Origin of the sequence: Pectobacterium hainanensis (genome assembly GCF_046237015.1) — a bacterium.
Taxonomy (GTDB): domain Bacteria; phylum Pseudomonadota; class Gammaproteobacteria; order Enterobacterales; family Enterobacteriaceae; genus JBJYIN01.
In genome coordinates, this window is the sequence record NZ_JBJYIN010000004.1 from 230391 (window position 1) to 287624 (window position 57234).

55 protein-coding genes, 1 tRNA gene, 2 pseudogenes and 1 riboswitch (1 of these 59 cut by a window edge) are annotated in these 57234 nt (G+C 46.3%); of the genes and pseudogenes, 28 read left to right on the plus strand and 30 right to left on the minus strand.

The window, feature by feature from the left end; genetic code table 11:
- Window positions 1-244 carry the final stretch of a ribonuclease D gene (rnd, locus tag ACKPVM_RS05980; RefSeq protein WP_409307738.1) on the plus strand. Its footprint begins 881 nt before the window's first position, so only the last 244 of its 1125 coding nucleotides appear in the window; its start codon lies off the left edge, out of view; its stop codon occupies window positions 242-244.
- 84 nt (window positions 245-328) lie between these two features.
- Here rnd and minE read toward each other — a convergent pair whose 3' ends face one another.
- The 3 genes from minE to minC form a co-directional block, all read right to left on the minus strand.
- Window positions 329-598, minus strand: coding sequence for a cell division topological specificity factor MinE (minE, locus tag ACKPVM_RS05985; protein ID WP_132455266.1), 270 nt, complete (start codon window positions 596-598; stop codon window positions 329-331).
- 3 nt (window positions 599-601) lie between these two features.
- Window positions 602-1414 (minus strand): septum site-determining protein MinD, encoded by an 813-nt coding sequence (gene minD, locus ACKPVM_RS05990; protein WP_409307741.1) that lies wholly within the window; start codon window positions 1412-1414, stop codon window positions 602-604.
- Window positions 1415-1504: 90 nt separating this feature from the next.
- Window positions 1505-2191 (minus strand): septum site-determining protein MinC, encoded by a 687-nt coding sequence (gene minC, locus ACKPVM_RS05995; RefSeq protein WP_409307742.1) that lies wholly within the window; start codon window positions 2189-2191, stop codon window positions 1505-1507.
- 136 nt (window positions 2192-2327) lie between these two features.
- Between minC and ACKPVM_RS06000 the strand changes: the two genes are divergently transcribed.
- From ACKPVM_RS06000 to ACKPVM_RS06015, 4 genes are all read left to right on the plus strand, one after another.
- A complete protein-coding gene (locus ACKPVM_RS06000; protein WP_409307743.1) occupies window positions 2328-2585 on the plus strand; it encodes a YcgL domain-containing protein in 258 nt (85 codons plus the stop codon).
- Window positions 2586-2983: 398 nt separating this feature from the next.
- Window positions 2984-3640: a fumarylacetoacetate hydrolase family protein gene (locus tag ACKPVM_RS06005; protein ID WP_409307745.1), complete on the plus strand. Its 657-nt coding sequence runs from the start codon at window positions 2984-2986 to the stop codon at window positions 3638-3640.
- A gap of 101 nt (window positions 3641-3741) precedes the next feature.
- Entirely contained in the window at window positions 3742-4191 is a 450-nt protein-coding gene (gene ycgN, locus ACKPVM_RS06010; RefSeq protein WP_409307747.1) for a cysteine cluster protein YcgN, read from the plus strand.
- 87 nt (window positions 4192-4278) lie between these two features.
- Complete coding sequence (locus ACKPVM_RS06015; RefSeq protein WP_409307749.1) at window positions 4279-4476, plus strand: DNA polymerase III subunit theta; 198 nt, start codon at window positions 4279-4281, stop codon at window positions 4474-4476.
- A 76-nt stretch (window positions 4477-4552) separates the two neighbouring features.
- Here ACKPVM_RS06015 and dsbB read toward each other — a convergent pair whose 3' ends face one another.
- The gene (dsbB, locus tag ACKPVM_RS06020; protein WP_409307751.1) at window positions 4553-5083 is read right to left on the minus strand and encodes a disulfide bond formation protein DsbB; all 531 of its coding nucleotides are present in this window, start codon (window positions 5081-5083) and stop codon (window positions 4553-4555) included.
- Between the two features lie 311 nt (window positions 5084-5394).
- Window positions 5395-6972, minus strand: coding sequence for a sodium/proton antiporter NhaB (gene nhaB, locus ACKPVM_RS06025; protein WP_409307753.1), 1578 nt, complete (start codon window positions 6970-6972; stop codon window positions 5395-5397).
- Window positions 6973-7246: 274 nt separating this feature from the next.
- Here nhaB and fadR point away from each other — a divergent pair, with 274 nt between their 5' ends.
- A complete protein-coding gene (gene fadR, locus ACKPVM_RS06030) occupies window positions 7247-7966 on the plus strand; it encodes a fatty acid metabolism transcriptional regulator FadR (protein WP_409307755.1) in 720 nt (239 codons plus the stop codon).
- Between the two features lie 58 nt (window positions 7967-8024).
- Here the strand turns inward: fadR and ACKPVM_RS06035 are convergent, their stop codons facing one another.
- Complete coding sequence (locus ACKPVM_RS06035) at window positions 8025-9560, minus strand: SpoVR family protein (RefSeq protein WP_409307757.1); 1536 nt, start codon at window positions 9558-9560, stop codon at window positions 8025-8027.
- A 260-nt stretch (window positions 9561-9820) separates the two neighbouring features.
- Here ACKPVM_RS06035 and ACKPVM_RS06040 point away from each other — a divergent pair, with 260 nt between their 5' ends.
- Window positions 9821-11071, plus strand: coding sequence for a D-amino acid dehydrogenase (locus ACKPVM_RS06040; RefSeq protein WP_409307758.1), 1251 nt, complete (start codon window positions 9821-9823; stop codon window positions 11069-11071).
- 40 nt (window positions 11072-11111) lie between these two features.
- Here ACKPVM_RS06040 and ACKPVM_RS06045 read toward each other — a convergent pair.
- Window positions 11112-11243 (minus strand): annotated as a pseudogene (locus ACKPVM_RS06045) (IS110 family transposase); the annotation flags it as partial.
- Between the two features lie 639 nt (window positions 11244-11882).
- Here ACKPVM_RS06045 and ACKPVM_RS06050 point away from each other — a divergent pair.
- Window positions 11883-12170, plus strand: a complete 288-nt coding sequence (locus ACKPVM_RS06050; protein WP_409307760.1) for a hypothetical protein — start codon at window positions 11883-11885, stop codon at window positions 12168-12170.
- Window positions 12171-12246: 76 nt separating this feature from the next.
- Here ACKPVM_RS06050 and ACKPVM_RS06055 read toward each other — a convergent pair.
- Window positions 12247-12548: pseudogene (locus ACKPVM_RS06055) on the minus strand (IS1 family transposase); the annotation flags it as partial.
- A 31-nt stretch (window positions 12549-12579) separates the two neighbouring features.
- Here ACKPVM_RS06055 and ACKPVM_RS06060 point away from each other — a divergent pair.
- Window positions 12580-12942, plus strand: coding sequence for a hypothetical protein (locus tag ACKPVM_RS06060; RefSeq protein WP_409307762.1), 363 nt, complete (start codon window positions 12580-12582; stop codon window positions 12940-12942).
- 146 nt (window positions 12943-13088) lie between these two features.
- Here ACKPVM_RS06060 and ACKPVM_RS06065 read toward each other — a convergent pair whose 3' ends face one another.
- From ACKPVM_RS06065 to yeaG, 3 genes are all read right to left on the minus strand, one after another.
- On the minus strand, window positions 13089-14288 hold the full coding sequence (locus tag ACKPVM_RS06065; protein WP_409307764.1) for a multidrug effflux MFS transporter: 1200 nt from the start codon (window positions 14286-14288) through the stop codon (window positions 13089-13091).
- Between the two features lie 265 nt (window positions 14289-14553).
- Window positions 14554-15828, minus strand: coding sequence for a YeaH/YhbH family protein (locus tag ACKPVM_RS06070; protein WP_409307766.1), 1275 nt, complete (start codon window positions 15826-15828; stop codon window positions 14554-14556).
- Window positions 15829-15864: 36 nt separating this feature from the next.
- Window positions 15865-17799, minus strand: a complete 1935-nt coding sequence (gene yeaG / locus ACKPVM_RS06075) for a protein kinase YeaG (RefSeq protein WP_409307768.1) — start codon at window positions 17797-17799, stop codon at window positions 15865-15867.
- Window positions 17800-18302: 503 nt separating this feature from the next.
- Between yeaG and ACKPVM_RS06080 the strand changes: the two genes are divergently transcribed.
- Both ACKPVM_RS06080 and ACKPVM_RS06085 read left to right on the plus strand, forming a co-directional pair.
- Window positions 18303-19052, plus strand: a complete 750-nt coding sequence (locus ACKPVM_RS06080) for a MipA/OmpV family protein (RefSeq protein ID WP_409307769.1) — start codon at window positions 18303-18305, stop codon at window positions 19050-19052.
- A gap of 114 nt (window positions 19053-19166) precedes the next feature.
- Window positions 19167-20021, plus strand: a complete 855-nt coding sequence (locus ACKPVM_RS06085) for an aldo/keto reductase (RefSeq protein ID WP_409307771.1) — start codon at window positions 19167-19169, stop codon at window positions 20019-20021.
- A gap of 40 nt (window positions 20022-20061) precedes the next feature.
- Here the strand turns inward: ACKPVM_RS06085 and ACKPVM_RS06090 are convergent, their stop codons facing one another.
- Window positions 20062-20931 (minus strand): D-hexose-6-phosphate mutarotase, encoded by an 870-nt coding sequence (locus ACKPVM_RS06090; protein WP_409307773.1) that lies wholly within the window; start codon window positions 20929-20931, stop codon window positions 20062-20064.
- 107 nt (window positions 20932-21038) lie between these two features.
- A complete protein-coding gene (gene gapA / locus ACKPVM_RS06095) occupies window positions 21039-22034 on the minus strand; it encodes a glyceraldehyde-3-phosphate dehydrogenase (RefSeq protein WP_409307774.1) in 996 nt (331 codons plus the stop codon).
- A gap of 344 nt (window positions 22035-22378) precedes the next feature.
- Here gapA and msrB point away from each other — a divergent pair, with 344 nt between their 5' ends.
- Together msrB and ACKPVM_RS06105 are read left to right on the plus strand one after the other, a co-directional pair.
- Window positions 22379-22798: a peptide-methionine (R)-S-oxide reductase MsrB gene (msrB, locus tag ACKPVM_RS06100; protein WP_409307775.1), complete on the plus strand. Its 420-nt coding sequence runs from the start codon at window positions 22379-22381 to the stop codon at window positions 22796-22798.
- A 387-nt stretch (window positions 22799-23185) separates the two neighbouring features.
- Complete coding sequence (locus ACKPVM_RS06105; protein ID WP_409307777.1) at window positions 23186-23464, plus strand: YeaC family protein; 279 nt, start codon at window positions 23186-23188, stop codon at window positions 23462-23464.
- 54 nt (window positions 23465-23518) lie between these two features.
- Here the strand turns inward: ACKPVM_RS06105 and pncA are convergent, their stop codons facing one another.
- The 3 genes from pncA to sppA form a co-directional block, all read right to left on the minus strand.
- Window positions 23519-24166, minus strand: coding sequence for a bifunctional nicotinamidase/pyrazinamidase (gene pncA / locus ACKPVM_RS06110; RefSeq protein ID WP_409307779.1), 648 nt, complete (start codon window positions 24164-24166; stop codon window positions 23519-23521).
- A gap of 27 nt (window positions 24167-24193) precedes the next feature.
- On the minus strand, window positions 24194-25213 hold the full coding sequence (gene ansA / locus ACKPVM_RS06115; protein WP_409307781.1) for an asparaginase: 1020 nt from the start codon (window positions 25211-25213) through the stop codon (window positions 24194-24196).
- Window positions 25214-25290: 77 nt separating this feature from the next.
- Window positions 25291-27141 carry a signal peptide peptidase SppA gene (gene sppA, locus ACKPVM_RS06120; protein WP_409307783.1) on the minus strand — a complete coding sequence of 617 codons (1851 nt, stop codon included), beginning with the start codon at window positions 27139-27141 and terminating at the stop codon, window positions 25291-25293.
- A gap of 216 nt (window positions 27142-27357) precedes the next feature.
- Here sppA and ACKPVM_RS06125 point away from each other — a divergent pair, with 216 nt between their 5' ends.
- The 3 genes from ACKPVM_RS06125 to ACKPVM_RS06135 all read left to right on the plus strand — a co-directional run bounded on the left by ACKPVM_RS06125 (window position 27358) and on the right by ACKPVM_RS06135 (window position 30214).
- Entirely contained in the window at window positions 27358-27909 is a 552-nt protein-coding gene (locus ACKPVM_RS06125) for an NAD(P)H nitroreductase (RefSeq protein ID WP_409307785.1), read from the plus strand.
- A 95-nt stretch (window positions 27910-28004) separates the two neighbouring features.
- Window positions 28005-29927, plus strand: a complete 1923-nt coding sequence (locus tag ACKPVM_RS06130) for a DNA topoisomerase III (protein ID WP_409307786.1) — start codon at window positions 28005-28007, stop codon at window positions 29925-29927.
- Complete coding sequence (locus ACKPVM_RS06135) at window positions 29924-30214, plus strand: YnjH family protein (RefSeq protein WP_409307788.1); 291 nt, start codon at window positions 29924-29926, stop codon at window positions 30212-30214. Before ACKPVM_RS06130 ends, ACKPVM_RS06135 begins: the two co-directional genes overlap by 4 nt.
- An 86-nt stretch (window positions 30215-30300) precedes the next feature.
- On the opposite strand, the gene xthA is transcribed toward ACKPVM_RS06135, so the two are convergent.
- Window positions 30301-31107: an exodeoxyribonuclease III gene (gene xthA, locus ACKPVM_RS06140; protein WP_409307789.1), complete on the minus strand. Its 807-nt coding sequence runs from the start codon at window positions 31105-31107 to the stop codon at window positions 30301-30303.
- Between the two features lie 232 nt (window positions 31108-31339).
- A riboswitch (glycine riboswitch) is annotated at window positions 31340-31437 on the plus strand.
- A 21-nt stretch (window positions 31438-31458) separates the two neighbouring features.
- On the opposite strand from xthA, the gene ACKPVM_RS06145 reads away from it, so the two are divergent.
- Entirely contained in the window at window positions 31459-32085 is a 627-nt protein-coding gene (locus ACKPVM_RS06145) for a trimeric intracellular cation channel family protein (protein ID WP_409307791.1), read from the plus strand.
- A 387-nt stretch (window positions 32086-32472) separates the two neighbouring features.
- Here the strand turns inward: ACKPVM_RS06145 and ACKPVM_RS06150 are convergent.
- The 3 genes from ACKPVM_RS06150 to ACKPVM_RS06160 all read right to left on the minus strand — a co-directional run bounded on the left by ACKPVM_RS06150 (window position 32473) and on the right by ACKPVM_RS06160 (window position 34082).
- A tRNA-Tyr gene (locus ACKPVM_RS06150) sits at window positions 32473-32557 on the minus strand.
- Between the two features lie 148 nt (window positions 32558-32705).
- Window positions 32706-33554: a formyltetrahydrofolate deformylase gene (purU, locus tag ACKPVM_RS06155; RefSeq protein ID WP_409307793.1), complete on the minus strand. Its 849-nt coding sequence runs from the start codon at window positions 33552-33554 to the stop codon at window positions 32706-32708.
- 60 nt (window positions 33555-33614) lie between these two features.
- Window positions 33615-34082: a YchJ family protein gene (locus tag ACKPVM_RS06160; protein WP_409307795.1), complete on the minus strand. Its 468-nt coding sequence runs from the start codon at window positions 34080-34082 to the stop codon at window positions 33615-33617.
- A 135-nt stretch (window positions 34083-34217) separates the two neighbouring features.
- Between ACKPVM_RS06160 and rssA the strand changes: the two genes are divergently transcribed.
- The 3 genes from rssA (at window position 34218) to galU (ending at window position 37345) form a co-directional block, all read left to right on the plus strand.
- The gene (gene rssA, locus ACKPVM_RS06165; RefSeq protein ID WP_409307797.1) at window positions 34218-35126 is read left to right on the plus strand and encodes a patatin-like phospholipase RssA; all 909 of its coding nucleotides are present in this window, start codon (window positions 34218-34220) and stop codon (window positions 35124-35126) included.
- Window positions 35127-35213: 87 nt separating this feature from the next.
- Window positions 35214-36230 carry a two-component system response regulator RssB gene (rssB, locus tag ACKPVM_RS06170; protein WP_409307798.1) on the plus strand — a complete coding sequence of 339 codons (1017 nt, stop codon included), beginning with the start codon at window positions 35214-35216 and terminating at the stop codon, window positions 36228-36230.
- Window positions 36231-36433: 203 nt separating this feature from the next.
- Window positions 36434-37345, plus strand: a complete 912-nt coding sequence (galU, locus tag ACKPVM_RS06175; RefSeq protein WP_409307799.1) for a UTP--glucose-1-phosphate uridylyltransferase GalU — start codon at window positions 36434-36436, stop codon at window positions 37343-37345.
- Window positions 37346-37630: 285 nt separating this feature from the next.
- Here galU and hns read toward each other — a convergent pair whose 3' ends face one another.
- Window positions 37631-38038 (minus strand): histone-like nucleoid-structuring protein H-NS, encoded by a 408-nt coding sequence (gene hns, locus ACKPVM_RS06180; protein ID WP_409307800.1) that lies wholly within the window; start codon window positions 38036-38038, stop codon window positions 37631-37633.
- Between the two features lie 396 nt (window positions 38039-38434).
- On the opposite strand from hns, the gene ACKPVM_RS06185 reads away from it, so the two are divergent.
- The gene (locus ACKPVM_RS06185) at window positions 38435-39031 is read left to right on the plus strand and encodes a thymidine kinase (protein WP_409307802.1); all 597 of its coding nucleotides are present in this window, start codon (window positions 38435-38437) and stop codon (window positions 39029-39031) included.
- Window positions 39032-39247: 216 nt separating this feature from the next.
- Here ACKPVM_RS06185 and adhE read toward each other — a convergent pair whose 3' ends face one another.
- Window positions 39248-41935 carry a bifunctional acetaldehyde-CoA/alcohol dehydrogenase gene (gene adhE / locus ACKPVM_RS06190; RefSeq protein ID WP_409307804.1) on the minus strand — a complete coding sequence of 896 codons (2688 nt, stop codon included), beginning with the start codon at window positions 41933-41935 and terminating at the stop codon, window positions 39248-39250.
- A gap of 625 nt (window positions 41936-42560) precedes the next feature.
- Between adhE and oppB the strand changes: the two genes are divergently transcribed.
- Genes oppB through oppF form a run of 4 tightly spaced genes read left to right on the plus strand, consistent with a single transcriptional unit; the run spans window position 42561 to window position 46434 of the window.
- Entirely contained in the window at window positions 42561-43481 is a 921-nt protein-coding gene (gene oppB, locus ACKPVM_RS06195; RefSeq protein WP_409307806.1) for an oligopeptide ABC transporter permease OppB, read from the plus strand.
- 12 nt (window positions 43482-43493) lie between these two features.
- The gene (gene oppC, locus ACKPVM_RS06200; RefSeq protein WP_409307807.1) at window positions 43494-44402 is read left to right on the plus strand and encodes an oligopeptide ABC transporter permease OppC; all 909 of its coding nucleotides are present in this window, start codon (window positions 43494-43496) and stop codon (window positions 44400-44402) included.
- A gap of 11 nt (window positions 44403-44413) precedes the next feature.
- A complete protein-coding gene (oppD, locus tag ACKPVM_RS06205; protein ID WP_409307809.1) occupies window positions 44414-45409 on the plus strand; it encodes an oligopeptide ABC transporter ATP-binding protein OppD in 996 nt (331 codons plus the stop codon).
- Window positions 45406-46434 carry a murein tripeptide/oligopeptide ABC transporter ATP binding protein OppF gene (oppF, locus tag ACKPVM_RS06210; protein WP_409307811.1) on the plus strand — a complete coding sequence of 343 codons (1029 nt, stop codon included), beginning with the start codon at window positions 45406-45408 and terminating at the stop codon, window positions 46432-46434. Before oppD ends, oppF begins: the two co-directional genes overlap by 4 nt.
- A gap of 78 nt (window positions 46435-46512) precedes the next feature.
- On the opposite strand, the gene ACKPVM_RS06215 is transcribed toward oppF, so the two are convergent.
- Together ACKPVM_RS06215 and cls are read right to left on the minus strand one after the other, a co-directional pair.
- Window positions 46513-46842 (minus strand): HI1450 family dsDNA-mimic protein, encoded by a 330-nt coding sequence (locus ACKPVM_RS06215; protein WP_409307853.1) that lies wholly within the window; start codon window positions 46840-46842, stop codon window positions 46513-46515.
- Between the two features lie 50 nt (window positions 46843-46892).
- Complete coding sequence (gene cls / locus ACKPVM_RS06220) at window positions 46893-48353, minus strand: cardiolipin synthase (protein WP_409307813.1); 1461 nt, start codon at window positions 48351-48353, stop codon at window positions 46893-46895.
- 195 nt (window positions 48354-48548) lie between these two features.
- Between cls and ACKPVM_RS06225 the strand changes: the two genes are divergently transcribed.
- Window positions 48549-48725 (plus strand): YciY family protein, encoded by a 177-nt coding sequence (locus ACKPVM_RS06225; RefSeq protein ID WP_009112876.1) that lies wholly within the window; start codon window positions 48549-48551, stop codon window positions 48723-48725.
- Window positions 48726-48868: 143 nt separating this feature from the next.
- Here ACKPVM_RS06225 and ACKPVM_RS06230 read toward each other — a convergent pair whose 3' ends face one another.
- Window positions 48869-50530, minus strand: a complete 1662-nt coding sequence (locus ACKPVM_RS06230; protein WP_409307815.1) for a methyl-accepting chemotaxis protein — start codon at window positions 50528-50530, stop codon at window positions 48869-48871.
- A gap of 152 nt (window positions 50531-50682) precedes the next feature.
- A complete protein-coding gene (locus tag ACKPVM_RS06235) occupies window positions 50683-50979 on the minus strand; it encodes a YciI family protein (RefSeq protein WP_409307817.1) in 297 nt (98 codons plus the stop codon).
- 402 nt (window positions 50980-51381) lie between these two features.
- On the opposite strand from ACKPVM_RS06235, the gene tonB reads away from it, so the two are divergent.
- Window positions 51382-52128, plus strand: coding sequence for a TonB system transport protein TonB (gene tonB / locus ACKPVM_RS06240; protein ID WP_409307819.1), 747 nt, complete (start codon window positions 51382-51384; stop codon window positions 52126-52128).
- Window positions 52129-52898: 770 nt separating this feature from the next.
- Window positions 52899-54566, plus strand: coding sequence for a methyl-accepting chemotaxis protein (locus tag ACKPVM_RS06245; protein WP_409307855.1), 1668 nt, complete (start codon window positions 52899-52901; stop codon window positions 54564-54566).
- Window positions 54567-54660: 94 nt separating this feature from the next.
- Here ACKPVM_RS06245 and yciA read toward each other — a convergent pair whose 3' ends face one another.
- From yciA to ACKPVM_RS06265, 4 genes are all read right to left on the minus strand, one after another.
- Window positions 54661-55092: an acyl-CoA thioester hydrolase YciA gene (gene yciA, locus ACKPVM_RS06250; RefSeq protein WP_409307821.1), complete on the minus strand. Its 432-nt coding sequence runs from the start codon at window positions 55090-55092 to the stop codon at window positions 54661-54663.
- A 122-nt stretch (window positions 55093-55214) separates the two neighbouring features.
- Window positions 55215-55778, minus strand: a complete 564-nt coding sequence (locus ACKPVM_RS06255) for a septation protein A (protein WP_409307823.1) — start codon at window positions 55776-55778, stop codon at window positions 55215-55217.
- Between the two features lie 242 nt (window positions 55779-56020).
- On the minus strand, window positions 56021-56773 hold the full coding sequence (locus tag ACKPVM_RS06260) for a YciC family protein (RefSeq protein WP_409307825.1): 753 nt from the start codon (window positions 56771-56773) through the stop codon (window positions 56021-56023).
- 103 nt (window positions 56774-56876) lie between these two features.
- Entirely contained in the window at window positions 56877-57233 is a 357-nt protein-coding gene (locus ACKPVM_RS06265) for a YkgJ family cysteine cluster protein (protein WP_409307827.1), read from the minus strand.
- Between the last annotated feature and the right edge of the window lies 1 nt (window position 57234).

Here is a 57234-nt window from a genome sequence, read left to right on the forward strand (position 1 = left end):
CATTAATCTGATTGATTATCCAGGCTATAAGAAAGTGTTTAAGGATATTAAAGCGATGGTTCAACACTACAGTGAGACGAGTGGGTTGTCTGCTGAATTGTTGGCGTCACGGCGTCAAATTAACCGACTACTGAACTGGCACTGGAAATTAATGATAGGGCAGGATACTTCACCAGAAATGCTTTCCGGCTGGCGTGATAATTTATATGGCGATGCATTGAGAGACATTTTGCAAAAATATTAACGCAGGTTAGCCACTAAAGTATGACGGTATCGCCGAAATAGAATATCCCCTGCGAAGTAGCAGGGGATAATTATGGCAAAAATATCATTTAGGCGCGTCTTCCGCCTCTGGCAATGTGACGTTCAGTTCCAACACGGAAATATCATCGCCTTTTTGCTCTAATTGAACGGTTACCATTTCAGGATCGATCTGTACATATTTACAGATGACCTCAAGTATATCCCGCTTTAACTGCGGCAGATAATGAGGTTCGCTATCTCCCCGACGTCGCTCCGCAACAATAATTTGCAGCCGCTCCTTGGCAATATTGGCTGTCGTTTTTTTGCGGGACAGAAAGAAGTCGAGTAATGCCATAATTTATCCCCCAAAAAGTCGTTTAAGGAAACTTTTCTTTTCTTCCTCTACAAAACGGAAGGCGCGCTCTTCACCCAACAGGCGATCGACGGTGTCCGCGTAGGCTTTGCCCGCATCAGATTCGATGTCCAGAATAACGGGTTCGCCTTGGTTAGATGCACGTAGTACAGACTGATCTTCTGGAATCACGCCAACCAGCGGGATCCTCAGAATTTCGAGCACATCTTCCATACTTAACATATCACCACGGCTCACTCTGCCCGGATTGTAACGGGTCAACAGCAGGTGTTCTTTGATAGGATCTTCCGAACGTTCTGCACGTCGAGATTTTGATGACAGGATGCCAAGAATACGGTCGGAGTCACGAACGGAAGAGACTTCCGGGTTGGTGGTTATAACGGCTTCATCGGCAAAATAGAGTGCCATCAATGCGCCTGTTTCAATCCCAGCGGGTGAGTCACAAACGATGAACTCAAACTCCATGTCACCGAGATCGTTCAATATTTTTTCCACACCTTCACGAGTCAACGCATCTTTGTCTCGTGTTTGTGAAGCTGGCAGAATATAGAGGTTTTCCGTGCGTTTATCTTTGATTAACGCTTGATTCAGGGTCGCATCACCTTGAATAACGTTAACAAAATCATAAACAACCCGGCGTTCACACCCCATAATCAGATCGAGGTTGCGCAGACCGATGTCAAAGTCGATAACAACGGTTTTCTTTCCTTTTTGGGCTAAACCGGTAGCAATGGCCGCGCTTGAAGTGGTCTTGCCAACGCCCCCTTTACCCGATGTAACAACAATGATGCGTGCCATAAATGTTTCCTTGTTAAAGGGTTCAGGACTTATGCCTTCAGGCCGTTGCAACCGTTATTCTAGTCACGGTGACGCCTTATGGCACAGGTACTAATCTAGAGGTTTTATGTTTAAAACATTGTCCAGCAGGTTCAGGTTTATCCTTGCTGCCTGCCCGAAATATGAAGCCGGTATCTGATCGCTTAGCCAATAACGCCCGGCGATAGAAACCAGTTCTGCGGCCAGATGCGTACAGAAAATTTGGCTTTGTACATCACCTGACACGCCAGCAAGTGCACGTCCACGCATCATGCCATAAATATGGATATTGCCGTCGGCAATCACCTCTGCACCCGCGCTGACACTGCTGGTTACGATCAAATCGCAGTTTCTGGCGTAAATCTGCTGACCAGAGCGTATCGGCGTATTAATCACTTTGGTTTTGGTTGCGACGGGAACGGCTGTAACGGGCTCTGCCTGGCGGCGCTGTTCTTTGCCTTCGCTCAACAAAGGGAGGCCAGCTAGCGTAATGGCGCGTTTCAACTGTTCGTCTTTACAGCCGCTGACGCCCACAACACGCAATCCGGTTGATGCGATTGCCTGTTGTAATTTTATCCAGTCCGTTTCCGCCATCAAGGCGGCAACATTAAGCACCACGGGCGCATTTTTAAGAAAAGCCGGTGCTTGCTCAATCTTTTCCTGCAATGCCTGATAAATTACCTCGGGTTGGGAATCATGCAAATGAACAACCGATAAGGTAAAGCTGCTGCCTTTTAGTTCTATTGGCGTTTGTGACATCTATCCTGACTCAGTTTCAGCATCTTTTAATCCCTAGAGTAACATTTAAGGCATGATATTCCAGAGCGCTGTAAGCATGTTATAGTCACAATTATATACAGGCAAGACGCCATTCCCATTAAATAGAGTAAAAAAAATGTTTTGTGTGATCTATCGAAGTTCCCAACGTGACCAAACTTATCTTTATGTCGAAAAAAAAGACGATTTTTCGCGTGTGCCGGAAGAACTAATGAAAAGTTTTGGCGTACCCCATTTGGCCATGTTATTACCGCTGGATGGCAGTAAGAAGCTGGCTAATGCTGACCTTGAAAAGGTCAAACAAGCGCTTCAGGATCAGGGATTTTATCTACAGGTTCCGCCACCGCCAGAATCGTTATTAAAAGCGAAATGGTAAATGTAAAAAATTAATACGACGTTTATTTTTCAGATAATGCCGCAATCATAATATGGCGCTGTCGAGTATTTAAAAACGGTGGTGCTGATGAATAATCCGATTGGTTAAAATAATAGAGTTTCCTGTTCAACCGATATCGGTGCCAGGCTCGGAATTGATTATTGTCATGGATAGCGATGCACTGGCTCGTTTTATTCGAAAGTGATTTTCTGCGACAGTGGTGATGCCAGTGGCAGAAATTTTGTTTTGGATCGCGTAAAAGGTATGGCGGTTCGTCGTGAGTCACGACTGGACAACAAACTATTTTTACCGTATTGCATTGTATATGATGATGCTTTGATGCCGCCAAATTGAGGTGTGCGTCGCGATGATTTCACAGACAGGGCAGGAGAATATCCATGTATCAACACAGAGACTGGCAGGGGGCATTGCTTGATTTCCCGGTCAACAAAGTCGTGTGTGTCGGCAGTAACTATTCTGAACACATTAAAGAAATGGGGAGTGCAACACCAACCGAGCCGGTGTTGTTCATTAAACCTGAAACATCGCTATGTGATTTGCGCCAGCCAGTGGCTATTCCTAAAAACCTGGGCTCGGTCCATCACGAAGTTGAACTGGCTGTGCTCATTGGCACGCCGTTAAAGCAGGCGAATGAAGAACGAGTGGCTCGCGCTATTGCCGGTTATGGTGTGGCGCTGGATCTAACGTTACGTGATTTACAGTCTGAATTTAAAAAGGCCGGACAACCGTGGGAGAAAGCAAAAGCGTTCGACGGTTCTTGTCCTATTTCCGGTTTTATCCCGGTATCAGAGTTTGTTGACCCACAGCAAACCGAATTGAGCGTGAAGGTGAACGAGGAGATTCGTCAGCAGGGCAACACCCGCGACATGATCACACCGATTTTGCCACTGATTGCTTATATGAGCCGATTTTTCACCCTGAGAGCGGGGGATATCATCCTGACGGGAACGCCGAAGGGCGTAGGGCCGATCCAATCTGGTGATATGTTAAAAATTACGATCAACGATCGCTCGCTGAATACGCGTATCATCTAATCACCTTGCTACCCGTTCCCATATGAATGGGTAGCAAAACTTGCTCCCGCCTGCTAAACCCGTTATATAGACCACCCAAAAAAGATTAACTGGAAAAGAAAATGACTGAACGCCTTCCTTTTTGGCAACGTAAAACATTGTCAGAGATGTCCGATAATGAGTGGGAGTCATTGTGTGATGGCTGCGGTCAGTGCTGTTTAAACAAGCTGATTGATGAGGATACCGAGGAGATCTATTTTACCAATGTAGCCTGTAACCAATTGAATATCAAAAGCTGTCAGTGTCGTCATTATGAGCATCGTTTCGAATATGAACCGGACTGCATCAAACTGACTCGGGAAAATTTACTGACCTTCAATTGGCTACCGGCCACCTGTGCTTACCGACTCATCAACGAAGGAGAAGCGTTACCACACTGGCATCCGTTGATTACGGGCTCAAAGACGGCAATGCATGGAGAACGCATTTCGGTTCGTCATATTGCCGTGAGAGAGAGTGAGGTTATTGACTGGCAAGATCACATATTGAACAAACCAGCGTGGGCGAGGTAAACATAATCACGGTTCTTCCCTGTGCAATTCTCAATATGCTGTATAATTTTAATACAACAGCAACAAACAGCATGAGGGGGAAGACAAATGGTCAACTTTGAAAAAATCATTATTCAATATAGCGATCAGTACACGGATTTTGCGGCTTCCACCATTGCTTTTATGGAAAGCCAGCATAAGGCCATTAACGCTGACGAGGTGTCGAAAAATATCCCTACGGAAAAAAGACAATTTTTCAAAGACAGATTAGTCCACTACAGGCATATCTATCGCCCTCAGCAGTAGAAAATGGAGAGATCTGTGTTTTGCCCGTCACACGCTAGCCCGGGTGTGAACCCGGGCTTTTGTCTCTTTTACTGTCTTAGCGGCTGAAAAGATCGCGACGTTTAGGACGGAACGGCTGAGCAATCAGAACCAACACGGCGATCAGCAAGTAAGCGGCGAAAATCCCCACTAACCATTGTGTCATTTCCAAAGATAAAAACTGCCACTGACGTTCAGAACAGTCTCCAGAAGCGCTGAAAACGGCGGGAAGCCATTTGTCTAATGGTAACCAGGACGGAAAGTTGACAAAGAAATCACAAATGTTGAAAGGAGAAGGATTAAGCTGCATATCGGTCTGTTTCCAGGCGAGAAGCAAACCTTCATAGGCACTATAGATCCAAAGTCCAATAGCGGGGTAGCGCAGTAAACTCGCCGGCGCAATGGCCCCCAGCAAACCGGCTCCCATGATACCGAAAAGGGCACTGCGTTGGTAAATACACAGCACGCATGGCTTTAAGAGCATAACGTGCTGGAAATAAAGCGCGACCAATTCCAGAATTAAGGCCGTCAACGCCATTAACAACCAGGCGCCACGTCCACGTGAGCAACGATTAAGAAATCGCAACATAACAAATATTCCATGCTAAAAACGATCGAGTTAGCAGTGTAAACCAATTGAGTTTCACCACCATCATTTCACTGTGTCTACCCGTCATACTTCAAGTTTCATGTGCGTTGGCCACGTTCAGTCACCCGAATCACTTACTCAAGTAAGCTCATCGGGATTCCTTCTCTTGCCGCCTTCCTGAAACTCGAATTATTTTGGGTATAAAACGTAACAATCTATTTTATTAAAACTTTTTCTTTAATTTCGAAGCAAGGGGGCAGATCTGATTTTGATATCATCTCTTCCCCCATCACTATACACGATTGTGACAATTAGTGGCTGCCAGATATGGGGAAATCAGGCGCGGAAATCCAGTGTTGTTGCAACAGGAAATCGGTAAAAGGCACTAACGTGTATTCAACGCAAAGTAGCCCAACCAGCGTCATGACGATCGTATAAGGCAGCGCCATGATAACCATGCGTCCATAAGAAAGACGAATGAGTGGTGCCAGGGCCGAAGTCAGCAAAAACAGAAAAGCGGCCTGACCGTTCGGTGTCGCAACCGATGGCAAGTTGGTTCCGGTATTAATGGCGACAGCCAACAGCTCAAACTGCCGTAGAGAAATGGCGCCGTTTTCAAACGCATTACGTGCTTCAGTAATGTAAACCGAGCCAACAAATACGTTGTCGGAAATAGAGGAAAGCAGGCCATTAAACAGATAAAACAGGGTAAGTTGCGAACTTTCGGACGATTGCAATACGTAATGAATGATCGGACTGAAAAGTTGCTGATCGATGATGACGGCGACAACCGAGAAAAATACGGTCAGGAGCGCGGTGAACGGCAGGGCATCCTGAAATGCTTTACCAATCGCATGTTCTTCGGTAATACCGCCAAAGGTTGTCGCCATAATAATGACGGAAAGGCCGATCAAGCCGACTTCGGCCAAATGAAAGGCCAATGCCACAATTAACCAAATACCGATAATGGCCTGAACAACTAATCTCCCTTTATCTTGCGGCGTACGTTTCTCCGTCATTTTTTGATCGTAATCTTCCAAGACGCTACGCACGTTTCCAGGTAACGTTGCGCCGTAACCAAATAGTTTGAAACGCTCAACCAATACACAGGTCAAGATACCGCAAATAAAAACCGGGATGGTAACGGATGACATACGCAGGAAGAAACTCACAAAATCCCATCCGGCGCTTTTAGCGATAATCAAATTCTGTGGTTCACCGACCATTGTCATCACGCCACCCAGCGCGGTACCGACGCCAGCGTGCATTAATAAACTGCGTAAAAATGCCCGAAATTGATCGAGTGTATTTCTATGATCGGTATCGATCAGCTTACTGTCATCGGTGATGTCAGCATCATCGGTATTCTGGCTAGAGGCTACGCGATGATAGATGCCGTAGAAACCGATGGCGACGCTGATGACAACGGCGATGACGGTTAAAGCATCTAAAAACGCAGAAAGAAATGCGGCGGCAAGACAAAAAGCTAATGACAGCAGCGTTTTGGAGTGAATATTAAGGAGTAGTTTAGTGAACACAAACAGCAGTAATTGCTTCATAAAATAGATGCCGGCAACCATAAAGACCAGCAATAGCAGTACTTCGATATTTCCGGTGACTTCATGCCAGACTTGCGTTGCGCTGGTCATGCCAATAAATACCGCTTGTAACGCCAGCAACCCACCTGGCTGTAGCGGATAACATTTCAGCGCCATTCCTAACGTAAAAATGAATTCAACCACCAGCAACCATCCCGCCCAGAATGGACTGACGAAATAAAACAGAAGCGGGTTGATAATCAAGAAACTGAAAATCGTTAACTTGTACCAATTAGGCGACTGGCCTAGAAAATTTTTTAATAGTATTTGATACATGGGCATGCTTGTCATGCGAAGTGCCTTTCCTTATTGTTAACCCATCGTATATCAAAAACACATCAATTGGCTGTGTCTTGGATGATAGCGAGTATGTAAGTGTTGGTGGAGAACATCATAACGTAATCAAGCAGAGAGTATATTGTCGTTACGCGCAATGGTTTGTTTGTAATCACAGTTTTACTTTGAATTTGTTTTATGTGTGGTTGCTCTGCTATGTCATGGTTCTTTCGTCTGGTATGATGAGATCAGCTGTCATCGGTAAATATCGCTACGGAATATCAAACTCATGGTTATAAAGGCGCAAAGTCCGGCCGGATTCGCGGAAGAATATATTATTGAAAGTATATGGAATAACCGCTTTCCTCCAGGTTCAATTCTGCCAGCAGAAAGAGAGCTTTCTGAATTGATCGGGGTCACGCGTACCACTTTGCGCGAGGTGCTTCAGCGTTTGGCTCGAGATGGTTGGTTAACGATACAGCACGGTAAACCGACGAAAATCAATAACTTCTGGGAAACATCCGGCCTGAATATTCTGGAGACGCTAGCAAGGCTCGATCACGATAGCGTACCGCAGTTAATTGATAATCTTCTGGCAGTACGTACCAACATTGCGGCGATTTTTATTCGTACGGCATTACGTCAACATCCTGAGAAAACCCGTGAAGTGCTGACGCAAACCGGAGTGGTGGATGATAATGCCGACGCTTTTGCTCAGCTTGATTATGACGTTTTTCGTGGGCTGGCTTTCGCTTCCGGTAATCCGATTTATGGCCTTATTCTTAATGGATTGAAGGGGCTGTATATTCGTGTTGGGCGCTACTATTTCTCTAACCCTGATGCTCGCAAACTCGCGATGGATTTTTATCGTCGCCTGGAAGATTTATGTCGCGACGGGTTGTATGAACAGGTGATGGATGTTGTCAGACACTACGGTAAAGAAAGCGGCGCGATTTGGCACAGCATGCAGAGTACGATCCCTCGAGATATCGCTGAAATTCGCCGTTAAGTCCGCTTTGGGGTACGCAGAAGACTGAATACCCCAGAGCGCTTATCCTGTCAAAATGTCATGCCGATGTATTCCTCGGCGGGCATCGCTCCAATAATTCCACGCTACCATCGGTGTTGGCTTGCTCAAGATAGACATCAAACCCCCACAGACGATGGACGTGTTTCATCACTTCATGGCTACTTTTATCCAGCGGTGCGCGGTTATGAGGAATGTAACGCAGTGTGAGTGAACGATTACCGCGCAAATCTACGTTCCATACCTGGATATTGGGCTCCAGATGGCTCAGATTATATTGAGCGGATAGCTCCTGACGAATTAAGCGATAGCCTTCTTCGTCGTGGATAGCTGCAATTTCCAGATAGTTATTGTGATCGTCGTCCAGAACGGTAAACATTCTGAAATCACGCATGATTTTGGGTGACAGAAACTGGCTGATAAAACTTTCATCTTTGAAGTTCTGCATGGCAAAATGCAGCGTATCGAGCCAGTCTTTACCGGCGATATCCGGAAACCAGTAACGATCCTCGTCCGTCGGCGACTGACAAATACGCTTGATATCCTGAAACATGGCAAAACCCAGCGCATAAGGGTTAATGCCGTTGTAATACGGGCTATTATACGGTGGCTGGTAAATGACATTGGTATGGCTGTGCAGAAACTCCAACATGAAACGCTCAGAAACCCGGCCTTCATCATAAAGGTGATTGAGAATGGAGTAATGCCAGAACGTGGCCCAGCCTTCATTCATCACCTGAGTCTGTTTCTGTGGATAGAAATACTGACTGACTTTACGTACGATGCGCAGAATCTCACGTTGCCAGGGTTCAAGAAGCGGGGCGTTTTTTTCCATAAAATAGAGCAGGTTTTCCTGTGGTTCTTGCGGAAAACGGCGGGCTTGCTCCGTGGCGATGCCTTGTTCTCGTCTCGGTAGCGTTTTCCATAGATCGTTAACCTGACTTTGTAGATATTCCTCACGACTTTTTTGCCGGGATTTTTCTTCTTCGAGAGAGATTTTCTGCGGTCGTTTATAGCGGTCAACACCATAGTTCATTAACGCATGGCAAGAATCCAGTAAGCGCTCAACCTCTTCAACGCCATAACGCTCTTCGCATTGCGAAATATACTGTCTGGCAAAAATAAGGTAATCAACAATTGAGCCTGCATCGGTCCAACTGCGAAACAGATAATTGCCTTTAAAAAACGAGTTGTGCCCATAGCAGGCATGCGCCATGACCAGTGCTTGCATCGGCAGGGTGTTTTCTTCCATAAGATAAGCAATACAAGGATCGGAATTAATGACGATCTCATAAGCTAATCCTTGCTGACCCTGTTTGTAACGCTGCTCCGTTTCAATGAATTTTTTCCCGAATGACCAGTGGGCATAATTGATTGGCATACCAATACTGGAATAGGCATCCATCATTTGCTCTGAAGTAATCACTTCGATTTGATGTGGATAGGTATCCAGACGATATAATTTTGCCACTCGATCTATCTCATCGAGGTAGACCTGCAATAATTCAAACGTCCAGTCCGGTCCATCGCTCAGGCGATGTGTTTTTTTTGCCTGACGATCTGTTGATATAGCCATTAGCGCGCCCCCTAACATACCAGTCTGAACGGTATGGTTCAGACATTATTAATCGTAGCTTAATCTGATAAAAATGATGAAAAAACGGTGGGTTGGGGCGGAATAATCGATTATGGCTATGCCATGAGCTTAATGACAATGATGATCTAAGTGCTAGAGTAATGCCATGCTTCAGCGATAAACGGCTTTTTTATTCTTGTTGATATATTGCTAACCAGCGCACTGGATGGTGATCAGAAAAAATCAGGAGGATGAAGAGAATGCGTGTTGTCATTCTGGGAAGTGGCGTGATTGGCGTTAGTACAGCCTGGTATCTTGCTCAGGCTGGGCATGATGTTACGGTGATCGATCGGCAACCTGAGCCGGCGCTTGAAACCAGCGCCGCCAATGCGGGTCAGATATCACCCGGTTATTCGGCACCTTGGGCCGCGCCGGGCATACCGTTGAAAGCGATTAAATGGATGTTTCAACGTCATGCGCCACTGGCTATTCGTCTGGATGGTTCGGCTGAGCAATTGCGCTGGATGTGGCAAATGTTACTTAACTGCGATAGCCGCCATTATAAGGTCAATAAGGCACGTATGGTGCGATTGGCGGAATATAGCAGAGCGTGCCTGCAAAAATTGCGACAGGATACGGCTATCCACTATGAGGGACGGCAGGGGGGAACGTTACAGTTATTTAGAACAGAACAACAGTTTGAAAATGCGGCGAGAGACATCGCAGTACTCAAGGATGCAGGCGTACCTTATCAGTTGTTGACGAATGTAGAGCTGGCAACGGTGGAGCCAGCACTGGCGAGTACAACAAAAAAGCTCACGGGTGGTTTACGCTTACCGCTCGATGAAACGGGAGACTGCCAGTTATTTACCCGTCATCTGGCTAAAATGGCTGAATCGCACGGTGTGATATTCAAACTGGGACAGAATGTTCGTCATTTGCTTGTGGATGGACAGCAGGTAACAGGAGTGCAATGTGACGATCACGTGATCACCGCTGATGCCTACGTCATGGCATGTGGTTCCTATTCAACTGGCTTACTACGCGACTGGTTTTCTATCCCGGTCTATCCTTTGAAAGGGTATTCTCTGACTATTCCGTTGACGAACGATGCTGCGGCTCCTGTATCCACGGTGCTGGATGAAACGTATAAAGTCGCGATTACCCGTTTCGAACAACGCATTCGTGTTGGCGGAATGGCTGAAATTGTAGGTTTCAATACGACGTTGAATCCTAAACGACGTGAAACACTGGAAATGGTCGTTGGCGATTTATATCCTCATGCGGGTCACATTGAACAGGCAGTCTTTTGGACAGGATTACGTCCAATGACGCCAGATGGTACACCGTTGGTGGGACGTTCGCCGTTGAAGAATCTTTATCTGAATACCGGGCACGGAACATTAGGATGGACAATGGCCTGTGGATCTGGGCAATTGTTGGCGGATATTATTTCTGGAAAAACGCCAGATATTCAATCGGATGACTTGTCATTGCAACGTTACGCCTGATGGCGTAACTCAGCAGGATAATCCTCTTTGTTTGAGAGAGTTATACCCAAAATAATTCAAGTTTCAGGATAGTCAACAGTTTGTGCATACTGGCAACCAAAGCCGCTTTCTTTGGTTTTCCCGCCTCCACCAAACGTTGATAAAAATCTCTGAGCGCCGGGTTATATCGAGCAGTAACTAATGTCGCCATAAGTCGCTGCGAACCCGGTGTAGACACTGAATATCCCGCTGTTCAATACTTTTTCCCAGTACGTATCGCATACCTGGACAACTATCCGTTTCAACAATAGCGGTGGCACCATTTTTGTCGTTTTGACTTCCCATTCGATACTGCGTTCTGATTTGTCTGATCTCATGTCCGAATGTCTTAAACTAGAGGAACCAGTAATTTGCACTTACAGTATGATTCATTTAGGAATGTTCAGGACTGACTGGTGGTGTGAGCTTGCCGAATGGGACGCGGCAGCGGTATCGTTACGATGTGTTTGGTCGCCGAATTCAGAATATGTGCGAGGGGCAACTCCCGTCAGTGCAGGCGGTAGTGTGGGCGGTGTACCCGCCATACTTCAAGTTGCATGTGTGTTGGCCACGCTCGTTACTCGGCTCATCCATGAACTTCGACTCGTTGGGGCCGGTGCCTGCATCACACGCCTACAGGAAAGTGTGATATTTTATGATCATCGTATGTCAGATGTTTATTTCGCTGAAAAAGAAGTTGATTATAGGGTCCTAATGTAAATAGGAAACTCGTTCCTTCTGAATATACTGGCATTTATCTACCCTTAAATATTGATAAATAGGGAATATAACTATGCACGATTGGATATTACTTTCTCTATTAGTCTATTGGGGCAAAGGAGAATTAGTCATCAAATTGTTGGACAATAGCTCTGAATCAGTTGTCATAAAGGCTAATGGTATTAGGTTGATTAATATTCCCAAAAATGACAAGTGGGGCGAGAGCGTGAGCATTAATGGAATTATTGAGTTGGGAAGAGATTCCGATGGACTTGAAAGAATGAAAATTGAAATTCAATCGGGTGATGTTATAGAAATAGTTGCAGAGGAAATTCTTTTCCAAAATCAGTCTGTTTTCTGAAATTTGATACTTTGTGTTAATAGCGCGAAAGCGCTTTAACGACTCTTCCTTTTTCTTTATTTGGTAATGCCTCCAGTTAGTAGAACATGTATTTTTCGATAAAGGCACCGATGACTTTTTTTGAGGAGTCCAATGGAGTGTGAGAAACCAATCGTTTTATGAGCCAGCCGTTTAATTTTGGTTAGTAATATCAGATTGCTACGTTCGATGCGTTGGGTAAAAATCTTGCCGGTCATCGCTGGTGAACATGCTAATATTAAACGGTTTCAACAGAGTCAGTAACTCCCAGCATGTTTCATCAGTGTGCGGTCCGAAAATCCCGCCAGTTTTGGTGTCGTAAGCGTATCAGGGCCAGTGTTGTAGCCTCTTGTTGTCAACGAGCAGATGCAGGGCAGCGAAGTACTACACCATGGTAAATCGTTGGAATACCAGCCTTTACGCTAATAAATACGACCTTGGAGATGTTATGACAATAAGAGACAAAATGTTGGAAATGAAAGAAATGTTAGAAGGTGCTGGCTGGAAGATATTAAATGAAGGTGAGATTTTTACTGTTTTTGACGATGAAATAGAATGGGATATGCTCAACGAAAGGACATTGAGTAAGGAAACTTTGACTTTTTGTTTGTTTGATGATTTAGGAAGGAGAACCTCTAAGTTATCTGATATTTTCTACGTAAAAAGAAATAAAGACAATGGTAAGCTTGATTTTGATAAAAAGAATAAAAGCTGGAAGACTGATTTAAAAAACTTCATCTATAGCACTAAATGAAAATATTGTACCGGAAACGATCATCAATGATCTTCCGGTTCATTGTGTAGTCGCTCAGTTGCGGTTATAAAAGGCTGGTGACATCAGGAATGTACCTATGACAGGGATATTGGTGGGCATAAGTTAGGTATTGATGGCGTTTGAATTTAATGAGGCGTCAATGAGGTAATACTGCCTTTAATATTTCGGGTTAACCATCTGGCGTGTACCGCAATTAAAGCGGCGCATAGCATAACCAGAGCCAGGGAAACCTTATAAGGCAGTGGTAGTGCCATCGCGGTAAGTCCAAGTGCCGCTCCGCCTGCCATCTGAATGAATCCCACCAACGCGGACGCAATTCCCGCTTCATTGGCATAAGGTTCTAATGCGTAACTGGTTGCGGGGCCGATCAGAAATGCCAACCCAGCGCAGGCTAGTGCAACAGGTAGCATGTAGCTTGGCCAAGTGTCTTGCCAGTGAGGTGGAAGCACGATTACGCCGCCGAGTAGACTAATACAGCCTAATCCCATCAGCAGACTGCCTATCGTGAGGCAAACAGGGCGTCCAACTTTACGAATGATGCGGTTAGCAAAGAAGCTGACCAACATGATCCAAAATCCATTTCCACCAAATGCGATTGAAAATTGCAGAGGTGTCAGCTTTGCTTCGTTCATCAGAACAACCGAGGAGAAGGTAACGTAGGTCAACGCCATCCCCATAGCCCCAGCATTAACAAATGCGAAACCGAAAAAGCGAGGATCGGTGAGAATACGTCCATATTGCCGTAATGGAATACCTCGCACTGACAATGTTGATGTTGGACGCGTTTCTGGCAGGAAAAAAATGACCAGAATCAGGATAACAGTGCTGTACGCCGACAGAAACCAGAAAGGGGCTCGCCAGCCAAATGTCTCAGCGAGTAGCCCGCCTAATAGTGGGGCGAGGGCTGGCACGATATTTAGCGTGCCATTAAGAAAGCCAAATGTTCTCGCCGCCTCATCGCCATTCAACCGGTCTCGAACACCGCTGAAAATAGCGACAGCCGTACAGCAGACGGCCATGCCTTGCAAAAGGCGGGATAGTACAAAAATGTCGGCATCCGTCGCCAAAGCAGCCATCGTGGCGCCCAGAATATAGATGATCACTCCAGCCAAAGCCATTGGTCGGCGACCATAACGATCGGCGAGTGGCCCTGCGACTAACTGACCTAAACCCATAACCAGAATAAAAAGTGCGATGGTCGATTGAATCAGTGATTCTGTGCTAGTTAAGTTTTGTGCAATCGTAGGAATCAAGGGTAAATAAATATCGATTCCCAATGGGCCCAGTAGAACCAACGCTAATAAGAGCAGAACAAAATTTGGCATAAATAACAGAAACCTGAGTTTTACTTAGCGACTTTTATCATATTGGGCATAGCGTAATGGTCCGATCGGAGAAATGAAAGAATTAAATCATTTCAGTGATTGGCACATCACGGTGTTACATTTTTAGTGACGTTGTCACTATTTTTTGAAAGCAGCCGATTATTTTTTCAATATGGTTCGTTTGTTAATGTGTCTGCTGGAAAAAATAAGTCCCTGCCTGAACAGGGACAAGAGGAGGATTTGGGTTAAATGTAGTGAACGGCGATCAGTGACCAACCGTCTGTTTGCGAAACAGTTCGCGGAACACGGGATAAATATCATTGGAATCACGAATGTGTTGCATGGCGAAATTATCAAATTCGTCGCGGAGTATTTCATACTCATGCCACAGTGTTTGATGTGAGCGCCGGGTAATTTCAATGTAGCTATAATAACGGACCATTGGCAGCAACTGCTTTGCCAAAATCTGGTGGCAGAGCGGGGAATCATCCGCCCAGTTATCGCCATCGGAAGCTTGCGCAGCATAAATATTCCATTGCGCCGGATCATAACGTTCGCGAACAACCTCTTCCATGAGTTTCAACGCGCTGGATACAATCGTACCGCCAGTTTCTTGTGAGTAAAAAAACTCCTGCTCATCGACCTCTTTGGCCTGCGTGTGATGACGGATATAGACGACATCAACGTTTTTATAGTTCCGACTAAGAAACAGATAGAGCAGGATATAAAAGCGTTTAGCCATATCTTTGGTTGTCTGATCCATCGAACCCGAGACATCCATCAGGCAAAACATCACGGCCTGACTGGACGGCTCGGGTCGGCGTTCATAATTTCTATAGCGTAAATCAAATGTGTCAATGAACGGTACGCTCGCTATTTTCTGACGGAGTTCTGCAATACGTTGGCGTAAACGTTCTTCCTCCAGCAGTTGGACTGGCTCAGTATGTGCCAATTGCTCCAGCGTTTCTTCCAGCGCATGCAATTCTCGCCGCTTGCCCGCCGTCATTGCCATCCGTCGGGCGAGGGAGTTTTGCAGTGAGCGTACCACGCTGATATTAGCGGGAACGCCGTTTGCAGTGTATCCCGCGCGATGAGTCTTGAACTCATTGAGCTGTCGATGCTGCGTTTTTTTTAAATTAGGCAATGCCAGATCTTCGAATAAGAGATCGAGGTATTCATCTTTGGAGATCTGGAATACAAATTCATCCTGGCCTTCACCATCATTACTGGCATCGCCTTGACCGCCACCTCCGCTGCCACCTCCTTGTGGCCGTTCGATACGATCGTTTTGCACAAAATGGTCGTTGCCCGGATGGACACGATGGCGGTGTCCTCCGCGAGCCTGATGAAACATGGGTTCGTTGATGTCTTTACTGGGGATCGACACCGACTCCCCGCTTTCAATATCGGTTACCGAACGCTTATTAATGGCCTCGGAAATCGACTGTTTTATTTGCGACTTGTAGCGGCGCAAAAAGCGCTGGCGATTCACCATGCTCTTGTTTTTGCCATTTAGCCGTCGATCAATGAAATAGGCCATACTTCCCCCAAACGACGTTGCCAGCTTCATGCACCATTATGATGATTTCCTCACCCGCAGATACCATTCGCACAGCAAACGGACCTGTTTTCGGGTGTAGCCTTTTTCCATCATCCGATCGACAAAATCATCATGTTTTTTCTGCTCATCCGTCGAGGTTTTGGTGTTGAATGAAATGACAGGCAGAAGTTCTTCGGTGTTGGAAAACATTTTCTTCTCAATCACCGTCCGTAATTTTTCGTAACTGGTCCAGTTAGGGTTACGTCCGCTGTTGTTTGCGCGAGCGCGCAGCACAAAGTTGACGATTTCATTACGGAAGTCTTTGGGGTTACTGATGCCTGCTGGTTTTTCGATCTTCTCCAGTTCGGCATTGAGCGATTCCCGGTCAAATAACTGCCCGGTATCAGGATCGCGGTATTCCTGATCCTGAATCCAGAAATCGGCATAGGTGACATAGCGGTCAAAAATGTTTTGTCCGTATTCCGAGTAAGATTCCAGGTAGGCGGTCTGGATTTCTTTGCCGATGAACTCCGCATATTTGGGAATCAGGTAGCCTTTCAGGTGCTCCAGATATTTCTCAGCCTGATCTTGTGGAAATTGTTCACGCTCGATTTGCTGTTCCAACACGTAAAACAGGTGTACCGGGTTGGCTGCGACTTCACTGTGATCGAAATTGAAGACGCGGGACAGGATCTTAAACGCAAATCGGGTCGACAGGCCATTCATGCCTTCATCCACACCGGCGTAATCACGATACTCCTGATAGGATTTCGCTTTTGGATCGGTATCTTTCAGGCTCTCTCCATCGTAAACCCGCATTTTGGAATAAAGACTGGAGTTTTCCGGCTCCTTCAGACGGGACAGAATAGAAAAACGAGCCAGCGTTTCCAGCGTGCCAGGGGCGCATGGCGCATGTGTCAACTCACTGTGATTCAACAGTTTGTCGTAGATTTTGACTTCTTCTGAAACGCGCAGGCAGTACGGTACCTTTACGATATACACGCGATCAAGAAACGCTTCGTTGTTTTTGTTATTGCGGAACTGCACCCATTCCGATTCATTGGAGTGAGCCAGAATAATGCCATTGAATGGCAGGGCAGCGATGCCTTCGGTTCCGTTATAGTTGCCTTCTTGTGTTGCTGTCAGCAAAGGATGCAGCACTTTAATCGGGGCTTTGAACATCTCGACGAATTCCATAATGCCCTGGTTGGCACGGCAGAGTGCGCCTGAATAGCCATAAGCATCGGGATCGTTCTGGGCATAATGTTCCAGTTTGCGGATATCCACTTTACCGACCAGCGCGGAGATATCCTGATTATTCTCATCACCGGGTTCGGTTTTGGCTATGCCGACCTGCGCCAGAATGGATGGCCAGACTTTGACGACTTTAAACTTAGAGAGATCGCCGCCAAATTCCTGTAGGCGTTTTGCTGCCCATGGCGACATGATCGTACCCAGATAGCGTCGCGGAATAGCGTATTCTTTCTCCAGTATGGCGGCATCTTCCTGCGGATTAAACAGGCAGAGCGGGTGATCGTTCACCGGACTCCGCTCACCGTTAGCACTGAGAATATATATCGGGACGCGTTGCATCAGCGCTTTGAGTCGCTCAGCCAATGATGATTTACCACCACCAACTGGACCCAGCAGATACAGAATCTGTTTCTTTTCTTCTAATCCTTGAGCTGCGTGTTTTAAATAAGAGACAATTTGTTCTATGGCTTCTTCCATACCATAAAACTCTTCAAATGCAGGATAGCGGGCAATCACCCGGTTCGAAAAGAGACGGGATAAACGCGATTCATGAGCGGTATCCACCATCACGGGTTCGCCGATTGCCATTAATAATCGTTCGGCGGCGTTAGCGTACGCGCTACGATCCTGCTGGCAGATAGTAAGGAATTCCTGCAATGTGAACTCTTCATCCTTGGCAGCGTCGTAACGCTGACGGTAGTGATCAAATATGTTCATAGCGATGCCCATCCTTCGTCGATTAGCACAGATTAAGAGAGCGAGTGGAATAATATCTGGCTGATAAGCCAATTAATGTATTGCCCCCTGAAAGAAGAAGCTTCCCTGAGTACAGCAACCCTTATGCCAACTTGTGATTAAGCGTCATTTTGCGATTTTCTTCATCCTTGCTGACGTGGGAAACTTCACCTTCTGTATTAAAGCGTAGTTTGCATCCGTAAAATTGCCTCTACTCAATAGACATATTTTTAAGACATATCAAGGACTCACTTCCGGACAATTGCGTGTATCATTCCGTTGGGTTGTCGTCAGGGCGGATGTCATGTATTCGTCATAAGGCGGTATTATTGATGTATCCTTTATCTTTCAAGTTCAAGTGGTGTTGTTGGGTATATAACATGTTCACTTATCTTATTTTGAATTAATCTGATAGAGATAAGGTGGGTCACTCATGCTGTGTGTCTCTTTTGGCCATAACCACATGTAATAGGAAATAGAAAACAGTGAAAAACTCTCAAATCTATTTATTGGCAGCGCTTGCGTCTGGCGTCATAGCATTGCCTTCCGCTTATGCGGCCGAAGTGTCTTTAGGTATTGGGGCCGCGGGGTCAACATCAGTGTATCGTGGTGTTGATGATGACCTTATTCCTCTTCCTGTCCTGAATTACGAAAGTGAGAACTTCTATTTTCGTGGCTTAGGCGGTGGTTACTACCTATGGAATGACGGTGCCAATCGCCTTTCCCTGACGGCATACTATTTGCCATTAGGTTTTAAACCCGGCGATAGCGACGATCGGCGAATGAAGCAGTTAGATAAGCGTCGTGGAACGCTAATGGCTGGTTTGGCCTATCGACATATTGCTGACTGGGGGGAAATCCGCACGGTTCTGGCTGGTGATACGCTGGATTATAGTGATGGATTTGCCTGGGATGCGACGTATCTCTACCGGTTTACCATGGGGGATTTAAGCCTTGTGCCCGGTATTGGCGCAACCTGGTTTAGTGAAAATATGAACCGGTACTATTACGGAGTGAGCAGCAGCGAATCAGCCCGCTCAGGTTTTGCTCGCTATCGTCCCGATGATGGTTGGGCTCCGTATCTGGAACTGAGTGCAAACTATCAGATTAATTCGAGTTGGAGCACATGGGCCGTTGGCCGCTATACGCGGTTGTCTGATGAGATGAAAGATAGTCCGATTGTCGACAAAAGCTACAGTGCCACGATGAGTGTTGGTGTGAGCTATCGGTTCTGATAGAGATTGGCGATATTGGTGCATCTGCTGCACAAACAAATGGGGTGATGACACCCCATTTGCACATTTATAGGGCGGATATCGGGTGTTACTTTATTCAAGGGAGGAAACGTAATGGCGATAAAATCAGTTGTTTTTCCTGATGGCAGACGTGTTCCTGCCATTGGTCAGGGGACATGGTACATGGGCGAGGATGCTGAGCTGAGAACGCAGGAAATTAATGCGTTACGGGTTGGCATTGAACAAGGGTTAACGCTGATTGATACAGCGGAAATGTATGCTGATGGCGGGGCGGAAGAGGTCGTCGGTGAGGCGCTTCAGGGATTGCGCGACCGCGTTTACCTTGTTTCCAAGGTGTATCCTCATCATGCGGGTGGACAGAAAGCGATAACAGCCTGTGAGCAAAGTTTACAACGTCTGAAAACCGATTATATCGATCTCTATTTGCTGCACTGGCGGGGCGGTTTTCCGCTTGTTGATACCATCATCGCCATGCAGACGTTACAGCAGGCAGGCAAAATCAGGCAGTGGGGCGTTTCCAATCTTGATATCCAGGATATGCAGGAACTGTGGTCGCTGAGTGGGGGACCGAGTTGTCAGACTAACCAAGTGCTTTATCACCTCGCATCGCGCGGGATCGAGTTTGATTTGCTGCCATGGTGCCAACAGCATCACATGCCGGTTATGGCATATTGCCCGCTGGCGCAAGCAGGTCGTTTGCGAGATGATTTGTTGATGCATTCCACGGTGAACGGTATTGCTGAACAACGAAATATTACCGCGGCTCAGGTGCTTCTGGCATGGGTGACTCGGCATAGCGACGTGATTGCGATACCTAAGGCCAGTTCTGAACAGCATGTGATTGAAAATGCTCAGGCATTAGAGATTGTGCTTTCAACTGAGGAGTTAACCCGGTTAGATCAGGCTTTTCCCGCACCAACGCATAAGCAATATCTGGACATGGTATAGAAAAACGGGGGCAGTGAAACCAGCCCCCGCAGCCAATACTTTATTTTCTGATACGAATGACACTGATTAACCGTGCCGGAGATTTAACACTGGCAACAAACGGCTGACTGACTCTGGCGGTTTCTACGCAGACAAATGTTTTATAACCGTCATCGGTCATATCACCGATGGTATGTGACAACTCTGCGCCTGGGTTCCATGACACCACATCGCTATGATGAGTATGGTGCACTTCAATAGTGCGATTAAGCACCGGATCATGAATTTCACTGACGGACTGTGGCTGGGTATAAATACGGTCTGTACGTCCGGTAAAGACCAAATCCCCCTGAGCGGTTGACTGTGCGCCCTGATTGACCTTATCAATAAATGACTCACCCAATCCGCTAATGTTAATTTTGCTGATATCACCGATTTCGAAATAGGTATGTAATGCGCTGGTTATGCTGTAATCACCATGTGCTTCTAGTTCAATACGGCATTCTTTACCTAAATGGAAACGTGCGATCAGCGTGAATTCATGCGGCCAACTGGCTCGGGTTTGTTCAGTATCGCGGAGTGTGAACGTGAGTTGAACGCCTTCATCATCTTCGCTGTGAGAGGTGAACTCCCATGGCAACAACCGTGCGAAACCGTGATTCGGTTCGGCAAAGGGACCAAACCAAGGGAAACAGATTGGCACACCGCCGCGAATCGCTACGTGCTCGGTGAACGGCGTGTTGTCGCTCAGCCATAGAACAGGTGCCTCGTGGGTAGGTTGCCAGCTTAACAGGTGTGCGCCTTGTAAAGTGACGGCGGCACGTACCTGTGGGTGGTCAACGACGATAACGGGTAGCTGATCCAACTGACGTTGGCTGATGGTGGGGGTAATGTTTTTTGTGATGGGAAGCTTAAAAATCTTATCGTTCATGATATTGCCTTTTATGGTTGTTGTTCATTAGCACATTCTGTGCTTTTCAGGCAGCAACAAAAAGGGCGACATATTGTCGCCCTTCGTCATCGAATCATCACCGATACTTATTTAGAGATATGGGCGATCAGATCCAATACTTTATTTGAGTATCCGGTCTCGTTGTCATACCAGGAAACCAGTTTCACAAAGTTATCGCTCAGTGCGATACCGGCTTTGGCATCGAACACAGAAGTCAGTTTTTCACCATTGAAATCGGTAGAAACCACGTCGTCTTCCGTATAGCCCAGAACACCTTTCAATTCGCCTTCGGAAGCGGCTTTGATGGCAGCACAGATTTCTTTGTAAGACGCTGGTTTTTCCAGACGAGCGGTCAAGTCAACAACGGACACGTTCGGAGTTGGAACACGGAACGCCATACCGGTCAGTTTGCCATTCAGTTCAGGGATCACTTTACCTACGGCTTTAGCTGCGCCAGTAGAAGATGGGATGATGTTCTGAGATGCGCCGCGGCCGCCGCGCCAATCTTTATGAGATGGGCCATCAACGGTTTTCTGCGTTGCAGTCGTTGCGTGAACGGTGGTCATCAGTGCTTCAACGATACCGAATTTATCATTGATAACTTTAGCCAACGGAGCCAGACAGTTAGTCGTACAGGAAGCGTTAGATACGATTTCCTGGCCAGCATAAGCCTTGTGGTTTACGCCCATAACAAACATCGGGGTGTTGTCTTTGGACGGGCCAGTCAGAACGACTTTCTTGGCGCCTGCCGTGATGTGTTTACGTGCGGTTTCGTCCGTCAGGAAGATACCGGTTGCTTCAGCAACAACGTCAACGTTGACTTCGTTCCATTTCAGGTTAGCAGGATCGCGTTCTGCAGTAACACGGATGGTTTTACCGTTAACAACCAGATGACCATCTTTAACTTCAACGGTGCCGTCGAAACGACCATGCGTAGAGTCATATTTCAGCATGTAAGCCATGTACTCGGCATCTAACAGGTCGTTGATCGCGACGATTTCGATGTCAGAACGTTCTTGTGCAGCGCGGAAAACAATACGGCCGATACGGCCAAAACCGTTGATACCTACTTTGATAGTCATATATTCCACCAGCTAATGGGTTAGTGAATAAAGGTTGGTTGTAAAATTACAAAAACCTTGCTGAGCGTCAAGCGGAATCGTGTCAATAGTTGCGGTAAGTCAAACCTGTGGCCAACCTTTGAACGAAATACCACCTTTGCTGTAACTAAAGAACATTTAAGACTGAATATGAGGATGCGGTACATCATATAAAGCCAGATTGGGTAAAAATTGTGACGCCAATCACAAATGAGTAGTGTTCGTGATAACCGTGTTTATATTAAGCCAAAATGGCCTATAAAGTTGTTAATTTTTTGTTATAATTGATGATTATTTTGATAGACGACACGTTCACTGAGACTTTCATGATAAACGATTCCTCTGTGCAAACGCCATCAGATGATGGTGAACTGACTGAACTGCAACGCTATGTTACGCAGCAACGGGGTACGGAGCCTGCTTTTTCCGGCAAGCTGTTACATAATAAACGGACGGGTGTTTACCACTGTATCTGTTGTCAGTCTCCGCTGTTCTATTCCGATAACAAATATGACTCTGGTTGTGGCTGGCCTAGCTTTGATCAACCGGTGTCATTAACGGCTATTCGCTACCTTGAAGATGATTCACACAATATGCGACGCATTGAGATTCGTTGTAGTCATTGTGATGCGCATTTAGGGCATGTTTTTCCGGATGGTCCGAAGACGACCGGAGAGCGCTACTGTGTGAATTCTGCCTCGATCAGCTTTATTGATGCCGTTGATGGCGAGAAAATCGATGGTTAGCGCCTGTGGTTGGATAAATTTAGCTTTATCGATTCAGCTTTGGCGGTGTGACGAATACCGGGAATATGAAATACTTTACTATACCCAAAATAATTCGAGTTGCATGAAGGTGGCAAGTGAGGGACAAATTCGTCGGGAACGAATTTGACCAGCCTTTGGCTGGCCTTCGGTGAGAGACAGGATGTCTCTCATTTAATCCCGATGAGCTTACTTGAGTAAGTGATTCGGGTGACAAATCTGCCAGGAGCAGATTTGAACGCTGCTTGCAGCGGCCCCAACGGGGCGAGGCTCATGGATGAGCCGAGTAACGAGCGCAGCCAACGCACAAGCAACTTGAAGTATGACGGGTATATATGAAACACATCACTAGATGGAGCCTGACTGGCTATGCAACTTGATGACTTGATTGAAGTGATGACGCCGGAGATCTATCACCGCTTAGCGACGGCGGTGGAATTAGGTAAATGGCCAGATGGGGTGGCGTTATCGGCGGAGCAGAAAGAGAACTGTTTGCAAATGGTGATGCTATGGCAGGCGCGTCATAATGAGCAGGCTGAGCATATGACGATCAATACCAACGGCGAGATCGTGATGAAAAGCAAACAGGAGCTCAAACAACAGTTCAGCGATGAGGCAACAATCGCCAAGCTTAAGCCCCAGCATTGATCTTTACATCGCATAGATGACCAGGGAACAAGGCTTCCCTGGTGATTTGACATGTCAGCGAGGAGCATTCAGCCGGGTAATGGCCGATTCCAAATTGACGAGATGAGCGCCGCGTTGTTTCATTTCCAGTAGCGCATTGTCGCTGTCTCCTGAGTCAATGTTTACACCTCGGCATCCCTCAAGCAAAACCTCGACGTGGTATCCCAACGAAAGCGCGTCCAGTACCGTGAATTTCACACAATAATCTGTCGCTAATCCCATTACGATCAGATGAGTGATATTTCGTGCTTTCAACCAGTCATGGAGTGCGGTTTCTGCACGATGACCGTTATCAAAGAAGGCACTGTAACTGTCAATATTGGGTTGTGTCCCTTTCTGAACAACCCATTGAATCGCTTGCTGATTCAGTGCTGGATGGAATTGCGCGCCAGCCTGTTCTTGCACGCAATGTACTGGCCACCATCTCTGCGGTAAGCCGTCGAGTTCTCCGATTTCGCCTACATTTGCATTCGCATTGACAGCAAAACTGCCATGATCGGACGGATGCCAATCCTGACTGGCGATAATGGGAATATTCGCTGTCAGGCAAGCCTCTATGGCACGGTTAGCGATCTCAATGACTTTATCGCCTTCGTTAACGGGCAATGCGCCCCCGGGGCAAAAATCATTTTGTAAATCAATCAATAGTAGTGCTTTATTCATGGTTTAATCCCGACAATCGCCCAATATTCAATCTTTATCGCTTAACTCACCGCGCAGATTCAACTGCATTAGCTGCCTGATTTTTTCGGGGCTAATGTCTTCCTGACTCAGTAAATAATGAAGTTTAGTCAATGCCGCTTCCACCGTCATGTCAAACCCGCTGATAACGCCAGCTTTGGCTAGCGCATTGCCTGTTGCATAACCGTCCATATTTACTCGTCCTGAAATGCACTGTGTCAGGTTAACAACGACAATGCCGCGCGCTGAAGCCTGGTATAACTCATGTAACAGACTGGGGTTTTGAGGTGCATTGCCAACGCCGTAAGAACGAAGGATGAGTGCTTTAACGGGTTGACGCAAAAAATTACTGACGACATCCGCTGAAATGCCGGGGTAGATCGTGATGACGCCAATGGGTTGGGGCGTAATGTGATGAACTTTGAGCGGTGAACAATGCTCACAGGGGGAAACCGGGATCAGGTGGCGGATATGGATCCCAGCTTCTAATAATGGCGAATAGTTGGGAGAGGCAAAAGCATCAAATCCGTCGGCATGGGCTTTGGTTGTTCTGTTGCCACGCAATAACTTGTTGTTAAAGAAAAGCGTCACTTCATTAATAGGGTGGTTAGCTGCCACGTAGAGTGCGTTTAGCAGGTTAGTTTGTCCGTCGGAACGCAGTTCGGCTAACGGTATTTGTGACCCTGTCACAATAACAGGTTTGGCTAAATCCTCTAACATGAAAGACAGTGCGGAGGCGGTAAATGCCATGGTGTCCGTGCCGTGCAGAATAACAAATCCATCATACTCATCGTAATGCTGCTGAATATCATCAGCGATAGTTTGCCAGTCGGCCGGAGTCATGTCTGATGAGTCAATCAGGGGCGCATATTCATGAATCGTAAATGCAGGCATCTCTGCGCGGTGGAATTCCGGCATCATCGCGAGTTGCTGCTGGAGATGCCCAGAGACGGGAATGTACCCGTTGCTGGATCGTTGCATTCCGATCGTTCCGCCTGTATAGGCGACATAAATAGATTTTTTTTGCATGGTGGTTATGGATAAAGGCAATGCTACCGAGGCAAGGATGTAAGAAGATAGCCCGACTGATGCCGGGCTACGACGGTTTAACGCACTTCGCTACAGGTCAGACATAGCGCATATCTGTTTTGCGGATCGTTGAGATTATTCATGATTGACGGTTGTTCGTGCACCGCCTGTGCCAACTGCGCAACAGGGGATGGTAACATCGACTGAATGGCGGTGGGTAGCCACGCGTAAACGGATGCATTAACTTGATTCAATACGGCATCAAACACGCTTGGCTGCTCGGCGTACCAGTTCAACTGATATTGTCCCAACTTGGCCAGTTCTGCTGCTTTCTTTATCGCATCATCAAAGTCGCCGAGTTGGTCAACTAAACCATTGTCTTTCGCATCGCTGCCAACCCAGACGTGACCTTGAGCAATCTGGTCGATTTGTTCAGGCGTTTTTTTGCGTGCCTGAGCCACGAGATCGATGAAGTTTTTGTAACCACGTTCAATGCTAATCTGCATCAGTTGGCTGAATTCCGGCGGTAAGGTTTTGGTCACCGACAGGTCTGCCAGCGGAGAGGTGGCAACACCATCGGTGTGTACGCCAATATTTTCTAACGAATTTTCAAACGTATTCACGACACCGAAAATACCGATAGACCCTGTCAACGTGCTGGGGCTGGAGATAATTGCATTTGCTGGCGTAGAGATCCAATAGCCACCCGACGCTGCCATTCCCCCCATTGACACGACAACCGGTTTACCTGCCAGACGAACAGCCATGAGTTCAGAGCGGATCAATTCAGACGCGGTAACGCTGCCTCCTGGGCTGTTTACGCGCAGAACAACGGCCTTAACTTTCGGATCGAGTCGTGCATTTCGGATTTGTGCTGCTGTCGTGTCGCCGCCGACCATTCCCGGTGTTTCAGGACCATCGATAATCGCGCCATTCGCGAAAATAACGGCGATCTGGTTGTTATTCTGAGTCGGCGGTTTTGGTATGTAATCGTAAATACTGGTGAAATTGAAGTTATTGGTTTTGTTATTCCAGCCAAACGTTTTTACCAACGTTTGCTCGATAACGGAGCGCGAGGCAACTTCGTCAACCAATTTATTCTGTAAAGCATAATTGGACGTATCGCCTTGAACGGCCTGTAATCCGGAAATTATCCCCGCAGCACCAGGAAACAGTTGCTCTGGTGTGATTTGGCGGTTAGCGGACACGGTATTCAAATATTGTTGCCATAGCGAATTGAGCCAGCGACTATCTGCCACACGAGCCTCGGCAGACATATCATCACGTAAGTAGGGTTCAACCGCGGATTTATAGGTGCCCACCCGGAAAATATGGGTGGTGACCTTTAATGTATCTAACAACGATTTGAAATAAAGGTTATTTGTTGCCAAACCATGCAGATCAACGCTGCCTTGCGGCGTCAATGAAATCGTATTGGCAAAACTAGCCAGATAATACTGTGATTGGTTGTAACTATCGCCAATCGCATAAATGGGTTTACCGCTGTCACGGAATTCACGTAAGGCTTTACCGATATACTGTAATGACGGCTGATCTGCACCGACAAAATCGCTGAGATCAAGCACCATACCGGTTATGTTATCGTCGCTTTTTGCCTGACGGATACTATCGACAATATCGAACAGAGAATTTTCCTGACGTCGATTGCTGGATGCGCCAAAAAATTCTCGTCCCAATTGCCGTAATTTGTTGTTTACTGACGGATGGTCAACGACCACACCAGTTAAATTGACCAACAATGCGCCACGTGTTGTTTCTGCGAGGGAGCTCGTGAATTGTGAATAAATCCCGATTCCAATCAGAATAAGTACAATAAGAAAAATATTGAGAATAAATTCTCTGATAAAGTTAAGCAGACGCCATGTCCACTTAAAGAGTCCGCTAAAAATTCGCCACAAGGTGCGCATAATATCTCCGTGATCGGGAAAACAACTGTCAGCATTAAATAATACCTGAAACGCCCTGACATAGGGCTATCTTGTAACAAAACTTCTACTTGTGCTACCGTGGCGCGCAACGTATGTCCTATACCTATAGGTTTCACGCTGCGAAAGTGAAAATGTCAGCATCGTGAAAACAAACGATATCTTGCAGAAATCAGCTTGCCACACAGGAGATATGCGATGGATGCTCTCGAACTGTTACTTAACCGCCGTTCTGCGTCACGCCTGACAACCCCCGCGCCCGCTGGAGAAACGCTGAGTAATATTATTCAAGCGGGAATGCGAGCCCCCGATCATGGCACGCTGCAACCCTGGCGATTCTTTGTTATTGAGGGAGAAGGGCTGGCCCGTTTTAGTGCGGTGCTGACCGAAGCAGCAAAAGATGCCGGTATGGATGACGCAGGTATTGAGAAAGCGCAACAAGCGCCGTTTCGCGCACCTCAGATCATTACCGTGGTTGCACATTGTGAGGAACATCCGAAGGTGCCGCTTTGGGAGCAAATCGTTTCTGCCGGTTGTGCCGTTCAGGCCATGCAAATGGCCGCTTTGGCTCAGGGATTTAATGGTATCTGGCGTAGTGGCGCATGGACCCATCATCCATGCGTTCGTGAGGCATTCCAGTGTCGCCAACAGGATGAAATCGTGGGCTTTCTGTACCTGGGTACACCGCGATTGAAAGCATCAACAACGGTGACGCCGCTTGATGCGGAAAAATTTGTTCAGTATTTCTGATAAGCGCCAAATGAAAGTGTCGTATTTCTTGATGGAACCGTCGGCAATATTACCGAATGGTGCCGGATGAGACGCTTTCAGCGCAACGGTGCGTAATGCGACTTTTTATTGCTGAAAAACCGAGTCTCGCGCGGGCGATCGCGGATGTGCTACCTAAACCGCATCGGCGTGGTGACGGTTTTATTGCCTGCGGGCCGAGTGACGTTGTCACTTGGTGTGTTGGCCATCTTCTGGAGCAGGCACAGCCGGATGTTTATGATGCACGCTATGCACGTTGGTCATTGGCGGATTTGCCGATTATTCCCCAAAAATGGCTGTTGCAACCTCGACCTTCCGTTAGTAAGCAACTGAATGCGATTAAAAAATTACTGACTGATGCCGATGAAATTATTCATGCTGGTGACCCTGACCGCGAAGGGCAACTTCTGGTTGATGAAGTGCTGGAATATTTGTCATTGCCGGAAGCGAAGCGTCATCAGGTTCGCCGTTGCCTGATTAACGATTTAAACCCACAGGCGGTCGAGCGGGCGGTTTCACGGTTGCGGGAAAATCGTGAGTTTATACCGCTTTGCGTCTCCGCGTTGGCTCGATCTCGAGCCGACTGGCTTTACGGGATCAATATGACGCGTGCCTATACGTTACTCGGACGTAACGCAGGGTATGACGGAGTATTGTCGGTTGGTCGAGTTCAAACGCCGGTACTTGGGTTAGTGGTGCGACGGGATGAGGAGATCGAAAACTTTGTCCCGAAGGATTATTTCGACGTTAAAGCACATATCGTGACACCTGCCGATGAACGATTTGTCGCGATTTGGCAACCTAGCGAATCCTGTGAACCCCATCAGGATGAAGAAGGACGTCTGTTGAATCGAGCGTTGGCGGAACACGTTGTTAAACGCATCGATGGGCAACCTGCTTTTGTCACGAGCTATAATGATAAACGTGAATCTGAAACCGCGCCGTTGCCTTATTCTTTATCAACATTGCAGATTGAGGCGGCTAAACGTTTCGGTCTCAGTGCGCAGCAAGTGCTGGATATCTGCCAAAAACTGTATGAAACCCATAAGCTGATTACCTATCCGCGTTCGGATAGTCGGTACTTGCCAGAAGAGCACTTTGCCGGACGCCATACCGTATTGAATGCGATTGCGGTCCATCAGCCTGATCTGCTGCCACAACCCGTTATGGATATTGACCGACATAATCGTTGTTGGGATGACAGTAAAGTAGATGCACACCATGCGATTATTCCGACGGCGCGGAGTGCCAGTGCAACGCTTTCGGAGAACGAACGCCACGTTTATGGGTTGGTTGCGCGGCAATACATTATGCAGTTTTGTCCTGATGCGGTATTTCGTAAATGTGTCATTGAGCTGGATATTGCCGGTGGGAAATTCGTCGCTAAGGCACGTTTTTTGGCTGAAGCGGGCTGGAGAACGTTGTTGGGAGGGAAAGAACGCGACGAAGAGAACGAAGGTGCGCCGCTACCTGTGGTGGCGAAAGGGGATGAACTTTTATGCGAGCGGGGCGAAGTAGTTGAACGACAAACTCAGCCGCCACGACCTTTTACCGATGCGACGTTGCTATCAGCGATGACGGGGATTGCGCGTTTTGTTCAGGACAAAGATCTGAAAAAAATCTTACGGGCGACGGATGGTCTGGGTACGGAAGCGACCCGTGCTGGCATCATCGAGTTGCTATTTAAACGAACGTTTTTGTTCAAGAAAGGGCGCTACATCCACGCCAGTGATGCGGGGCGCGCGTTAATTCACTCGTTGCCGGATAGTGCAGCACTACCGGATATGACAGCGCATTGGGAAGCAACGCTGACGCAAATCAGTGAGAAAAAGTGTCGTTATCAGGATTTTATGCAGCCCTTGACCTATTCGTTGCAGGAAATGATCCATCAGGCCAAACAAAACCAGACTGTCGGTGCATTCAACGGCATTTCAGCTCCGCCAGGCGGCAGCAAAAAACGGCGAAAACCTCAGCCTAAAAGAAAGGAACAGCATTCATGAAATCTCAAACATTGACGGTTCTTCTGCTCGCGAGTTTAGTGATGCCATCAGCCGTTCAGGCTAATCGCACTGGGGCTGATATTGTGGTGCCAGTTCCCGCCGAAGTCTGGGGCAGCGGCACGGCGGTTCGTGAACAAAACAGTAATTGTATGCGCTGTTGTGTTTACGATAATCGCAACTATTCTGAAGGTGCGGTAGTGAAGAGTGAAGGCGTATTGCTGCAATGTGTGCGCGATAAACAAACACTGGGCACGAACAATCTGATTTGGCAAATCGTCAAACAGTAGTGCAGGCTTGTACTTGTCTGGTTTCAAACGGCAAACGACGGCGATGATGATGATCATCGCCGTTTGAATGCTAGGCCTCTTGAATACTACAGGGAAAATTCAGCCCATATTGGTGCGTGATCGGAGGGTTTTTCCATGGCCCGGATATCATAGTCAATACCCGTCTTAATACAGCGCTCGGACAGCAGTTTACTTGCCAATATCAAATCGATACGTAATCCGCGGTTAGTGTCAAAACCGGCAGAGCGGTAGTCAAACCATGAGAAACGATCGTGACAGTCTGGATTGGCGGCGCGGAAAGTATCTGTCAGCCCCCATAGTTGCAAACGAGCCAGCCATTCACGCTCTTCGGGTAGAAAAGAGCATTTTCCCGTCCGTAACCAGCGCTTGCGATTATCTTCACCGATACCAATATCCAGATCTGTTGGGCTGATATTCAGATCGCCCATAATGATGAGCGGTTGGTCAGGCGTATGATGCTGCTCGATATAGTGCTGTAAATCCTGATAGAAACGCGTTTTCGCTGGAAATTTTATAGGATGATCGCGGCTTTCCCCTTGAGGAAAATAGCCGTTCACTACTGTCAGAACACCGTGTTCAGTAGCAAAATCAGCCATGATAATACGGCGTTGGGCGTCATCACTATCCGTAGGGAACCCTCGGCGAACAGCGATCGGATCCGTTTTGCACAGTAGCGCTACGCCATAGTGGCCTTTTTGCCCATGATAAAAGACGTGATAGCCGTATTGACTCACTTCTTCCAGTGGAAACATATCGTCATGGACTTTCGTTTCCTGTAAACCAATGACATCCGGTTGATGCTGTTCGATAACTGCGGCCAACTGATGAGGGCGTGCTCGCAGGCCATTAATGTTAAAAGAAACAACTTTCATGTTAACTGCCGTCCAATGAAAAAGTGACCTGATGGTAGCAGAAATCGGGGGGGAACGTCATGGTCGAGTATCGTGGTCAATGACATGACGATAAGATCCGACTATGACTGGTTGAACCGAAGGCGGGGAGACCGTATACTCCGCTGCTCGCAGGAGAGAGGGCGGATCGATTTAAGCCCCGCCGAAGGCGCAAACTCCCATAATCGCTCAGGCCACCATACTGCGAATTCCATTTATGCCAACTGGAGAGAGGTTGTTAAAGCAACCCACCGAAGGGGCAAGCAGCGAATGCTGCGTAAACTCTCAGGTAAAACGGACAGAGGGAGGGGCACATTTCACAGGAATTCTTGTGTGCTTACCTATATCTATCTGATCGCGATTACTGCTGAAGGTATGTCTGGCGCGCTGGCAGCGGGCCGCCGGAATATGGATATTTTTGGCGTCGGCATGATTGCCTTCATCACCGCGCTTGGCGGTGGTACGGTTCGTGACATTCTCCTTGGTAATTACCCTATCGGCTGGACTCAGCATCCTGGCTATATTTATCTCACGATTGGTGCCGGGCTTTTCACCATTGTTATTGCGCGGGTTATGCATCATCTACATCGTTTGTTTTTAGTATTAGACGCAATGGGATTGATTGCTTTTACCATCATTGGTTGCAATGTTGCGCTGAAATTGAACTATTCAATCACAGTGGTTGTAATGGCGGGAATTGTCACCGGGATTTTTGGCGGTATTCTGCGCGATATTTTTTGCAACCGAACGCCAATGGTACTGAAAAAAGAACTGTACGCCAGTGTGTCGCTGTTAGTTGCGCTTTTGTATCTCGGGTTGAAGTCTTTCGATGTTAACCATGATATTAACCTGCTGGCATCGTTCTCTATTGGTTTGGCTGTGAGACTGGCTGCGATCCGTTGGTCATGGCAACTTCCTGTATTCTCTTATGTTCCAGGCCGCTGGGAAGGAAAATCGTAAGGCGATATTCGTGAATTGTTAATCTTCATGATATGCAGCCCAGCCGACAAACCCGCTGATTAATCCAAATATGAAGGAACTATAGTGAGCGATATCATTGCTCTCAATAGATATATCGATAAACGGTATTTTCCCAGCGTGATAGGCGTAAAAATGGAAAGACATTACGATGCAAGAGATAAGAATGCCATAAAACTTATAGTAAACATCGTCAAATTCGGTGAGCCTTTTTATAGAAAAATAGGTAGGAATGAGAATAAGTGTCGATGTGAATATGTAAAGAAAAGCGATTTTCGGCAACATATTAATGGCTTCTGTTGCGAGCTTTCGATCTTAGTCGAAGGTTCTCTCTTAGCGGTAGGATTTAACCAGATGCATAGCTTGAAATGGTGGTGGGGGAAGGATTCGAACCTTCGAAGTCTGTGACGGCAGATTTACAGTCTGCTCCCTTTGGCCGCTCGGGAACCCCACCACTGGCCTTGCTGCAAAACGCTTTCAGCGCTAAGCGGGGCGCATCATATCAAATGATGCGCCCCTGTAAAGCCCGATATTACAAAAGTGAATGTGTTTGCTGATTTTTTATGCCAAATATTCGCGTAACACTCTGTCAGGCGGGCACATTAAAGAATGATGGTACGATTTCCGTATACAAAAACACGCTGGGCCAATACACGGTAAAGCGCTCTGCTCAGTACATTCTTTTCTACGTCTCGCCCTGCACGCATCATGTCATCAGCGGTGTAGGTGTGATCAACATTGATCACGTCCTGCATAATGATGGGGCCTTCATCCAGATTGTCATTCACGTAGTGGGCCGTCGCACCGATAATTTTCACGCCGCGTTCGTAAGCCTGATGGTAAGGGCGGGCTCCGATGAACGCAGGCAGGAACGAATGGTGGATATTGATGACTTTATTCGGATAGTGTTGAACGAAGGCGGGTGTTAATACGCGCATGTATTTTGCCAGAACGACGTAATCCGGTTTGTATTGGTCAATTTGTTCGATCATGTGTTGATCGTGTTCTTCACGACTGAAGCCTTCATGGCTAACCAAATGAAAAGGAATGTCAAAACGTTCAACCAGCGTGCGTAGGGTATCGTGGTTACCAATCACGGCGGCAATCTCGACATCCAATCCACCATAGGCGCTTTTCATGAGTAAGTCGCCCAGACAATGGGCTTCCTTCGTGACCAATATAATAATACGACGTCTTCCGGCACTGCTTAACTCACGAGAAGAGCCTTCAGGGAGTGCGCTATCAAGATCGGCAAGTAGAGTGGTATCGTTAAAAATACCCTCTAGTTCCGTGCGCATAAAAAAACGTCCGGTGCGGTGATCAACAAATTCGTTATTCTGTACGATGTTCAGTTCGTGCTTGTAACAAATATTGGTAATTTTAGCGATAAGCCCTTTGGCATCGGGGCAAATTGTCCGTAAGACTTTTCTTTGTATATTCTGGGATTGCATGAGAGCGTGGATCCTGTCCAAAACGTCAATAACGAGCGTATATGTGTCTCGTACTGTGGCTTATTGCCCGCAGCACTTTTTGTATTTTCTATTGGAACCGCATGGGCACGGTTCATTTCTGCCTGTCTGCAGATGAATACCGTCTATATAGTACCAGCGATCGTGATAACGAAGGAAGCGCGAGCGCTCGCGCATTAATCCCGTCTCTTGCGGATTGACCGCAGATGCATAGCGAGCCGCGAACTCGACATACCCTTCATCCTTCATCTTACTCGATCCGGCAGATAAGATATTGAGCCCAAGCCAGTGAGTATCCCGACAACTTTCTGCGATAGCATGACGCGATGTCTCTGGCTGCTTGTCGGGGTGCCATGTTGCGATGAGATAGTCTACGTCGTGTCTGACGTAGGCGGTATAGCGTGAACGCATTAACGTCTGAGGATCGGCAGCAACACAGGTATTGTCAAGATAGGGTTGACAGCATGCGCTATACTGCAAACCGCTGCAACAAGGGCAAGATTCGGACACAACGTCTCCTGAATAAATTTTAATTAAAAAACGTGATAAATAATATACAGATCCCGGCTCAGGATACCGATATGTTAACCAATATGCTCAGGAAGTAGCAATGTGGACTAAAATGAAAAGACATGGAGTTCAGTTATGCGACAGGTAAAAGTAGGCTTGGCACTCGGCTCTGGTGCGGCTAAAGGATGGGCTCATATTGGCGTAATCAATGCTCTGGTTGAATTGGGCATTAAGGTTGATGTCGTTGCGGGTTGTTCTATCGGGGCATTGGTTGGTGCGGCGTACGCGACAAATCGTTTGCCAGCAATGGAACGCTGGGTGTCGGGTTTTAGCTATTGGGATGTGATTCGGCAGATGGATCTCTCCTGGCAACGTGGGGGGCTATTACGTGGTGAGCGCGTGTTTAACAATGTAAAGCTCTTGCTACGCACGCAGAAAATAGAAGAATGCGCCATCAAATTTGGTGCGGTGGCCACCAATCTGAGCTCTGGGCGTGAACTCTGGCTAACGGAAGGTGATTTACACCAATCAATCCGTGCATCTTGCAGTATGCCGGGCTTATTATCCCCCGTTCGATTCAATGGTTACTGGCTGGTCGATGGCGCGGTTGTTAACCCTATCCCTGTTTCTCTGGCTCGAGCGATGGGCGCGGATGTCGTTATTGCGGTTGGTTTGCAGCAGGATGCCGGCCTAAATCAGCAAGATTTTCTATCAGAAAAGCGATTGGCGGAAGCGGCGAGTATTGACGCCGAATCAAACAATTGGCGAAGTAAAATTCGTGAGCGATTGTTAAAGGGGCGGCGAAAACGTACGGATGTTTCTCCCACTGCAATGGAAATCATGAGTACATCGATCCAGATCCTGGAAAACAGACTAAAAATGACGCGTATGGCGGGTGATCCGCCAGATGTGCTTTTGCAACCATACTGCCCGCAAATCGCCACTCTGGATTTTCATCGAGCACAGGAAGCGATAAAAGCGGGGCGTCTGGAGGTAGAAAAAAAACGAGATGAATTGTTACCTCTGGTTAACCCGTCTCACTGAATCGCGGTGGATGCCATGCCGATTGATAGTTTCGGTGATAGCGATAAATAAATTTAAATATGAAGCGTTTTAAGCAAGAGGTAACGGATGGAACAGCCATTGGCGGGTAAACATGTTTTGATCATTGAGGATGAAGCCGTTTTCCGCTCCGTACTTTCCGGTTATCTGACTACGCTTGGAGCCAGTATGTTGGAAGCAGCCCATGGGCTGGAAGCATTGGATCTCTTAGCGCATCACCAGCCTGATTTGATCATCTGCGATTTGGAGATGCCAATGATGGGGGGGATTGAGTTCCTCGAACATTTACGTATGAAAGACAGTACGACTCCAATATTGGTTATATCAGCAACGAGTCAGATGGCAGATGTCGCAAAGGTGTTACGTTTGGGCGTTCAGGATGTATTGCTCAAACCGATTAGCGATTATGCCCGTTTACGTGAGGTAGTGATGTCCTGTTTGTATCCTGACATGTTCACCTCCCCGGCAAACGAGCTTGAGCAGTTAATGCAGGATATGGATTCTCTAAATCAATCGCCGGATGTTGTTGCAAAATTGCTAGCTCAATTACAACCGCCCGTACAGCAGACGCTCGCACGCTGTCGTATTAATTATCGGCAGTTGACGATTGCCGAACAGCCTGGTCTGGTTTTGGATATTGCCGCGCTTTCTCATGAAGAATTGGCTTTTTACTGCCTGGATGTCACTCAGGCAGTAAATAATAACGGCACATTAGCTGCGTTATTACTTCGAACATTGTTTAACGGGTTGCTTCAGGATCATTTGGCTAATCAGCAACATCGTTTGCCGTATTTGCCGACATTATTAAAACAGGTCAATCAGTTGTTGCGGCAAGCAAGCTTAGAGGGACGGTTTCCATTGCTGGTCGGATATTACCACAGAGAATTAAAACGTCTGATTCTCATATCCGCTGGTTTGAATGCTACGTTAAATGTCGAAGGTAGCCAGATTTCTCTGAATAGCGGGGTGCCATTAGGTACGCTGGATATGGCTTATCTTAATCAACTGAATCATAACTGTGGTGCCTGGCAATGCCAAATATGGGGGGGGGGGGGACGTTTACGCCTCATGCTGTCTACAGAATAATCCTATAGGTAGATAGACTGTGCTTTCTGGCTTCTGTTTGCCTTCCGTTATTATTTTTTATTTTTTACACTACGGGAAGCAATCTTATTTTTATTGAGCCCTAATGTTGGGCAGGCACCATTGCGTTAAACTGGTTATACTCATCCAGTTTTTAGACCGGACAAATAAAGTTCATTATTTGAACGATATATAAGAGGTTGTTTATGTCGATTGTTAATAAAAAAGTAAAAAAAGCGGTAATCCCGGTTGCAGGGCTAGGAACGCGTATGTTACCAGCGACGAAGGCGATTCCTAAGGAAATGTTGCCATTGGTGGATAAACCGCTCATTCAATATGTGGTGAATGAATGTATTGCGGCCGGAATCAATGAAATCATTTTGGTTACTCATTCTTCTAAAAATTCTATTGAAAACCATTTTGATACCAGTTTTGAATTAGAAGCCATGCTGGAAAAACGCGTTAAGCGTCAGTTGCTCGAAGAAGTTCAATCTATTTGTCCTAAACACGTTACTATTATGCAGGTTCGTCAAGGGTTGGCAAAAGGATTAGGCCATGCGGTATTGTGTGCGCATCCGTTAGTGGGTGATGAACCTGTTGCCGTTATTTTGCCTGATGTGATTATTGATGAATACGCATCCGATCTGAAGAAAGATAACCTGAGTGAAATGTTGCAGCGATTCTCTGAAACAGGACACAGTCAAATTATGGTTGAGCCGGTTGAAAACGTTAGCAGTTACGGCGTTGTCGATTGCAAAGGTGTGGAATTAAAACCAGGTGACAGTGTGCCAATGGTCGGGGTCGTGGAGAAGCCGAAAGCGTCTGAAGCGCCTTCTAATTTGGCCGTCGTCGGGCGTTATGTGCTCTCCGCTGATATTTGGTCTCTATTGGAAAAAACGCCTCCCGGTGCAGGCAATGAAATTCAATTAACTGATGCTATTGCTATGTTAATGGAAAAAGAAACTGTCGAAGCCTATCACCTGAAAGGGGTGAGCCACGATTGTGGTAATAAACTGGGCTATATGCAGGCATTTGTTGAGTATGGCGTGCGTCATGATAGCTTGGGAGCTGAATTTACCCAATGGCTACAGGAAGCGATTGACGCTGAAGAAAACTAATATCTGGTAAACGTGCTCTCTGTTTTATCATCAAAGATAGGGAGCCCATTTCTTGACTTATCCTCCTCGTTTTTATGACAAAAAAATACCCTCAATAGGTATTGAGGGTATCGATACGTTCTATTTAAAAAGCGCTATACTCGTCGCATTTCAAATCATCGTTTGTGTGCTGATTGACTATCCGGCCCATTCGTGGACCTCACTCTTTAGGGTTATCAGCAGCGTTTAAATAGCTTTCTCTAAAGAGTTAATGTTTATCCTTAAACTTGAATTATACAGAGTAGATTAAAGCAGGAAATCGTCTAAAGATTTGCCTTGCTCTTCAACCGCTTTTTTGATCACTGCCGGTGTACGACCTTGGCCTGTCCAGGTTTTAACTTCGCCATTCTCATCGGTATATTGATATTTTGCAGGGCGAGCGGCGCGTTTGCTTTTACCTGCGACTTTTACAGAGCCGAGAGATTGCAATAATTCGTTCGGGTCAATGCCGTCAGCGATTAACATATCGCGATATTGCTGTAATTTACGTGCACGTTCTTCTACTTCTGCTTGAACCTGGCTTTCTTCTTCGCGACGTTCATTAACGACGACTTCCAGTTTTTCCAGCATTTCTTCCAAAGTATCCAGTGTACATTCTCTCGCCTGGGCACGCAGAGTACGGATGTTGTTTAGAATCTTTAGTGCTTCGCTCATTGTGATAATCTCAAAATTATATTATTGGGGTCGTGTAGAGTGATAATAGAGTGCTATTTTCTTTTCTGCAATAGTCAAATTTGTAAGTTTGTTAAAAATTACCAATTTTAAAACAGATATCACACATGATGTGACATGAATATAAAATATGCCAACGGCGGTGAGCATTACATTTGATGCATCATTTTTCAGTAGCAAAAGTGTACATATAGGTTATTGGATTTTTGACCATCGTTATAAGGAATTTTTATATCTTTATCTTTCGTCAGCTATCAATAGCGCTGAACTGGCTAAAATGAGAGTGTAATAGCGCGTTGCATAGCCTAACGGCAGATTGTTACAATAAAACTTAATCTTATAAGACACGATATAGCCTATCTTTTGGAGCACCTGAGTATGGCTCAGCTTTATTTTTATTATTCAGCAATGAATGCAGGGAAATCAACCGCGTTATTGCAATCCTCATATAACTATCAAGAACGCGGCATGCGGACGCTGGTGTTAACGGCTGAAATAGATAACCGGAACGGAGTTGGTGTAGTCAGTTCCCGCATTGGTCTTTCTTCTCCTGCGCTATTGTTTAATCCGCAAACTTCTTTATTTAGCTTGCTAACAAAAGAACATCGAAAGCAGCCTATTCACTGTGTATTAATTGATGAATGTCAATTTTTAACTCGAGAACAGGTTGGTGAACTTGCTGATGTCGTCGACCAATTAGATATTCCCGTATTATGTTATGGTTTACGCACGGATTTTCGTGGAGAGTTGTTTTCGGGAAGCCACTATTTATTAGCCTGGGCGGATAAACTAATAGAGCTTAAAACAGTCTGTCACTGTGGGCGTAAAGCGAATCGTGTATTGCGGTTAGATTCTCAGGGTAACCCACTGCATGAAGGGGAACAGGTGGTTATTGGTGGTAATGAAAGCTATGTTTCCGTCTGTAGAAAACACCATAGAATGGCTTTGGGGCTAAGCCGAATGGCAATCGAATGACGTGACGATAGGTCATGATTAGTCGGCGGGCATGAGGCGCTTTCGTGCATCCTGGCTTGATGTATGGCAGAGAAAGTGGATAGATAGTATATAGGACTTATCAGGAGCTCTTGAGCGGCTTATGTGCCTGAGTGAGTAGAAAAATTGCCCTGCAGAAGCAGGGCAATGATAATAAAACAAATCAGAATGGTATTTGAATAAATCTACGATGGCAGATTAATTCGCTGCTTTCTTTGATTGTTTTGTCGCCTTAGCCGTTACGGGAGTAACGGTTTCAGCTTCATTTTTTACGACATCTTCGCAAAATTTACGTCCGTAGTATGTATCCGTCAGAATCTGTTTCAGTTCTGAAATTAATGGGTAGCGAGGGTTTGCGCCAGTGCACTGATCGTCGAAAGCGTCTTCAGACAATTTATCCACTTTTGCCAGGAAGTCTGCTTCCTGCACACCCGCTTCCCGAATTGACGTTGGAATACCTAATTCGGTTTTTATCTCTTCCAGCCAGTTCAGCAATTTCTCGATTTTCTGCGCGGTACGATCGCCTGGTGCGGTAAGACGAAGGTGATCGGCGATTTCGGCATAACGACGACGAGCCTGTGGGCGATCGTACTGACTGAACGTCGCTTGTTTCGTCGGGTTGTCGTTTGCGTTATAGCGGATCACGTTAGAGATTAACATCGCATTAGCCAAACCATGCGGAATGTGGAATTCAGATCCTAACTTGTGTGCCATTGAGTGACAAACACCCAGGAAGGCGTTGGCAAAAGCGATACCGGCAATGGTGGCCGCATTATGAACGCGCTCACGTGCGACGGGATTCTTTGCGCCATCACGGTAGCTGTCTGGCAGATTTTCTTTCAGCAATTTCAGTGCTTGCAGCGCCTGACCGTCAGAATATTCATTTGCCAGTACCGAAACGTAGGCTTCCAGTGCGTGTGTAACCGCATCCAAACCACCGAATGCGCACAGCGATTTCGGCATATTCATCACCAGATTGGCGTCCACAATGGCCATATCCGGCGTTAACGCATAATCAGCCAACGGATATTTCTGGCCGGTGGCATCATCCGTCACGACAGCGAACGGCGTGACTTCGGAACCCGTACCCGATGTGGTTGTGATGGCGATCATTTTCGCTTTCACACCCATTTTCGGGAATTTGTAGATACGTTTACGGATATCCATAAAGCGTAACGCCAGTTCTTCAAAGTGGGTGGTAGGGTGTTCATACATAACCCACATGATTTTTGCTGCGTCCATCGGTGATCCCCCACCAAGTGCGATGATCACATCTGGCTTGAAGGAGTTCATTTGTTCTGCGCCTTTGCGCACGATACTTAGCGTTGGATCGGCTTCAACTTCAAAGAAAACTTCGGTTTCCAGACCGTGTTGTTTCAGCACGGTAGTCACCTGATCAACATAGCCATTGTTGAACAGGAAGCGGTCGGTCACGATAAATGCGCGTTTAGCACCATCGGATGCCACTTCTTCAAGTGCGATAGGCAAAGAACCGCGACGGAAATAAATGGATTTGGGAAGTTTATGCCACAACATATTTTCAGCTCGCTTGGCTACCGTTTTCTTGTTAATCAAGTGCTTCGGACCGACGTTCTCTGAGATGGAGTTTCCGCCCCAGGAACCGCACCCCAGCGTCAGGGAAGGGGCAAGCTTGAAGTTGTATAAATCGCCGATACCACCTTGAGATGCCGGTGTATTGATCAGGATACGCGCCGTTTTCATCATATCGCCGAAATGATTAACGCGATCTAGCTGGTTATCCTGATCGGTGTACAGGCAAGAGGTATGGCCAATCCCGCCCATTGCAACCAGTTTTTCTGCTTTGATCACGGCATCGTTGAAATCGGTGGCGCGATACATTGCCAGCGTTGGCGACAGCTTTTCGTGAGCAAAGGGTTCTGAATCATCAATGACGGTCACTTCACCAATCAATACTTTTGTATTAGCTGGTACGGTAATTCCAGCCATTTCTGCAATTTTTGGCGCTGGCTGACCAACAATTTCTGCATTCAATGCGCCGTTTTTCAACAGAATGGCTTGAACAGCGTGCAGTTCTTTGCCTTTCAGCATGTAACCGCCATGTGAAGCAAAACGCTCGCGTACCGCGTCATAGACGCTATCAACCACAATAACGGACTGTTCTGACGCACAGATCACACCGTTATCGAATGTTTTTGACATCAGGATAGAAGCGACCGCACGTTTAATATCCGCCGTTTCATCAATGACAACTGGCGTATTCCCTGCACCTACACCGATGGCGGGTTTACCCGAACTGTAAGCGGCTTTGACCATGCCGGGACCGCCCGTTGCCAAGATCAGATTGATATCAGGGTGGTGCATCAATTGGTTGGATAACTCAACGGAAGGCTGGTCAATCCAACCGATAATATCTTTAGGTGCCCCAGCGGCAATCGCTGCTTGCAGGACGATATCAGCGGCCTTATTGGTCGCATTTTTAGCGCGAGGGTGTGGAGAAAAGATAATTCCGTTACGGGTCTTCAGGCTGATAAGTGCCTTAAAGATGGCGGTGGACGTTGGGTTGGTTGTCGGTACGATCCCGCAGATTAGACCAATGGGTTCAGCGATGGTAATCGTGCCAAAGGTATCATCTGTTGAGAGTACGCCGCAGGTTTTTTCATCCTGGTAGGCGTTATAAATATATTCAGAAGCGAAATGGTTTTTAATCACTTTGTCTTCTACGATCCCCATGCCGGATTCGGCAACGGCCATCTTTGCTAGTGGAATACGGGCATCGGAGGCAGCTAGTGCAGCAGCACGAAAAATCTTATCAACTTGTTCCTGCGTATAATGGGCAAACTCCTGCTGTGCTTTCTTTACTCTTTCCACGAGTGCGTTAAGTTCAGCAATATTGGTTACGGCCATGGTGTTCTCCTGATAATGTTAAACTCTTTCAGTCAATCGCCTGCTAAGCATAAAAGTATAGATAAACATGCCAATAACGCGTTTTTTCAACAAAATCTAGGAGTTGCGCTATCCGTTTATGTCACATTGATTGACTCAAAGAGCTCAGGTTTTTTGTGGTTTTATATCTGATTTTGAAAATACTGTAATCGCCACTAAGGCATATTTTTAAAACATTGTTTTGAAAAATGGCGAAAAACAAATATGATTCACTGGTTTACCTGACTTAAGAAGAGCATACCTATTTATAGGTGCATTTTTTGTGATCGTCATCTACCTTTTTGTAAGCTGACACCATTCAGCAAGCTGATTTTTGATAACCATTATCATCGTTTGTTTCAGGTTCATCTTTAGTAATTAAAATATAAAACCAGGTAATAATATTATGATGAGTTTTTATTTTAAATTTAACCAATAAGTAAGTATAAAATATCAAATTAAGGAAGCGTTATGCAGCGACCTTATGCGATAAAGCCCATAACCAGAAAATGCGATTTAATGGTGTTTTGGTAGAATCAAGGCTGAAAATTTGCAGGGATATTTTTACGTCAACGTCAAGCCCTGCTACAGGGCAAGGAGAGCGGCAATGTTAAAATTTATCTTTCGTCGCTGTTTGGAAGCTATACCGACACTCTTTATTCTCATTACACTTTCGTTTTTTATGATGCGTCTGGCCCCAGGTAGCCCTTTCACTGGTGAGCGCAATCTTCCGCCGGAAGTTATGGCCAATATTGAGGCTACGTATCGCCTTAATGACCCCATTATCAAGCAATATGGCCATTATCTATGGCAATTAGCTCAGGGGGATTTTGGGCCTTCGTTTAAATATAAGGATTATTCCGTCAATGATTTGGTTGCGGCTTCCTTTCCTGTATCAGCTAAATTAGGGTTCTCCGCCTTTTTATTGGCGTTGATATTAGGGATAACCGCAGGTGTGGCGGCTGCGTTGAAACAGAATAGTAAATGGGATTACACGGTGATGGGGATTGCTATGACTGGCGTAGTTATCCCCAGTTTTGTTGCCGCGCCTTTACTGGTTCTGGTTTTTGCGATTACATTGCGCTGGTTGCCCGGCGGCGGTTGGAATGGCGGAGAAGCCCGATACATGATTTTGCCGATGGTGGCGCTATCGCTGTCTTATATTGCAAGCATCGCACGGATTACCCGTGGTTCGATGATCGAAATTCTTCATTCCAATTTTATACGTACCGCCAGAGCCAAAGGATTGCCTATGCGTCGTATTATTCTTCGCCATGCGTTAAAACCAGCTCTGCTACCGGTACTTTCTTATATGGGGCCTGCTTTTGTCGGCATTATCACCGGTTCAATGGTTATTGAAACCATTTTTGGTCTACCGGGCATCGGTCAACTATTTGTGAATGGAGCACTGAATCGTGATTATTCACTGGTGCTCAGTTTAACGATTTTGGTCGGTGGATTGACGATTTTACTTAACGCGATAATTGACGTGTTATATGCGGTTATCGATCCAAAAATTCGCTATTAATCCGGAGAGATTATGTTTTGGAATCGAAAAGATATCGAGGCATTGGATAATTTCCGCGAGCTGGTAGATATAGAAGGACGCAGTCTTTGGCAAGATGCGTGGCGACGATTTATCAATAACAGAGCGGCTTTGGGCAGCATAATTATCCTGGGGGTTATCACGTTATTTATCATCGTCGCGCCCATAGTCTCTACGTTTAGCTATGCGGATGCTGATTTTGACATGATGTCTTTCGCCCCAGATAGGACATCCGGGCACTATTTCGGTACGGACGCGTCTGGACGCGATTTACTGGTACGAGTGGCGATTGGCGGGCGTATTTCGTTGATGGTTGGTGTGGCTGCGGCATGTGTTGCGGTGGTTGTCGGCACATTATATGGCGCATTGTCCGGTTATTTGGGTGGACGAATTGATACGGTGATGATGCGGTTGTTGGAAATTCTGAATTCATTTCCGTTTATGTTTTTCGTCATCTTACTGGTGACTTTTTTTGGGCAAAACATGCTGTTGATGTTTATCGCGATTGGCATGGTTTCTTGGCTTGATATGGCGCGGATTGTGCGCGGTCAGACATTAAGTTTAAAACGTAAAGAATTTATTGAAGCTGCTATCGTCTCAGGTGTTTCGCCCTACGGCATTGTGTTACGTCACATCGTTCCGAACGTGCTCGGTATTGTGGTGGTCTATGCATCATTGCTGGTACCGAATATGATCCTGTTTGAGTCCTTTCTGAGTTTTCTGGGGTTAGGCGTTCAGGAACCCTTAAGTAGTTGGGGCGCATTGCTTAATGATGGCGCTAACTCAATGGAGGTGGCTCCCTGGCTGTTGTTTTATCCTGCCGTGTTTCTGGTTGTTACGCTGTTTTGTTTCAATTTTATCGGAGATGGATTACGCGATGCCCTTGATCCGAAAGATCGCTGAGGAGTTCTCTTATGAATAGGATGCATGCCATTCGTGATAGCGGGGCGATCCTCCGTGTCCAAGATTTACGCGTAACGTTTCATACTCGTGAAGGCGACGTTCCCGCAGTAAATAACCTGACATTCACACTGAATGCCGGAGAAACGCTGGGTATCGTCGGGGAATCGGGGTCGGGTAAATCGCAGGCGGCGTTCGCACTGATGGGGTTGTTAGCTTCAAATGGTCATGCCAGCGGTTCTGTTCTTTTTCGTGGACAGGAGATATTAAACCTCCCGGAACATCGGTTGAATATGCTGCGAGCGAAAGAGATCGCCATGATTTTTCAGGACCCAATGACATCGTTGAACCCCTATATGAGGGTGGGGGAGCAATTGATGGAAGTCCTGATGTTGCACAAAAAACTCGGTAAAAGCGAAGCCTTTGACGCATCAGTCAGAATGCTGGATGCTGTAAAAATACCGGAAGCGCGTCAGCGCATGAAAATGTACCCACATGAGTTCTCTGGCGGAATGCGCCAGCGAGTCATCATTGCCATGGCGTTGCTGTGTCGACCAACGTTGTTGATTGCTGACGAACCCACGACAGCATTGGATGTGACGGTTCAGGCCCAGATCATGGCGTTGCTTAATGAGCTGAAGCATGAGTTCAATACTGCGATTATCATGATTACTCACGATCTTGGGGTCGTTGCCGGTATTTGTGACAAGGTGCTAGTCATGTATGCCGGACGGACCATGGAATATGGGTCCGCGCAGGAGATTTTTTATCATCCCAGTCACCCTTATTCGATTGGTTTATTGAATGCTGTTCCCCGCTTAGACAGTGCGGAGGACACGCTGGCAACAATTCCCGGTAATCCGCCTAACTTACAGCATTTGCCTAAAGGTTGTCCGTTTCAACCTCGTTGCCCTTATGTCATGGACGTATGCCACAATATACCCGCGTTACAGCTTTTTAATAGGGAACGTTTACGAGCATGCTTCAGAACGGTTGAGGAGATGCTATGAGTCGTCCCGTGCAAAAAAATGTATTGCTGGAAGTGGTCGACCTGAAAGTGCATTTCAATGTGAGGAATGAAAAACGAGGGTTCTGGCAACCAACGCAAACATTAAAGGCCGTGGATGGTGTCACATTTCGTCTGTATGAAGGTGAAACGTTAGGCGTTGTGGGGGAGTCCGGTTGTGGAAAATCCACGTTAGCTCGGGCCATTATCGGGTTGGTCAAGGCGACTCACGGGCAGGCAATTTGGTTGGGACGGGACTTATTGGGGATGAGTGGGAAGGGATGGCGCAAAGCGCGTAGCGATATCCAGATGATTTTTCAAGATCCGCTGGCCTCTCTCAATCCACGGATGACGATTGGTGACATTATTGCTGAACCACTAAAATCCTACCGCCTTACACTCAGTCGTGAAGAAATAAACGATCGCGTTAAAAGCATGATGCTGAAAGTAGGATTATTACCAAATCTGATTAACCGCTATCCTCATGAATTTTCTGGCGGACAATGTCAACGAATTGGGATCGCTAGAGCGCTGATTCTTGAGCCTAAACTGATCATCTGCGATGAGCCGGTTTCAGCACTGGATGTATCTATTCAAGCGCAGGTGGTCAATCTGCTGAGACAGTTGCAGTGCGAGTTGCGGCTATCGATTATTTTTATTGCGCACGATTTATCGGTGGTAAAGCACATTTCCGACAGAATATTGGTGATGTATTTGGGGCATGCGGTGGAATTGGGGACGGATGAACAGATTTATCATCATCCCCTGCACCCTTATACACGAGCCCTGATGTCGGCGGTGCCCATCCCGGATCCTGATAAGGAAAAAGGGAAACCGAGACAATTGCTGGAAGGGGAGTTACCTTCGCCGCTTAATCCGCCATCAGGGTGTGTTTTCCGTACCCGCTGCCCACTTGCTGAATCCGCATGCGCAAAGACTACCCCGGTTCTGGAGGGCAGTTTTTCTCATGCCGTATCGTGCCTACAGGTCGATCCAGAGGCGTTAGTGATTGATGATACGGAGGATTAAATATTCTGCTTTCCATGAAGGATGTCATGACGCGATCATGAACCGATAGCGCCTAATCGACAGATTTGAGTAGGAAAGCTATTCTTTCCACAAAATATGGCACAGTTTATGGTCTTTTTCGCGACAAATAAGCACGCGGGCAAAAATATCGGTAATTTCATCGTCTTCTTTCTCGGCAAGCCCAATAACTACTTCAGCGAAAAAGTCAGGATTTAAATCAAAATCAACATGTTCAGCCCAATCTTCCGCAGGATCGAACAGTTCTGCGCCACCACGTTCTTCGAATTGTAAGTTAAATAATAATATATCGGCTGGATCAAGGTTATCGGCGGCCAGTTCCAAAAAAATATCGTAAGCCTGTTCCAGCGCTTCGTCTTCGGTCAAGCGATTAGTTAAGTCCATAAAAATGATTCCTGTTAATACGCAATAGCACTATTAAAACACGCTAAAAGTCGTATTTATAGCAGGGGGCTGAAAAAGTAAAATACCCGCTCGACAATTCGCTGCCAGTAAGGCCGTTTTTGCCATTGTGCTGCGTTTAATAATGTGGAACGTGCGATGTAGTCTTCCTGTACACAGGCTAAATCACTGCCGAACCCCGCATCATCAATCACCAGTGTGATCTCGAAGTTTAGCCACAGGCTACGCATGTCAAGGTTTACGGTACCGACCAAACTCAATTGCCCATCAACCAACACGCTTTTCGTGTGTAGTAATCCGTCTTTGAACTGGTAGATTTTCACCCCAGCCGCCAGCAATTCAGTGAAAAATGCTCGACAGGCCCAGCCTACCAGTACCGAATCATTTTTGTATGGCACGATAATACTCACATCCACGCCACGCAGCGCGGCGGTACAGATGGCATGTAACAGATCGTCACTGGGGACAAAGTAAGGCGTAGTCATAATCAATTGATGACGAGCGGAGTAGACCGAGGTCAATAAAGCCTGATGGATCATGTCCTCTGGATATCCCGGTCCAGAAGCGATTACTTGAATGGTATGCCCACTTTCCTGCTCAAACGGCATCATGTTAACGTCTGGAGGAGGCGGAAGCAGGCGTCTTCCCGTCTCCATTTCCCAGTCATAGCAATAGATGATCCCTAACGTGGTAGCGACAGGACCTTCAATACGCGCCATCAAATCAATCCATTGTCCGACGCCAGCGTCTTGTTTGAACAAGCGGGGATCGACCATATTCATACTGCCGGTATAGGCAATACGATTATCAATCAGAATAATTTTACGATGCTGGCGTAAATCCATCCGCCGTAAGAAGGCGCGGAATAAATTAACCTTTAACGCCTCGACCACTTCGATTCCGGCGGTCCGCATCAGCTCAGGATGTCGATTGCGGAAAAAATGCACACTACCCGCAGAATCGAGCAAAATTCGGCAGTGAACGCCGCGCTGTGCCGCCGCAATCAGAGCATTGGTCACGGGCTCCACTAATCCACCGGGTTGCCAGATATAGAACACCATCTCAATATTGTTTTGCGCGAGGTTAATATCGCGTAAAAGCGCTTTAATGGTATCGTCAAAGGTCGTGATCAGCTGCAATTGATTGCCTTTCACGCCGGCTATTCCCTGGCGTCGTTCGCACAACTGAAATAGGGCGCTAGCGACCTCACTGTTTTCGGTAGCGAAGATTCGCCGATACTCTTTGAGTTCACGTAGCCATTTTGCTGTAGAAGGCCACATTTTACTGGCCCGCTCGGCCCGTCGTTTACCTAAATGCAATTCGCCGAAGGAGAGATAAGCAATAATACCGACAAGTGGCAGGATATAAATAATCAGTAACCAGGCCATCGCTGACGGTACGGTTCGGCGTTTCATCAGAATACGCAGTGTCACACCGGCGATCAGTAGCCAGTAACTGAAAACAAGTAACCAACTTATTACGGTATAAAATGTTGACATAGAGGCGAAGCCGATCCCTTTTGTAAAGTATCAATAAAGTGTACGCATAGTTTTATGAAAGGGGAAATGCCTTTGGTCTGAATAAATTAGCGTTGTTGATGGTTTTTCTGTTCAGACAAATTTAAACATCGCTTGGATCGCGATATGAAGGATCTATAATGGTCGACGTAAGTTGTCGATAAAAGAGTGTTACCCATGAAACGCAGTCGGAATGAAGTGAGCCGTTGGCGGATGTTACGTCAGGTCCAGCGTCGGAGAAGTCGCTGGTTGGAGGCTCAGTCTCGTACTTATCGCCATATTCACTACGCACGTTATTTGCAACAAAAGCACCAGCGGCGTGCTTTGCTGTATGCAGTCGCGTATGAATGGTGATGGCTTGAAGACCCAAGATTAATAGGGTCTGATATCACGGCAGGTATGTTTTATAACGATATTATCTTGTCGAAATCTTCCCGGAACAAAACGTCTTATGGTGAGGTTTTTGTTCCGGGGAAGGTGAGTTGATTCTTTGAGCGTCAGGATAATGCGGATATCAATGTGTCATTTGACATTTTAGCAAGTGACTCTTCATCAGACGGAAGCTGAAAGAGGGAAACGCTCATATTGAGTTGTTCGGTCTGTTCCAGCAACGATGAAAAGGTCATCGCAGAGGCTTCAACCTGATCGGCATTTTGTCGGACACTGTCATTCAGTGTGCTGATCCGACTGGTTACTTCATAAATACTCTGATTTTGTTGGTGCGATATTTCTGATATCTCACTGAGAAATGTGCTGGTGCCTTTTGCTGCATGAATGATTTCTTGCAGACTGTCATTAAGTTTTTTCACCAACAGGGTACCGGTTTCAACACTGTGGTCTGAATCTCGAATAAGGGCATTAATGTTTTGTGCCGAGTGACTACTTTGTGATGCTAATGTGCCGACTTCCCGGGCTACAACAGAAAATCCTCGACCCATTTCACCCGCTCTGGCAGCTTCAATCGCGGCATTCAACGATAGGATGTGTGTCTGAAAGGCGACGCTTTCAATCATTCCGATGGCTTCTGTCATTTCCTTGGTTCTGCCGGTAATGTCCGACATCGCCGCTTTGACTTCGTCCATCATCGTTTCACCATACACCGCGATATTGCTGGCATCAGCGGCATGTTGGCTGGCTTGCTGGGTGTGTTCGGCGTTTTGTTCAAGGTGGTGGCTTAATTGAACAATATGTTCGGTGGTCGCTTTCAATTCATTCGACTGTTTAATAGCTTGTTCTGAAAGCGTCTGGTTATCGCGGGCCACATGATCAACCTGACTCATCATATTGTCTACGCTCTGTCTGACGCGGTTGACTAAATCAATCAGTCCGTTTTGCATTTGGATGACATTGCTATGTAACTGATTAATTTCTCGCGTTCCCATTTTTTCCAATTGAAGCGTTTGAGAGAGATCTCCGGCAGCAATACGTTGTAAATGCTGGATAATTTTTGTCAGAGGACGAATGATAATACGACTGACGCCAAGCCAAACTGCAATGGATACGGCGAGTAATACGCCTAATACCAACATAAATATCAACTGGGCGCGATCGAGAGAGGACAGAAATTGCTGTCCGTGCTGCTGTTGCAATGCATCATTGCTTTGCAAATAGTGTGAGTATTTTTGGGTGAAGTCGTTTTGATAAGCCTGAATAGGAATAATAAAGAAAATATCGATACTGTTTGTGGATTTTATGCCTTGAGCTAGCTCGATCAATCCGTTGTATAGCTGATGATAGCTTTTCTTTAAATCACTGAGTGTTTGCTCACCCGTCAGGTCTGTTGAGGATTTGTCTAATAATTGATAATTCATCTGAGCTTGTGTTAATGATGCTTCTGCTTCGTCCATTAAGCTGTGCCAACTACCTTCAGAACCGGTTTCTTTATCAACAAGCAGATAAATACCCGCTCGATTCAGTTTGTCACTGGCGTTCATGATTGCCATCCTGGCTTTATCCATCAGTGCCTGCTGTTGGCGCAGGTCTTCATTGGCTGAAATGTCTGATTTTACCTGTGACATGGTTTGGGAAATGATACCGACGGAAACCACTTGTAGTACAGAAAACAGCCCGATGACGAATAACAAGCCGGAAAGAATGCCCAACCGGCGGTGGCGTTTTTTCGTCAAAATGCTCGTGTGCGAGGTCGTGGACGTTAACATATAGTCTGGTTCTCTACTTATAGACAGACTTCAAACTAGCATTGTTAAATGACTAAAATATTTCAGTTTTTCCTGAGTTAACACAATGGATGAAATAAGTGAAACCGTGGTAATTATTGATAAAAATACAATGACCACGGTCAATTTATAGATTAAAAAACTTTCTTGAAAGGTTTAACCTGAACATGCCGATAAACACCAGCAACAAGGTAAGGATCCGCTTCAGCCCATAATTTCGCCTCATCTAGCGAATTAAATTCTGCGATGACAACTGAACCGGTAAAACCGGCCTCTCCGGGGTTTTCGCTGTCGACTGCGGGTGTCGGGCCAGCGGTCAGTAACCGACCTTGATCTTGCAATTGTGTCAGACGAGAAAGGTGTTCAGGGCGTGCCGCCAAACGTTTTTCCAGCGATCCGGCATGGTCTTCGGCATAGATAACATAAAGCATAAGAAACCTCATATACAGAGAAAGTAAAACAGGTATATACCCGTCATACTTCAAGTTGCCTGTGCGTTGGCTACGCTCACTCACCCGAATCACTTACTCAAGTAAGCTCATCGGGATTAAATGAGAGACATCCTGTCTCTCACCAGAGGCCAGCCAAAGGCTGGTCAAATTCGTTCCCGACGAATTTGTCCCTCACTTGCCGCCTTCATGCAACTCGAATTATTTTGGGTATGTAAGTTATCATATGGCACCGAGACGTAAGGAAAAATCTCGCATTATTGATGTAGTAAAACGGTGTCAACCCAACCTATATTTGTTTTTTTTAACAATTACTCGGGTTGTTATTGAATATGATTGCTATTTGCATTTAAACTTGGGCGGCAAAGAGGATAAAGACATACTATGCCGCATACAACGTTTCATTTTACCCGCCGTTATTCATGGCCATTTGTTCTTTCTGTGGGTGTTCACGGCTCGCTGATCGCTGGTTTACTGTACGCGTCATTCAATAACGCGATCGAACTGCCACAAGAATCGAAACCAATCAGTGTGGTGATGGTTAATCCTGCCGCATTTGAGGCTGCTCCTGCTGCAATGCCTGCCCCTGTTGAACCTGAGCCTGTAAAACAGCCGGAACCAGAGCCAGAGCCAATACCGGAGCCGTTGCCTGAACCTGTAGCCGTGCCGTTACCAGAACCCAAACCTAAGCCAAAACCTAAACCGAAGCCGGTGAAAAAGGTTGAACAGCCGAAACCCGTCAAGCGCGAGCCATCGGTTGAAAAGCAACCACCGTCTCCGTTTACCAGCGAGACTCCAACGCGTAGCGTTAACAATGCGCCAGTGCAGCAGGCACCAGCACCGTCAGCAAGTACTCAATCGACAGGGCCCAGACCGTTGAACCGTGCTCAGCCGCAATACCCAGCTCGTGCATTTGCATTGCGGGTGGAAGGTCGGGTTAGAATGCAATTTGATGTTGATAGCGCAGGGCGGGTGGATAATGTCCGTGTGCTTTCTGCTGAGCCTCGCAATATGTTCGAACGCGATATCAAACAGGCGATGCGAAAGTGGCGCTATGAAGCTAATAAGCCTGGGAAGGATTTAGTAGTTACGGTTGTCTTTAAAATCGATGGTGGAGCAGCGGTAGAATAACGTTGCTTGCCTGTTTATCTCAGGGATGATCCTTAAACAAACAGCATTAATTGGGTTACTGAATCTTTCCGATCAAAAAATGATGACCTACCATCATGAGCTACGATACCGCGGCCATGATGATAGGTTGCAGGCTAAAATATAAATTTTTTTTATAATTTTTTAATCCCTTCCGCCTCAAGATTTATGTGGACTTAATCCATAATCTATTAATTTATCAAACTGATATCACGCCTAACTGATAACTTCTATCGGGGATTCACCTTTCTTCTACTTTTTAAATTGATTAGACAGATAAATAGATATCTCGTCGTTTAACGTCTTTGTTTGCAACGAATCCTCTGCATGAGGAAATCATTCTGTCGCCAATAAACATTCTCAACTAATTAGTAGCTTGCTAAATATTAAAATTGTTTTATCTGTTTGAAATATATATTAATTTTATTTCAGATATTAAAAAGTAATCAGCGATCAATAACTGATTATTGATAGCTAAATTCTATTGTAAATTTATTTTCGATCGACATTGACGATCAAAAATAAAGTATTCAATATAATCAACCGATAATAATCCTGATTAGCCAAATTAAATGACCTGTTTCTGACAGTACATTTTTTCAGGTTAAGAGGGTTATTGCGTTCAACACCAGTGGAAATCTTGATAACAACAATAACAACATAAAAAGGGCGGCTGTGGCGCATTTCTGGGAATGAAACACCGGGTCACAGTCGCTCTTACATTATAGGAATCATTAACAAGGAATAGCATGATGCGCTTTTTAAAAAACACGGCGATAAGAGCCGTATTACTCGCGATATTGGGGGCATTTTTAGTGCTATGGAGTGGAGTATCCGCACTCACACTCTCGTCATTGAACCAGGTTACTCATCTGTTGGAATCCAGTGAGGACCAAAAGCAAACCTTCGATTTTATTAGTGATGGTAACGATCAGCAACTTCGTGCTGTTATTCGGATGAGCCGGGCCATTGATCTTTTCGAAATCAATGATATTGAGGAAGGAGAAAAGGCATTACAGCGAGCCAGCGACGCGATTTCTGAGTCCAAAAAAGCGTTGAATGAGTTTAAAAAGCGCGCTGATTTACCGATAGAAAAAGACGTTGCCATTGCATGGGAAACATTAATCGATCAATCGCTTGACTCCTTACTGGTTATGGTAAAAGAAAAACGGTTTGACGATTACAAACTGCAACTCAGAGGACGTTATAATCAATTAGCACTCGCGTTGGGAGCCGCTTCAGATAAATATGAAGAGGCAGTGATGCAGCGGGACACGCTGGGTCTGGTTGATACATTAGTCAGAAATAGCCAGGTTATGCTGATATCGGCATTGATACTGGGATTGGCTATTTTGGTGCTGACCGATCGTTATCTGTCGATTTATATTCTTCGTCCGTTGGAAACCATTAAATCTCAATTTCAAACGTTGGCCGCAGGCAATTTGAGCGAAACGATTGCCGATTTCGGTCGTAATAACGTTGGCCAGTTGATTCCTTATCTGCGCGAAATGCAGGAAAGCCTGATTCGTACGGTTTCTGCTATTCGTGATAGCGCCGCATCAATTTATCAAGGCGCGAGTGAAATCAGTGTCGGCAATAGTGATCTCTCTTCGCGAACGGAACAGCAGGCAGCAGCATTAGAAGAAACTGCGGCGAGTATGGAACAACTCGGTGCGACGGTAAAACAGAATACTGAAAATGTTCATCAGGCGGATACGCTGTCCCAAGGTGCATCGGTAACGGCTCAAAAAGGCGGCGAGATTATTGGTGAAGTTGTCCATACCATGGACAGCATTACACACAGTTCAAAGAAAATTGCTGATATTACTAGTGTCATCAACGGCATCGCGTTTCAGACTAATATCCTGGCATTAAACGCGGCCGTTGAAGCCGCTCGTGCTGGCGAGCAAGGGCGAGGGTTTGCCGTTGTTGCCGGGGAGGTGAGGAATTTAGCACAACGTAGTGCACAAGCAGCAAAAGAGATTGAAACGTTGATTGCAGAATCTGTTGAGCGTGTCGGCGTCGGTGCATCGTTGGTCGCCCGAGCAGGGGAAAACATGGATGGCATTGTGACTGCTGTTGCTCGAGTGACCGATCTCATGGGTGAAATATCGTCTGCGTCAGATGAGCAGAGCCGGGGGATTAGTCAGGTCGGTCAGGCTGTTTCTGAAATGGATGGTGTGACACAGCAAAATGCCGCGTTAGTACAGGAATCTGCCGCGGCGGCGGCCTCACTTGAAGAGCAGGCCCGTCTGCTGACTGAAGCTGTATCCGTTTTTCGGTTGCCTGTGACTCGAAATTCCCACGCATTGTCTCCAGTGGAAAAACACGGCAAACCTAAGCTAAAGTCACCCGTTCTCGCGTTGTCAACGGGCTCTTCGAGTCAAGTAAGAAATAGCAAAAACTGGGAAACGTTCTAAAAAAATCAGGTGGTCGGTAGCAGAAAGACCACAATAAAAAAAGGCCCATAAATGGGCCTGGTAACGAAGATAACTAACGCTATTGAAGCGGCTTTTATGCCAGGGCTTTATCTTGCGTAAAATGACTTCTGCCGGTGGGAAGTTCGCGTGGGCGGCCCTCTTCATCAACGGCGACATAGGTGAATAACGCTTCTGTTGCGCGATAACGTTGGCCGATCGGTTCTGATGAGACCTTCTTCACCCAGACTTCTACATTAATATTGATTGAGCTACGTCCGGTGCGCAGGCATCGGGCGTAGCAACAAACAACATCACCTACCGCCACGGGTTTTAAAAATGACATCCCATCGACTCGGACAGTAACGACACGGCCTTCGGCCATCTCTTTCGCCAAAATAGCACCACCGATGTCCATTTGTGACATCAACCATCCACCAAAAATATCGCCATTCGCATTCGTATCGGCCGGCATCGCTAATGTACGAAGCACTAGTTCGCCCTGAGGTAACCTATCTTGTTTGCTCATTATCGTATCAATTAATTTTGTTGAATTATAAAGTTACAATGGTGTTGTCAGTCGATACCATTCTCGGTCATCGTTCCTGATGGTGATGCGTTTATTTTTCTACCATCAGAGGACAGCGGCCATCAATGTTTGCTTTCTTTCTCTTCTGAGTTTTTCTCGTCACCAGGCAAGTGGCGATAAATATAGATGCCACAAAGTAACGTGAATAACAGGGTAAATCCGGTCAAACCAAAAACTTTAAAATTAACCCATACGTTTTGTGGCATCCAAAACGCAATGTAAATGTTGACTAGCCCACATACCAGGAAGAACAACGCCCATGAAACATTCAGTTTTCCCCACACGGCTTCCGGCAATGTTAACTCTTTCCCCAGCATTCTCTGGATCAGCGTTTTCTTCATGATGAACTGGCTGACTAACAAGGCAATGGCAAATAAACCATAAATAATGGTGACTTTCCATTTAATGAACTGATCGTTGTGGAATACCAATGTGAGTGTCCCGAAAATGGCAACCATCACAAAAGTGACTAATGTCATCTTTTCTATTTTACGGTAGACAAACCAAGTCACAATCAGTGCAAGCGCCGTTGCCGCAATCAATGCCCCTGAAGCGATGTAGATGTCGTACAGTTTGTAAACAACAAAAAAAACGACCAGAGGCAGAAAATCAAGAAGTTGCTTCATTATATCAATCCGTCATTCAACGATTTATGGAGGATAGTCTGATGGCTATCCGATAACTGAGACATTATACCCGTCATACGGCGAGTTGCAGATACGTTAGTTTTCACACAACGTGCATAACCTTATTGTGAAGCACGGTCCTCTGAATAGGGTAATAATTTGCAGAAAATTACGATTGGATGTTCAGCCCATAGGGCGAAAGGATAAAGTGCGCCACAGAGCGTGAGTGGCGCACGGTGGTATCAAGACCGCAGCAACATATACAGGCGGAATAAATAGATCATTAAGATCGCTGAAACCAAATTACTCATGCCATTTAAGATCACGGCAGAGACAGTAGGTGAAAACATGGGTAATTTTGTTACCAACAATAAGATGGCAATCTTCGCTAAAATCCAAAGAATGACCGCAGGCGCGGTGGTTTTGAAGTTATTGTAGGCCAGTGTTGAACTGGCTTTTATCGCACTGAAAACACCGCATTTTTCTGTGACGGCTATTATCGGGGATAAACTAAGCGCGATGGCCAATAATATCCCCGGGATGACTAGAAACAGCATGCCCAACTGAATCAATAAGGTGCAAAGAAGAACGAGTAAGAACAAACGAGGTAAAAACGGCGCTGAAGCCCCGATTGCCCGCAATGCGCTAGTCCGATTTCCAGCCGATACCATCTGAATTAACATCAGAATACCGCCCGTTAGCAAGGTGTTGCCAGCCAGTGCGGAGAAGGTATCTGCCGACAATGCTTTCAGCAATACTATTTTTTGCTCATGTGTCATCTGCTGAATTAACTCTGCCATGCCCAGTTCTACAGAAGACGACAGATCGCTACTTGTGCTCTGCAATATCTGTAACGCTTCACGACTAGGGGACATAGCATGATTCATGATGACCGTAATGAACGCTGTCAGCAGCGCCATCAGTAAGATGCTGAGGAACTGGTTACGCGTAAAGTTCATTGTGTCACGGTATAAAGTGTTAGCCGTGATAGGCATGAAAACTCCTTGGGATAAATAATCAATTAGACTCAACTGCTGATTGTAACCTGTTCCGCAGGGCTGTGGCACCCTGTCAGCTTTGTGATGTGTCCATTAATGACTATTTTCCTGTTTGGAGAGTCAGCGTTGTTGCTAATGGTGGTAATCCATAATGTGCTCGGGCGCGGTTACAAGCATCATTTATCTGATCTTCTTCCAGCGATGGCATGAATTCGCGACAAGGTGAAGGGCGGTTGGCGTAAATAGAACAACTAACGGATTCGCCTATTTCCCCTTTCAATGCGGCACAACGTGATTTTTTATTATTTGTTCCGGCCATGCACCGTAAAAAAGGAGAAAGGGGTTCAGTTAATAGCGAAGGGACTGAGCCTTCACCATCATCAGCTTCTGCCCAATAAAAAGATACCCTGAAATAAGCGCAGCAGGCACCACAGTGCATACAGGCGTTATCGCTCATT

What these genes read in the sequence shown, in the direction of transcription:
- minE (WP_132455266.1), bottom strand. Translation starts at nt 598, where the DNA reads ATGGCATTACTCGACTTCTTTCTGTCCCGCAAAAAAACGACAGCCAAT.
- minD (WP_409307741.1), bottom strand. Translation starts at nt 1,414, where the DNA reads ATGGCACGCATCATTGTTGTTACATCGGGTAAAGGGGGCGTTGGCAAG.
- minC (WP_409307742.1), bottom strand. Translation starts at nt 2,191, where the DNA reads ATGTCACAAACGCCAATAGAACTAAAAGGCAGCAGCTTTACCTTATCG.
- ACKPVM_RS06000 (WP_409307743.1), top strand. Translation starts at nt 2,328, where the DNA reads ATGTTTTGTGTGATCTATCGAAGTTCCCAACGTGACCAAACTTATCTT.
- ACKPVM_RS06005 (WP_409307745.1), top strand. Translation starts at nt 2,984, where the DNA reads ATGTATCAACACAGAGACTGGCAGGGGGCATTGCTTGATTTCCCGGTC.
- ycgN (WP_409307747.1), top strand. Translation starts at nt 3,742, where the DNA reads ATGACTGAACGCCTTCCTTTTTGGCAACGTAAAACATTGTCAGAGATG.
- ACKPVM_RS06015 (WP_409307749.1), top strand. Translation starts at nt 4,279, where the DNA reads ATGGTCAACTTTGAAAAAATCATTATTCAATATAGCGATCAGTACACG.
- dsbB (WP_409307751.1), bottom strand. Translation starts at nt 5,083, where the DNA reads ATGTTGCGATTTCTTAATCGTTGCTCACGTGGACGTGGCGCCTGGTTG.
- nhaB (WP_409307753.1), bottom strand. Translation starts at nt 6,972, where the DNA reads ATGACAAGCATGCCCATGTATCAAATACTATTAAAAAATTTTCTAGGC.
- fadR (WP_409307755.1), top strand. Translation starts at nt 7,247, where the DNA reads ATGGTTATAAAGGCGCAAAGTCCGGCCGGATTCGCGGAAGAATATATT.
- ACKPVM_RS06035 (WP_409307757.1), bottom strand. Translation starts at nt 9,560, where the DNA reads ATGGCTATATCAACAGATCGTCAGGCAAAAAAAACACATCGCCTGAGC.
- ACKPVM_RS06040 (WP_409307758.1), top strand. Translation starts at nt 9,821, where the DNA reads ATGCGTGTTGTCATTCTGGGAAGTGGCGTGATTGGCGTTAGTACAGCC.
- ACKPVM_RS06050 (WP_409307760.1), top strand. Translation starts at nt 11,883, where the DNA reads ATGCACGATTGGATATTACTTTCTCTATTAGTCTATTGGGGCAAAGGA.
- ACKPVM_RS06060 (WP_409307762.1), top strand. Translation starts at nt 12,580, where the DNA reads ATGGTAAATCGTTGGAATACCAGCCTTTACGCTAATAAATACGACCTT.
- ACKPVM_RS06065 (WP_409307764.1), bottom strand. Translation starts at nt 14,288, where the DNA reads ATGCCAAATTTTGTTCTGCTCTTATTAGCGTTGGTTCTACTGGGCCCA.
- ACKPVM_RS06070 (WP_409307766.1), bottom strand. Translation starts at nt 15,828, where the DNA reads ATGGCCTATTTCATTGATCGACGGCTAAATGGCAAAAACAAGAGCATG.
- yeaG (WP_409307768.1), bottom strand. Translation starts at nt 17,799, where the DNA reads ATGAACATATTTGATCACTACCGTCAGCGTTACGACGCTGCCAAGGAT.
- ACKPVM_RS06085 (WP_409307771.1), top strand. Translation starts at nt 19,167, where the DNA reads ATGGCGATAAAATCAGTTGTTTTTCCTGATGGCAGACGTGTTCCTGCC.
- ACKPVM_RS06090 (WP_409307773.1), bottom strand. Translation starts at nt 20,931, where the DNA reads ATGAACGATAAGATTTTTAAGCTTCCCATCACAAAAAACATTACCCCC.
- gapA (WP_409307774.1), bottom strand. Translation starts at nt 22,034, where the DNA reads ATGACTATCAAAGTAGGTATCAACGGTTTTGGCCGTATCGGCCGTATT.
- msrB (WP_409307775.1), top strand. Translation starts at nt 22,379, where the DNA reads ATGATAAACGATTCCTCTGTGCAAACGCCATCAGATGATGGTGAACTG.
- ACKPVM_RS06105 (WP_409307777.1), top strand. Translation starts at nt 23,186, where the DNA reads ATGCAACTTGATGACTTGATTGAAGTGATGACGCCGGAGATCTATCAC.
- pncA (WP_409307779.1), bottom strand. Translation starts at nt 24,166, where the DNA reads ATGAATAAAGCACTACTATTGATTGATTTACAAAATGATTTTTGCCCC.
- ansA (WP_409307781.1), bottom strand. Translation starts at nt 25,213, where the DNA reads ATGCAAAAAAAATCTATTTATGTCGCCTATACAGGCGGAACGATCGGA.
- sppA (WP_409307783.1), bottom strand. Translation starts at nt 27,141, where the DNA reads ATGCGCACCTTGTGGCGAATTTTTAGCGGACTCTTTAAGTGGACATGG.
- ACKPVM_RS06125 (WP_409307785.1), top strand. Translation starts at nt 27,358, where the DNA reads ATGGATGCTCTCGAACTGTTACTTAACCGCCGTTCTGCGTCACGCCTG.
- ACKPVM_RS06130 (WP_409307786.1), top strand. Translation starts at nt 28,005, where the DNA reads ATGCGACTTTTTATTGCTGAAAAACCGAGTCTCGCGCGGGCGATCGCG.
- ACKPVM_RS06135 (WP_409307788.1), top strand. Translation starts at nt 29,924, where the DNA reads ATGAAATCTCAAACATTGACGGTTCTTCTGCTCGCGAGTTTAGTGATG.
- xthA (WP_409307789.1), bottom strand. Translation starts at nt 31,107, where the DNA reads ATGAAAGTTGTTTCTTTTAACATTAATGGCCTGCGAGCACGCCCTCAT.
- purU (WP_409307793.1), bottom strand. Translation starts at nt 33,554, where the DNA reads ATGCAATCCCAGAATATACAAAGAAAAGTCTTACGGACAATTTGCCCC.
- rssA (WP_409307797.1), top strand. Translation starts at nt 34,218, where the DNA reads ATGCGACAGGTAAAAGTAGGCTTGGCACTCGGCTCTGGTGCGGCTAAA.
- rssB (WP_409307798.1), top strand. Translation starts at nt 35,214, where the DNA reads ATGGAACAGCCATTGGCGGGTAAACATGTTTTGATCATTGAGGATGAA.
- galU (WP_409307799.1), top strand. Translation starts at nt 36,434, where the DNA reads ATGTCGATTGTTAATAAAAAAGTAAAAAAAGCGGTAATCCCGGTTGCA.
- hns (WP_409307800.1), bottom strand. Translation starts at nt 38,038, where the DNA reads ATGAGCGAAGCACTAAAGATTCTAAACAACATCCGTACTCTGCGTGCC.
- ACKPVM_RS06185 (WP_409307802.1), top strand. Translation starts at nt 38,435, where the DNA reads ATGGCTCAGCTTTATTTTTATTATTCAGCAATGAATGCAGGGAAATCA.
- adhE (WP_409307804.1), bottom strand. Translation starts at nt 41,935, where the DNA reads ATGGCCGTAACCAATATTGCTGAACTTAACGCACTCGTGGAAAGAGTA.
- oppB (WP_409307806.1), top strand. Translation starts at nt 42,561, where the DNA reads ATGTTAAAATTTATCTTTCGTCGCTGTTTGGAAGCTATACCGACACTC.
- oppC (WP_409307807.1), top strand. Translation starts at nt 43,494, where the DNA reads ATGTTTTGGAATCGAAAAGATATCGAGGCATTGGATAATTTCCGCGAG.
- oppD (WP_409307809.1), top strand. Translation starts at nt 44,414, where the DNA reads ATGAATAGGATGCATGCCATTCGTGATAGCGGGGCGATCCTCCGTGTC.
- oppF (WP_409307811.1), top strand. Translation starts at nt 45,406, where the DNA reads ATGAGTCGTCCCGTGCAAAAAAATGTATTGCTGGAAGTGGTCGACCTG.
- cls (WP_409307813.1), bottom strand. Translation starts at nt 48,353, where the DNA reads ATGTCAACATTTTATACCGTAATAAGTTGGTTACTTGTTTTCAGTTAC.
- ACKPVM_RS06225 (WP_009112876.1), top strand. Translation starts at nt 48,549, where the DNA reads ATGAAACGCAGTCGGAATGAAGTGAGCCGTTGGCGGATGTTACGTCAG.
- ACKPVM_RS06230 (WP_409307815.1), bottom strand. Translation starts at nt 50,530, where the DNA reads ATGTTAACGTCCACGACCTCGCACACGAGCATTTTGACGAAAAAACGC.
- ACKPVM_RS06235 (WP_409307817.1), bottom strand. Translation starts at nt 50,979, where the DNA reads ATGCTTTATGTTATCTATGCCGAAGACCATGCCGGATCGCTGGAAAAA.
- tonB (WP_409307819.1), top strand. Translation starts at nt 51,382, where the DNA reads ATGCCGCATACAACGTTTCATTTTACCCGCCGTTATTCATGGCCATTT.
- ACKPVM_RS06245 (WP_409307855.1), top strand. Translation starts at nt 52,899, where the DNA reads ATGCGCTTTTTAAAAAACACGGCGATAAGAGCCGTATTACTCGCGATA.
- yciA (WP_409307821.1), bottom strand. Translation starts at nt 55,092, where the DNA reads ATGAGCAAACAAGATAGGTTACCTCAGGGCGAACTAGTGCTTCGTACA.
- ACKPVM_RS06255 (WP_409307823.1), bottom strand. Translation starts at nt 55,778, where the DNA reads ATGAAGCAACTTCTTGATTTTCTGCCTCTGGTCGTTTTTTTTGTTGTT.
- ACKPVM_RS06260 (WP_409307825.1), bottom strand. Translation starts at nt 56,773, where the DNA reads ATGCCTATCACGGCTAACACTTTATACCGTGACACAATGAACTTTACG.
- ACKPVM_RS06265 (WP_409307827.1), bottom strand. Translation starts at nt 57,233, where the DNA reads ATGAGCGATAACGCCTGTATGCACTGTGGTGCCTGCTGCGCTTATTTC.